This is a genomic window from Arthrobacter sp. 9MFCol3.1 (assembly GCF_000620385.1).
Taxonomy (GTDB): domain Bacteria; phylum Actinomycetota; class Actinomycetes; order Actinomycetales; family Micrococcaceae; genus Arthrobacter.
This window is the reverse complement of sequence record NZ_JIBJ01000017.1, coordinates 1-57,671: the sequence shown is the minus strand read 5'-3', so window position 1 is coordinate 57,671 and position 57,671 is coordinate 1. Positions and strand designations below refer to the sequence as shown.

Sequence of the window (57,671 nt, the reverse complement as noted above, 5' to 3'; positions counted from 1 at the left end):
GAGCAGAGAAGGCTTCGTGATGAAGCGCCCCCGTTGTTGATCGAGTAGACGAGCATTAGCGCCACTAGAGTTGTCCGAGGCCGTCAGGAGGCGCCGCTAAGGATCCCGGACGTCACTTTCGCGAGAATAGTCGATTAGTAGTTGCCGGTGGGCTGCGCTCTCGGTTAGGTTGCCGCCGGTGCGCAGGAGCCCGCCACATCCGGCGCGGCCGGGCCTCATCGATCTCCGGGCCGCGGCAGCCCTTGACCTTGAGGCCACGTTCGGTCGTTCCTCTGTTGCCGCCTTGGGCCCAGCGAGACCAAGTAGAGACGCTGAAACGCGACTGCGGAGAGGCGCCTGCCCTCACTCCGGAGGTTGGTATACGGGCGGGAAAGAACACCGACGCCTGCGGGCGGTGTGAGATCATCTCTGGTATGAAAGGTCTCATTTCGTCGCTCGCTGCAGCTAACCTTGCCCTGCGGGAGGGACGCCGGGAAGAAGCCGTCTCGCTGTACTCTGCAGCCAGAGAAGCTACGCCCGAACTCAGGACGCACATCGATTTCAACTTGGACTATTTGGGTCGAGAACTCCAGGGGGAAGAGAAATCACGAGTTGTTGTCGCCTCCGCCGAATCGCCAGCGTCAAAAGAACGGCTTCCAGCTGAGAGGGCACTCGTTATTGTCGTTGCACAGTCACTAGCAGAAGCTGGCCGCACCGCTCGACTAGTTTCCAGAAGAGCAGGTACCGTCATTGGTATTGTGGTGCTAATAGAGGGCAGGACTCCGCGTTCAACACAAACGGTTATAGGAGAAATTCTTAGTAACACCCGAGCGGAGTATTCGCTAGTCGTAAAATCGGGGACATTTCCCGGGTCCAACTGGCTCGAGAATGCATACGCAGGCGTGGTAGATGGCGTCACTGAGGCAGTGTATGCAAACACGGCTCGCGCACTTAGCGACCAAAATGCCGACCCAAGTTGGATGAATTTATTTGCTCTGACCTCAAAATTGGAAGAAGTGGTGCGTGGGCAAGATGACGGGACTGAGTACACTGCCAAACTCGACTTCTTGCTGGTAGACGTTTCCCCTCCATTAGTCAGTTCCCCGCAACCTGACTCGCCCGGAGAGTCGCTACACATCGTGTCTGCCCCAGATCTGCCGCTGGGTGACTCGTTACTGTTCACCAAGGACGTGTGTGTGGTCATGCCTTGCATAGATCTTGACGCCGGACGCCGCACTGTTGCCCTGCTGGCCGAAAGGTCCGGCCTGGCGGCTGATTATGTGCTGGCAGTCGACACTGATCGACAAGGCTTCATCGCCACGCTCAATCAAGTGGCACGGCGGACTTCCGCTCAATACGTTGTTTATCTCGCGCAAGATGCGTGGCCTGGAGAAGACTGGCTGCTTAGCGCTTATGAGCGAATCCGTCACGAGAGAAAGTCCTTGTTGGCTTTTAATTGCGGCAAGTGGCATGGCCGAGTCGCGGCCTTTGGAATGGTGGAAAGGACTTGGGCGCATGGCCTCTACGGTGACGAAATTCTCTACGGAGGATATCAATCCCACCGGGCTGACAACGAACTTACGGTAATCGCCCGTGCGCAGGGAAAGTTCGTTTATGCGCCTGAATGCGTACTTCTAGAGAATGACTCCGACAAGGCTTTCCGCCGTTCCGAACGCGAGGCGGGCCACTTCAGACGTGAGGATGCACGGTTGTTTCGACAACGGTTCCGTGACGGCTTCGGTGGCCTGGCAGACCGAGATTATTTGGAAGCGCTTCACGATGAGTACCTAGACTTGCCAGCCTTCAACGCGGCGCGGCCGAAGATGGAGTTCAGCTAGCCCAGCACGCAGTGCATGAAAGGCCGCAGGGCCCGTCGTTTACCGGACAGGACGGACAGGTTTGGTCTCTCAGCAATGTGCCGGCTGATGCGACGGTCGCCGACCTGAGCTCGGACCAAGGCGCCGAGAGGGTCGATCCGCCCAGCTGAGCGTAGCTACAAGCGAATTCCATGGCGGAATTCGGAGTCCCCGTCCTCGGCGCCGAAGAGTTGCGAATTGCGACAGCTTTGTGCGCGAACGCACATGCCGGGATAGCGGCCCGTCCGTCTCAGCTTGTTACCATGGGTCGGTTCATTAATGTCCAAAGAACAGGGAACGCCACCAAACATGTCGTCGGCAACAAACGACCCGCGCGCGGTCAAAACACCAAAGACGCTCAAGGACCTAGGCATAGCCCACGGACGCATCAACAAGATTAAGGGCCGCAGCGTTACCGGCTGGCTCTACTCGCCGACTCGGGATGTCACGCCCGTTCTCATGGTTGATGGGCGTCCCGCGACCCTCATTGAATGGCCAACCCAGCGGACGGACGTTGAAGCTGCACTCGGCGTGACGGGGAAGTTGGGGTTCGAGTTTCAGATGGATGGCACGGAGGTAGGTGCCAAGATTGAGTTGTTTGCCCTTAGCGGACAGAGGCTTCATAAGATCTATCAAGAATACGCCGAACACGCGGTTCCGGATCTCAGCGTCTTTCGCCAGTTTGATCGTATTGCAAAGATTTCCCAACAGAGCGACGCTGTCGCCATCACATCATGGGACGGCGCCCATAATCCAATCGGCCGAGCTAAAGTGCTCTACGATATTGCGCAGACCCGACGACCTGCAGCCATCGTAACGTATTTGTTCCAGGAGTTCGGCGGCCAACTCTGGAAACCGCTGGCGGAGAACGACGTTCCTCTTTTGACCATCCCTTGGAATGACCGCGCACGCTACCATCGAATACTTCGTGCAATGAATGTTAACTTTCCGACGGTATGGATCTGCAAACCGCGTCTCCCGAATTTTGAACTGGCATCACAGATTGCCGCCGAGGACGCAAAGCTGATTCTCGACTTGGATGATAACGATGATCATTTTTCGGAATCTATTCCGTCGCGAATGAAAATTTATGGATCATCAGGACTGGGTCAAAGCAAATACTATCAAAACCGCGTTCAGGCCCGAACCGTGGCAAGTGTTACGCTCCGCGAATCGTACGGCGGAGAAATCGTTCGCCACGCTCGGGCAGAGGCCCCCGAAATTCCGATGGGTGTGGACGCGTCCGAGACAGATCCGCGCGCAGATTCGGCCGACCGTTCCACCAAGCACATTGGCTTCATCGGAACGGTGAGAACGCACAAGAATATACTTGCGGCAGCGAAATCGATTTCCGTAATCAATTGGCGCTATAAGCAAAACCTGAAGTTCCACGTTTATGGAGATGTGCAGCCTGAGGCTCTGAAGCGGGATCTTCTGGAGCACGGTGTCCAACTCAAGGGGATCGTCCCCGCGGGGCAACTGTATGCGGAGCTGTCGCGCATGGACTTGGTACTGACGGGCTTCCCTTCCCCTGAAGGCAAGGACGAAGAAGTCACTAGGTATCAGATCACTTCCAAGATCGGGGATGGCCTGGCAGTCAAGCGCCCGGTGCTGGTACCGGACGGCCCCAGTGTTGCGGACCTAGTCAATACCCCTGGTGTCTTTGCCTTCGATGAGGTCAACTTCCCCCAGAAAGTCGTTGATGCGCTGGCCTTCAAGGGAGAAATCTCCCTGCCGCCGCAGTTTACGCTGGCGGGCGCGTATCAAGGCTTTGCCGACGCCGAGGTCGAGGCGTCCAAGCAGCCGCGTGCGGCTGAGGTATTCGCCAATTCCGTCCTGTGGCAAGATCGCGACGCCGGCACCGCCACTCGTCCCACCCTCCTACTGCTGTGGAAGCAGCATGACGCTGGCATATACGGCCGGCGCATAGACCAGATCGCGCGCTCCTATAAGAAACGCTATCCAGGCCATGATGTTCGTGTCTTGGAATTGTGGCATGAAAAGGACGGGGAGGCATACGTCAAGCGATCCTCGAGCCACATGTCTGATGCGGGAAATGTACTGACATCTGCTGGCCGCAAGATTGATGGCTCCCATGTTGACGCGGATGGGATTAGCTTCGACATGATGGACTATAACTCCAGCGCGGATTTGGATCAAGAAGTGTTCCGGTATCTGACTAATAGATCAATTCTGCCGTCCAATACGGTCGTTATCCTCTTCCCATTCATTAAGTTCTATGAGAAGCTCCGGGATACGTTTTCTCCGTATACAAAAATTGTCGATGTGGTGGACAATCAGCTCTCGTGGAGCAACCTGAATACTGATCGTGGCCGTCAGGTTGCGATGCAGTACAACACGATGCTCGCGAATGCGGACGCTGCAGTGTTCAATTCTGCTGTCAATATGGAGTACTTTACCGATGCAGACATCGTCCCTAGCAGTGTTCCGGCGCACATTATTCCCAACTGGTACACGCCTCCGGCCGGAGCGAACAACCTTGCTCGCGATCAGCGGGTGTCTTCCGAGTTCAATGTCGTGTACAGCGGCAATATGAATGACCGCATCGACTGGGACATAATTCGCGCCACTGCCGAGATTAGCGAGAAGATCGTTGTGCACCTGGTCGGGGCGGCAGACAGGGCGCCAGCGGGGTTCTTCGAAATTTTGAAGCTCAAGAATGTTCTGTATCACGGACCGCAGACCGAGCGATTCTCGCTTTCGTTGCTCTCTAACGCCCAGCTGGCAATCATGCCCCATGTGCCGGACGACGTATCCAATTTCATGAACCCCATGAAGTTGCATATGTATCGGGCCGTGGGTGTTTCAACCATCGCTACCCAGGTTGAAGGCATCGACCCGGATCTCGATTCTGCGACCGTGTGCCCGTCGAGAGCCGATTTTGTCGAGGCTGTCAGCTTGAAGTTCGCCCAATGGTCTGGCAGCGGCGGGCAGACGTTGCGGGTTGAACCGCGACATTCAGCTTCCGAGCACGAAGAAAGGTATCTGGGGCTGATCCATTCGATTGCCCCCTGGACGCGGGCCGATTCTCGGGCACAAGACTCTGCTGAGAACGAAATCGGTGGGGGGCTGGTCAGTACCTTGAACCGAGCTGCCCTGGGAATCTAGCAAGGCTGTATAGCAGGAGCCGCACATCGGCAGTCGTTCTGGCCGCCGTGGGCGTTCCTGCTGACCAGTTGACTTCCTGGAGCCGGTGTCAGCCCCGACCAGTCACACTGGTCGGGGCTGGCGTTTGGGCTGCGTCGTTGACGTGCGGTGATGGTGGAAGTTTGGCTCGTGTTCACGCACTGTTGGGTTCTTCATTCGGGTGTCGTGCTGCCCCGGCGCGCCCGTGAGCCGCTGGGGAACGCTGCCCGATGTGTCACCGATCTCGGTGGTGGATCGTCGCCGGCGGTATGGGGTCCGGTCGCCCCGGCCGGCTGGTAGGGGAATCGACATCGTTGTTGGACCTGGCCCGATTCATGTGCCCGGTTCGTGTGTTCGGGCTGTGGATGATGTAGCGGATGGTTTGCCACTTGTATGCAGAAGACATAATGCCACGCCATACTGAGCCATGGCATTGGACCGTCGCTCCATACTGATCGTTACGGCTGCCGGGATTGTCGCGTTCGGCGCCGCCGTCTACGCCCCCAACGCGACGGAACCCGCCTACGCCCGGTCAGGTACGGTAGACCCGCCGATCATGCGGTTCGATCAGTTCCCCATCGGGCTCACCGATGTCGTCCCGATCAATGCATCGCCTGCAAACCAGTACTCCATAGTCCGAGCGCCCGGCGACTGGATCTACGCAGTGTTCTGGGGTGCGGACATGAATCCCTACGTGACCAAGAAGAGGGAGGGATACTCGGGTTGGGAAATCTTCAGCCTGGGGACCTTGCCCGGGAATCCGCTCTCCGCCCCTGCCCCTGCAGATGAGCACAACAACTTAGCCGTAATGGTGGATGGCCAGGGCTACGTGCACATTGCGGGCAATCATCATCGCACACCGTTGAACTATGTCAGGTCAGCGGTTCCGGGCGAGGTAACGGCTTGGGAAGCACCCGGGATGGTTGGGCTCGATGAAGACGAGGTCACATACCCGCGGTTTGTGAAGACGCACGATGGGAACCTCCTATTCTTCTACCGCGCCGGAACAAGCTCGGACGGTGACCTCATGCTTAATTGCTATTCCACCGCCACCAAGACGTGGTCGCGGGTGGGCATGATTCTGAAAGGTCACGACTGGGCGGGGCCCGGGACGGATGATATGACGGCCTACCCGTCGCAGGTTGTCCATGACGAATCGACCGGGCGTTTGCATGTGTGGTGGACGTGGCGCAGCACCATCCATCTTGAGTCGAGCCACGACCTCTGTTACATCTACAGCAACGATGAGGGCGGGACCTGGTTAGACGGCACCGGGAACCCAGTCACGCTGCCAGTTACGGCGGCCAATGCCGCGGTGAAAGTGTTGACAGGAGGGGCGGAATAGGCGCCACCGGCGCTTGCATAGATACAGCGGGAAGTGCCTACGCCGCCGTGCGATTCCCCGCGCCCGATAGTCAGGTCCGGCTCTACAAGAGGACCGGTTCAACGTTTAGTTATACAGTTATCGGCGCAGACCCCATAGGTCATGCTGCGATCTTCGGGACCCCCGACGGGCGCGTGTACGCAATCAATTCCGAAGCAGACACCGCCTACATCCGGCAAGTAGCCCCTACGTCGGAAAGAAGCGTGCAACACCTTTCTTGGGCCATGCCGAACTGGGCGCCGAGCACGGCGGCAATGCTCAACGGCTCATATCCGATGCGTCTGCTCATCGCGCCTTGCCGTAAGAGGGCGGTCAGCAATTACGGCGGCGTCCTCACTATGATCGTTAGTCCGAGCACGCTGGCGGCGATTGCCTCGGGGAATGTGGTGCTCCCCGGGCCCGAGGCCCGTCGCTGGCACGTCTTAGGCTTAGGCGGCCGTCCGGGTTCATGTGACCGCACAGGATGCTCCCGGCCAGTGGTCTGGACGTGGCATGGAATCACTGGGCCATTATGCGGCCGGTTCGCTTCCGGCTGAGCAGTTTTCCAAACCAGGACTGCAGCCGGTCTTTGGCAGCGTTCACGTCGGCGAGGGATTTGTGACAAGCAGTGTCCTGAGCTGTTCCTTGGCCAGCCAGGCGGCCGGATCCGCCGCTGCCCGAACGTGAGGACCTCGGTGCCGGTGACGCTGTAGTCGGGCAAGTCGAAGACGGTGGTGGCAGAATCTGGACGCGGGAGATGAGGCACAATCAAGGCTCGTTGCTCCTGAATTTTAGCGATCGCCTAGAGAACATCCATCGCAGCAGGACGAGGAGCCTTTCAGCTTTCTCAACACGGAACCTGTCTCACCGTCAAAAATATACAGGCTCCACGCCCTGCTCCTGGTTTACGACCCTTGCGCTGTCATCCGTTCGGGGAGGCTATGGAGTGACGATTTACTCTGCTCGGAGGAGCTATTTAGGTTTGACTGGCAAAGGCATCAATAATGTTTTGAAGCTCGCCGCTGTCGCGAAGATGACGACCGGTGAGGTGTCCGCACCCGAGCGGTATGGTGCTTGAGTGGGGCAAACGCTCGATGTTGGAAGCGTGGAATTTGTCGACCGGGTGCTCTGTGCCGAAATATGTCACGAATCGAGTGTGCGGAAAGTCGCCAGCCAGGGAGCCGCTCAAGTCCAAGTATTGCGGCGTATCCGTGGATTTCCAGATTCTCTCGACAGCCCATCCCCATCGAGGGTCTCGAAACTTCTTCCGTTTCTCTTGATCAATGAAGGTCTGCGGAGACATGGCTAGGACCTCTGTGGCGGCGCCAAGAATTCCCAGCATCAAGGCTCCGTAGCCGCCCATAGATTGGCCCATGGCAAGTACCGGTCTGTTGCCGGCAATCTGTTTAACTCTATTGGCCGTGGACTCAAGATCGGTAGAAAAGCCAACCACGCCGCCGTGATACCAAAGTCTGGACCGATCTCGGAGGAATAGAACTGATGCCGGCGAGTGTGCCAACGTTCCGCCGAACGTGAACGTAGGCGGACCAGCATTCACTACCCTCTGTTCATCTGTCTCCGGTCCAAAATCGGCCATTGAAACGATGAGCACTTCACCGTCGCGGTGTTCATATATCCAGTCTCCGTTTGATTCCATGTCTGCCTCAGTAGTAGTTCAATTTTCGGCCAACGAATTATCGTAGCGGGCTTAGGGCTGTTGCCCGGTGTGCGATGGCTCCGCTGGTTGCTCGTCCGATGTTGCGGGCTCCGAGCCTCTTCGGTGTTCTCGGATCAGCTTTGCATGCACCACCAAAGACCGGAAGCGAACCCGTTTATCAGACTGACCGGCAGACTCCCACCGGAAACGTTAGGGATAACTGGCCTCGGTTGGTTCAGAGACGTGCTCCCCATAGATGCGCCGTGGGCTTTGTTCACGAGCGACACGAAAAGAATGGCGAAGAACGTCCCAATCGCTTTCGCGGCGAGCCTGCGGAGTCCCCAGGTCCCACACGACGGTACCTAGACTAACTTCCATCGATCAATAAAGGCGGCCGAAAGACCGCGATTTGGAATGCCGAGCCAAATTTCAGGGACGGAACCCGCGTCAATCGCCACGCCCCCCCGGTCCTTGATGATGTGACAGTAGTATTTGGCGAGCAGTCCGGCGGAAACTAGGTAAGGCATACCGGGCTCAGGCTCGATGCTTTGTACAACCTCGTCGAACTTATCAGGATAATGACGCGAATTTTTCCGGTCGGCGGCATTCAGGAAAACAGCTTGGCGTGGAATCAGGTGCTGCACAACTTCCCTTATCCCAAATGTCTGGCGCATCAAATCAGCCAATTCCGGATAACTTGAAATTAAGCCTACGCGTTGCTGACCAGCGAAGATCTTTCCATAGTGGCCAAGTAGGTGGCGATTCGTCCAAGCTGAGGCCGTGGTCTGGTCATTCTTCAGCAGCCCAGCCACCGCTAGCGCTGCAGTGCGATTCCCGACGACTGCGCGGACATCCAAGTCTTCCTCGGGGGTTTGGTAACCCCGCAAGATTGCCCCGTCTTCCGGTATGCCGATGGCGTCGGCCGACTGAATTGCGGTGAGCATATACTCGAGAAAGTCGTCCCTATTGTCATTGACAACTGAATCATCTCCAAAGTGCATGTAAGAAATGCGACGAAGCATGTATTCTTTAAGAGCAGGGTATCCATCATATTTGAACAAGCAGTTGCCTTCGCCATCGCTCATACGGACCAGGCTGAAGCCGGTGCCGCTTTCGATCGCATTCAGAATAGCTGAGGCAATTGATCCAGCTTTATCTGAGGCGTCCAGGCGTCCGCCGGAATTCTGCGTTGAATAAAGGCTTAGAATGCTATCGCTTGGATTCTGCGCTGTGAATTGGCGGTATTCGTTGGCGGCTTCCTCCGAAGGGGGTGACCAAATATTTCCACCTAATATCATCGGTAATTGTCAACTTTCATACTTGAGGCAAACGAACCAAGCGGACTTGCCTTATTCTGTAAAGGTTGCTACGGCGTTAGAGCGATGTTGTCTTTGGGCAGGTGTTGCTTGAAGGCCAGGACGGGGCTCGCGCCATTTCCCTTCGTGGCCTGATCCCGGACGCGTCTGAGCGAATCGACGTGCCTCCTTGCACTTACGTTCCGTTCAGGTCCCTAGAGTGGGCGAAATGGGAATGCCTGAATGGGCGTCGGTCCCATGCGGAGCCATAGCGACGCCAATATTCACGAGCGACACTAACAGGCACCATATTACTGTCTCGCTCGGGCGGTGCAGGCTGCAATGCCGGGCCTGAAGGCAGCGGGCGTGTAGAACTGTATACGTGGACATGAATCTAAGTTATGGGCGCCAGCTGCGCGTAAGCGTCGGAGACGAGTGGCAGGGCCAGACCATCGACTCCGTCGAAGAGGTCGGGTTGGCAGTCGCTGACGTATCAATCCGGCCTACGCTCGTGCGCCACGGCGACACCCTTGCCGTTGCCTTCTATGACGATTCAAGGCGCCTCACAATTGCCCACAGAACCGTTGCGAGCTCTGACTGGAGCTTTCAGAAAATAGATTCAAGCGTTGGCTGGGACAGTCACAACTACATTGATCTGGGCTTTGACAAGTCCGGGCGGCTGCATGTCGCAGGCAACATGCATGCGTCTCCTCTTCAGTACTGGATCGTAGACCTAAACGACCCTTCGCGGGAGACGTGCCGGCTCGCCGTCTTATGGCAAGCCGAGAAGGAACAGAAAGTCACGTACCCCAGGTTCCTTCGGGACGATGCCGGAGATCTGCTCTTTACTTATCGTGATGGAACCAGCGGCGACGGGGACTTCGTCTGCCTTCGTTGGGATGACGACGCAGCGAAATACGAGTCTGTGTCTGATCGCCCGCTTATCGAGGGTAAGGGGAAGCGTAACGCCTATATAGACACCAACGCCCCTATTCTGGGGCCAGATGGTGGCTGGCACTTGCTTTGGGTTTGGCGCGACTCCCCGGATGCTGAGACTACGCACACCGTCAACTATGCGCGCAGCGCGGATCTCGTGAACTGGAACGATGCTGGTGGGCGGCCGCTTGGACACCCCCTTGTCGAAGATGCCCGCATCGTGGTGGACCCGGTGGGGCCCCGCTGTGGGCTCATCAATAACAACGTTCGATTGGGATTCCTCCCCGACGGGCGGCCGATGGCTGTCTACCACAAGCGAGACGATGCTGGCTCGCAGCAGATCTGGGGAGCGGTATTCAACGGTGATGATTGGACCAGGCGACAGCTCACTGAGTGGGACTACCGGTGGGATTTTTCCGGAATTGGTTCCCTGGATTTTAAACTCGAGATTGGCGCCCCGGTCACGACTTCATCGGGTGTCCTGGTCGACGTGCGCCGAGACGAAGAGGTGCAGACTCTAGCCCTGAGTGAGTCGCTGTCGGTGACGTCACAGCACCCTGCATCACCGTGGAACCCGCTCCGCCGGTTCCATCGAGACGGTGGACTGTATGACAGGATGACGCGGGGGCGGGACTGGGCGCCGGAAGACTCCGGAACTGAATGGTTCATGTTGCACAGCTCGGTACCTGAACAGCGGGACCGACAGCCGGCTGGCCAGGCTCCCGCCGCGCAACCAATGGTCATGGTGGAAATGTCCCGATCAGTCACAGGTTAGCGCCGGGGGAGGGGCGGAGTCTGTTGCTGCTGCATCTGCTCTGCCCGATCGGGGGTGTTGTGCGTCACTCCGGGCCTTATGGGAGCCGCGATAGCGACCCTGCGTTATATAGTGGACCCGTTTGGTTGCGCCGTCTGCGCCCAACCACTGAAAATCAACTGCTGCTACTGGGGGACTAGTGACACTACGACTAACCGTTATCGGTACGGGATACCTCGGCGCGACCCATGCGGCTTGCATGGCGGAACTCGGCTTCGAGGTTCTGGGCGTCGATGTCGACAAAGAGAAGATCGACAGCCTGAGCCGGGGTGAACTGCCCATCCACGAGCCTGGCCTGCCTGAGCTGCTGCGCAAGCACACCGAGTCCGGCCGGCTGCGCTTCACCACCTCCTTTGAAGAGGCCGGCGCCTTCGGCGACGTCCACTTCATCGCCGTCGGAACCCCGCAGCGGGCCGGCGAGCACGCCGCGGACATGACCTACGTGGACGCCTCGGTGACCGCCATTGCCCGGGCCGCCACGAAGGACTCGCTGATCGTGGGGAAGTCGACCGTTCCGGTGGGCTCAGCACGCCGCCTGAAGGGCCTTGTCGCCGAAGAAGCGCGCGACGGCGTCACGGTCAACTTCGCCTGGAACCCCGAGTTCCTGCGTGAAGGCTTCGCCGTGGAGGACACCCTCCGCCCCGACCGCCTGGTGATCGGCACCGACTCCGCAGCCGCGGAGGCCACCCTGCGCGAGGTCTACGCGGACGCCATCAGCCGCGAGACCCCGTTCATCTCGACGGACTTCGAAACGGCCGAACTGGTCAAGGTCGCCGCGAACGCCTTCCTGGCCACCAAGATCTCCTTCATCAACGCCTTCTCCGAGGTCACCGAGACCGTGGGCGGCAACATCCGCACCCTGGCTGACGCGATCGGGCTCGACGCCCGGATCGGCCGCCGCTTCCTGAATGCCGGGATCGGCTTTGGCGGCGGCTGCCTGCCCAAGGACATCCGGGCGCTCCAGGCACGGGTTTCCGAGCTCGGCCTGGACACCACCATGCGTTTCCTGAACGAGGTTGACGAGGTCAACCTCCGCCGCCGCGACCGTGCCGTGCACGTCGCCGAAACCCTGCTGGGAAGCCTCGAAGGCAAGCGCGTGGCCGTGCTCGGCGTCGCGTTCAAGCCCAACAGCGACGACGTCCGCGACTCGCCGGCCCTGGACGTTGCTGCAAGGCTGTTTAACAGCGGAGCGGACGTCAGCGTCTACGACCCCGCCGCCAACGCGAACGCCGCCAAGCGGTACCCGCGCCTGAACTACGTCGACTCCATGGCCACGGCGGTGGCGGACGCTGACCTCGTCATGCTGCTGACTGAATGGCCCGAATTCCGGGACACAGATCCTTCGGCCCTGTCGGACTCGGTGGCGCACAAGCGTATGTTCGACGGCCGCAATGTCCTGGACCACGAAAAGTGGACTGACGCGGGCTGGGACATTGTGTCCCTTGGCCACAAGAGCGAACTCCTGGACCTCGCCGCGGCCCACTAGCCAGGCCGTCCGGTTCCGGTCGCCCAACAGGAAGGGGTTCCAGCCTGAGCAGTCGCTCAGGCTGGAACCCCTTCCGGTTCCCGGCCCTGCGTCCCGGCGGCTGTCGTGTGGGCAGGGCAGAAGAGCCTCCACTATCAGGTGCACGTAGCAGATGAAGTCGGACCGAGGTGTTGCGTATGTAAGGTCCTGTTGTTGGAGTATCTTACTGTTGGGCAATCAGCGAAGGCAGCGCTCTATATGGGGCTAAATCACCTATGCCGCAATATGTCAGCATGTTACGGTTCGCGCATGATGTTCAGCGGCCTCGCCGCGGCCTTAGCGGCGGTTTTCGTAGCGTGCAGCAGTCCGGCTGCCCCCGCAGAACTGCGCGGCCAGCCTCCGGTTGCATCGGCAGCCGTACCCGCAAACTCTGGGCTTGTCTGCAACGTGGACCGGAGGGGCCCCGGTGCCGCCAGCGCACCGCAGACGTACCGTTATGTCTCCACCACGCAGGTCGGAACGACATGGGCGGGCCAGCCGGTGGGGCAGGGCATTCTTGTCGCCGGCAACACGCAGTACGTGGCCTACTACGATGCCAGTCGCAGGCTGGTGGTGAAAAGCCGGGTGGGCGCTGCGTCCTGGGTGACCAAGGTTCTGGATACCAGCGTGGGATGGGACAGCCACAACTACGTCACCATGGAGTTGGACGCCAGGGGTAACCTGCACGTGGCCGGTAACATGCATGTCTCGAATCTGAACTATTACATCACGTCCGCACCCGGGAACGTGGCCACCCTAACCAGGGTTCCCACCCTTGTTAATGCCAAATTGGAATCTGCGGTCACCTATCCGCAATTTTTGAAGAGTGCCTCGGGCGAGTTGTTTTTCATGTTCCGGAACGGCGGCAGCGGTAACGGTAGTAATTATGTTTACCGCTTTGTGACAGCGACCGGAAGCTGGCAACTCGTGACTTCGGGGGCTCTCTTGGACGGGCAGGGACAAAGCAGTGCCTATTCCCGTGCTCCGATCGCGGGACCGGACGGATATTTCCATATGGTGTGGATGTGGCGCGACACACCTGACGTAGCCACAAACCATTCGCTGTCTTATGCAAGAACCAAGGATTTTGTCCACTGGCAAAATGCCATGGGCGCCGACCTGAATCTCCCCTTGACGAGGCAGAGCCCTACGATGGTCGATCCCGCAGCGGTCGGTTCGGGTTTGAGTAACTCAATAGTGCGCCTTGGCTTTGACGGGGCCAAGCGGCCCGTCATCAGCTATACGCGCTACGACGCAGCGCGCGGGAATCAGCTCTTCCTCGCCCGGGCGGACAACCTGGGGACGTGGCATCGAGCGCAGGTCACGCGCTGGAGCGGCGTGTTTCCCGTGACCGGCACCGGCAGCATTCAATTTCCCTTCTCTGCCGGGACCGCGCAGCCGGCAGCCAACAGCACGCTCCAACTCAGCTACAGCTGCCTTGGCAAGGGGCGGACCATAGTACTCGACGAGACTTCGCTGCAAGTTAAATCGGACACGCGGTCTGTGTCACCACTTGTGGGCAAGCCGGTACTGCCGGTGTTGAGAAACGACCCCCAGCTTGTGACGAACAAAGCCTCGACGACGGCGGGCAAGAGCCTCTATATCCTGCAATGGCGCTCAATGCCCTTGAACAATGACAAACCCCGGGCAGTGATTCCGCCAGCTGAACCTCTTCTCATCTTGGAGTACAAGTCCGACTAACCGCGGTTCGCACGGCTCCTCACCCTACAGCGAGGCGTAGAGCTTGCCGGTGGTCGTCAGCGTCCCGTTGGTGTGGAAAAGGGCCGAGCAGCCCATTTTGGGATCCAAGGCCGGGCGGGTTTTCCAGGCAAAGCGCTCAACGAACGGCATGGCGCGCAGGCCGGCGACGGTGGCGCGCATGAAGTCCTCCGTCTGGGCCCGCGAGTAAACGCTTGGCCGGGTGGAAGTGGCGTTCCAGTCAGCCACCGCATACTCGGTCACCCAGATCGGCTTGCCGTACCGCTCATGCAGTTCCGTGACCTTCCTCAAAAACTCGTCCGCTTTGGGCCAGGCGTAGCGGTGCATGGTCATGAAGTCAACGCGCAGTCCCTTGTTCTTCGCCTTGGCCATGAAGTCCGCGAGCCAGGGGCTGGCGGGCCCAGTGGTGGCGGGGGACCCAAGCCGTAGCCCGGTTGCCTGCAGTCGGGGCCACAGGCTAATGGCCTGGTCCACGGACATATTGGCTTGGGCCTCGTGGTCGGGCTCATTGAAGCCGAGGAGGTGCTTGGTCTTAGTCTCGGCTAGTTGGCGGGTGACATAGCCGATGGCATCCTGCTCCAGCAGGGTCCTGGCACTCTTGATCATAGGGACAAAGGGCGTGGCCGTAGCGACGTTGGGGTGTGAGCCCCACGTGTAGTGCCACTTCAGCTTGAGGCTATTGATCTGCTGGAGCGCCAGGGCGTCCTTGCCGCCATGCCCCAAACCTTTGAGGGTGTTGGCGGGAGTGGTGATGGCCGGGACAGTCGGGATTGCTGCCGTGGCTACGGCAGCCTGGGCGGATCCCGCGGTGGCGGCGAGCAGGGCGCCCGGCGCTGCCATCGCGGCCAGGGGCATGGTGAGAAACCTACGGCGTTCCATGAGTTCCATTCGTGAAAAGTTGATGAGGGGGCTCCACCACTGGTGCAGAGATGGGAAGGCCAGGCGCCAGTGCGTCGGTGCGGATTCCGCGCACAAAAGCGGCCACGAAAGGTGACAAAGGTGACTGCTCCGGCCTGTGTGGTCTCTGATTCAGTTGTGGCTGAAGTCAACTTAGCAGGTTGGATACCCGGGAATGCCCCGGTAATACACAGGAAATACGCAGTTTTCTGCGCAGCCTGCAGCGGTCCACGCTGTTGGGTGGGGACGGGCCCTAGAGGGACCGGTAAAGCTCTCCTGTGGGGGACAGGGATCCGTTGCTCCGGAACAGGGCGGAGGCGCCCATGATGGGATCGTCATGAGCCCGTGTTTTCCAGGCAAAGCGCTCCACGAAGGGCATCTCCCGGAGCCCGGTGACGGTCTCGCTCATGAACGCCAGAATCTCCTTCTCCGTGAACCGGGAGGGCGACTTCGTCGTGGCTTTCCAGTCGGCCACGGCGAATTCGGTGATCCAAATCGGTTTCCCGTAGCGTTCATGCAGTTTCTGCACCGTACTAAGGAACGAGTCTGCACGGGGCCCCGCATAGGAATGCATTGTGACGAAATCCACGCGCAGGTTCTTGGCGGCGGCACCATCCATGAACCGCTTGAGCCAATCGCCGAGGGCCTGGACAGGCGACGGAGACCCGAGCCTGAGACCGGAACGTTCCAGCTGGGGCCACAGCCTGAGGGCCTCGCTGGCAGACATGTCCGCCTGGCCCTCATGGTCGGGCTCATTGAAGCCGAGGAGGTGTTTGGCCCCCGTCCACGGCACCTCGGAGCGCACTTGCTCAATGCCTTTCCGCTCCAAGGATCCCCGCCCCCAGATCATCGGCACAAATTCAGCGGTGTGGGCCGAAGCTGGCCGGAGGGGCGGGTAGCGCGGTCCCCAATTGTAAAACCAGTCCAAGTCCAGCGAATTCAGCTCCTCGAGGCCGAACCCGTCGAACCGGGGCATGCCGATGCCCTTGCTGGCATATCCGGGCCGGGGCCGGCGGGTAATGGGCGCGGACGGAGTTGGTGTGAAAGGAGCACCGGGCTTCGGCGACGTCGACGGAGCGGCCGGCGGCCGGGGGCCTGGTGCGGTATCCGGAGTGCACCCCGCCAGGGCGGCGGCGCCGACGGCGAGGGGGAGCGTGAGAAAGGTCCTGCGGTCCATGTGCACCCCCTGGCATCGTGGCGGAATCCGGTCAGAATCCAAGGGAGTCAGAGCTGCAGTAGGAGAACGCAATTCTGCCAACCCGCATCCTTGCCCGCTGAACACTCATTCTTCCACGAATGACCGACCTGATTCGACTCGCCGTTCGGGGTCCGGACCCGGTGCGGGCCGGTGCCTACGCCCCGGTGAACTCCGCGGTGCGATAGCCGACGCCGAGCAGTTCCTCGATGGCTGCCACCGTGCGGGCGGCGGCTTTGCCGTCGCCGTAGGGGTTCACGGCGTTTGCCATGGCGGTGAAGTGCGCGGAATCGTGCAGGAGGTGGCTCACCTCGGCAACAATCCGTTCTTCATCGGTGCCGATCAGCTTCACGGTTCCGGCCTCCAGTGCCTCGGGCCGCTCGGTGTTTTCCCGCATCACCAGGACGGGTTTGCCGAGGCTGGGCGCTTCCTCCTGCACTCCGCCGGAGTCTGTGAGGACGATGTGCGCCCGGGACAGCAGGCGGGTGAACTCGCCGTAGGCCAGCGGCTCAGTGACCAGCACATTTGCTTTGCCGTCCAGTGCGGGCAGCACCGCCTCGCGCACCACCGGGTTCTTGTGGGCGGGCAGAACAATCGTCAGTTCCGGCTCGGCGTCGGCGATCCGGGCCAGCGCCCGGCCCATGTTGCGCATGGCATCGCCCTGGTTTTCACGGCGGTGCGTGGTGACCAACAGGATCCGGCGGCCGCTGGTGGCCAGCTCTTCCAGCCGGGGGTCCGTGAAGGGCAGCTGTTTGTCCACCGTGGCCAGGAGGGCGTCAATCACCGTGTTGCCGGTCACTACGATGTCCTCCGGACTGATGCCTTCCCTTTCCAGGTTTTCCCGGCTAGTGGAGGTGGGAGCCAGATGCAGGCGGGCGATCTGGCTCGTGATCTTGCGGTTGGCTTCCTCCGGAAACGGCGAGAGCAGGTCTCCGCTGCGCAGCCCGGCCTCGACGTGCACCACGGGGATGCCGTGGTAGAACGCTGCGATGGCCGCGGCCGTGGAGGTGGTGGTATCGCCCTGGACAACGACGGCGTCCGGCCTCGACCCGGCAAAGAGCGTCTCCAGGCCGTCGATGGTCCGCGTCATGATGGCCGACAAGGACTGCCCTGGCTGCAGGATGTCGAGATCGTGGTCCGGAACAATGCCGAACAGTTCGTTGACCTGGTCCAGCATCTCGCGGTGCTGCCCGGTGACCGTCACGATGCAGCGGAAGAGCGCAGACTCCTGGAGTGCGCTGACGATCGGCGCCATCTTGATGGCTTCCGGCCTGGTTCCGAAGATCGGCATGATGCTGTGCATGGTCATTCCCCAAGGGTGTGCGAGTGGTGGGTAAGGTCTGTGGCCCGGAACTAGCCGAAGAGAAGTGCAAGCGCAATGGCCGGCACCGCGATGACAACGAAGAGGACGGCCAAGAAAGCCACCCGCCGTTTGCGTCGGTTCTGCGCGTCCCGGATGAGTTGCTGGGCTTCTTTTTCCCGGATAGCGGCGGCCTGGGCCGCCGCTTCAGCGGCTGGCCCCGTAATGTCCCGCTCTGGGGCGTCTTGTGCCCCGGCCTCCACAGTTCCGGCATCCTGCTCGGCCGGCGCTTCGGCGGGCGGTTCTTTGAGCGGAAGCGGCTCCGCCCCGGGCACCAGGAGGGTGTCCGCGATCTCCGCGTGCATGCGGCGCCTGCGCAGGTGCCGGGGCGCGGCAGCCAGCGGGGGAGGGCCGTCAGGAGTGTGTTCCAGCATGTCCTCCTCGCCTGGGTCAGATGCCCGGACCGGCTGACCAGTTCAGCCGGATGAGGTTCAATTGTTACATTTCCGCTCACTGATTGGCGCATTCCGGCCGCAAGGAAGCATCGATCAGTCCTCCGGTTTCGATCACAAACCGCCGCAACCATTGGCCCAAATCCAGGTCCGGATGTGAGGCAACCATCTGTACGTCCGCCGTCGTGCACTGGCCGATCAGGCGCCCCGCGCGCGTGAGGTGATAACTGGACGTCACGACGGTGACGGACTTCCAGCCGTTGGCCTTGACCAGGCCCGAGATGGCCAGTGCTTCGCCGCGGGTGTCCAGGTCCGGGGGGCGGAAGCAGATGACGGCCGCGTTGGGGAAGACGGCCGAATTGCACGCCTCATCCGCCACCCGGTTGCCAAACGTGTCCGTGTGCGAGATCACGAGGACCGGAACGTGGAAATCGGCCTGGAACTGGCGCGCCACCGGCAGGCGTTCGGAAGCCGCGCCGCCGAGCATGATGACGGCGTCCGTCCGGTGCACGCTGAGGGGGTCCACGTTAACGAACAGTTGAAGGGCGATGACCAGCCACAGCAGGAGGCCCCCGACGGCGACCGCGAGCACCCTGCGGGTAGCGGTATTCACCGCGGCGACGGAAGGAGGCACGGCTAAGAGTTTGGCACGCGGTTTTCAGGTGGCGAAATGGTGCGCCGGTGCTGCGCCAAAACTTGCACAAAAGAATGCGTGATGCAGTTGTGATTTTGGAGATCAAAGTTACTGGGGTGACAGATGTGGATTGCCGTTTATGCTGTAGGCAACTTACGTCGCTCCCACCACAGGTATCCACCTTCGGTCTCACCCCTAAGCGAGCAATCTTGCGAAAACTAAACATAGCGGCAACCGTGATTGCCGCCGTGATGCTGGCAGCAACCTTGCCGCAGGCCGCCGTGGCTGCTGTCGAGGTGCCGGCCGCTGGACAGGTGTCCGCCGGCGCACTGGCGCCGTCGGCTGCCGTGCAGAATGGTTCCGTGCAGACTGGTGCCGTGCCGGCGGTGTCGGACCCGAGCCCCCAGGGGGCGGTGGATGACTTTGTGCGCCCGGAGCCGCCCGCAGGCAGGGCCAAGTCCGAATACACCTACGTCAGCGCGCCGCTCGCCGGCACGTTGAAAACCACATTGGTGACGGTGCAGTTGGCCGACAAGTCTGCAGCCGAGACGGACACGGCCGTCCCGATGGCGGCGGCGAAGGCCTCGCTCAGCGCCGCCAACCGCTATTGGGCCTTCGCCACAGCGGGCCGGGTGGATATTGCGCTGAGTTCGTCGCGCCAGCTGCACAAGTCCGCCGCGACCTCCAAGCAGTCGCCGGCGCAGATCGTGGACATCGTCTCCCAGGAGCTGGGCTGGACGCAGAGTTCCTACACGGCACTGGTCATGTTCATCCCCGGTGCCTACCTCACCAACGGCGCCGCGGGCATGACCTACAGCAACGGCAACATTGGCGGCCGCATCCTGATGCCGCAGAACAGCCGGCTCTCCACGCCTGTCCTGGCACATGAGTTCGGGCACGCCCTTGGCATGGACCATGCCAACAGCCTGTTGTGCGGCAGCGGCGCCATGGACGTGGCCTCCGGGCCGTTCGCCGGGTTTGCGGATGCCACCTGCAGCATCAAGACCTACGGCGACAACCTGGACCTGATGGGTATCTCGCACTTCGACATCATGCCGGAAATCAGCGCCAGCTTCTGGGAAATGGGCCGGTTCGGCAACGGTAACGAGATCGCCAACCTGGGTACGGTGTCCGCCCCCCGCACGGTGAACCTCAAGCCGTGGGCCGGAACAGGTGCCAACCGCGCAGCGAAGTTCACGGACCCGAAATCCGGCGAGGTGTATTTCCTCGAACTCCGCACTCCGGTCGGTTACGACTCCGTGATTGCGCAGAACGGAAACCGCGGCGTGAAGATCACCCAGCAGGGCGGAGGCAACTCCTCAATCCTGCTTCCGCCCAATACCCGGGCAACCGCCTTCAACGGCTACTACAGCAACACCCAGGCCTGGCAGGCCGGCCAGACCTTCACCACGCACGCCGGCACCAAGGTCTCCATCGGCGCCGTCAGCGACACCGCGGCCACCGTGACGATCCGTCCGCCGGGTGCGCCCGCGAAGGGCTCCTTCGACAGCGCAGCCCTCGCGGTCACCTCCTCCGGCGCCACCATCAACGTCCGCGGGTGGTCGGTGGATCCGGCGGCGGCCTCCACCTCAACGCAGACGCACATTTATGTCACAGCACCTGACGGCACGACGACGGGCCATGCCTTCACGGCGGACAAACCGCGCGCCGACGTCAACGCGGCGCTGGGCATCAGCGGAAACCACGGCTTCCAGGCGTCGATCGCCGTCAAGGCGGCCGGACAGTATCAAGCCTGCGCTTATGCGATCGGCATCTTTAACAACACGGCCCTGGGCTGCCGAACCGTCACCCTGGCCGGCACTCCCGCACCCGAGGGATCCCTCGATGCGGTCAGCACCGCCATGGTGTCTGGCAAACCGTCCATCAAGCTGCGGGGCTGGGCAGTGGACCGCGGCAAGCCAGGCGCATCCATCCCGGTCCACGTCTACGTGACCACCCCTGCAGGGGACACCACCGGCCAGGCCTTCACCGCCAACCTGGAGCGCCCGGACGTCAATAAGGCCTTGGGGATCAGCGGCACGCACGGGTTTGCGATCACCATCCCGGCAACAGAGACCGGCACGTATCGGGTCTGCGCCTACGCCATCCCCGTCGCCCCGTTCGCTGCCGGTAACACCACACTGGGCTGCCGCAACGTTCCCGTGGCTGTCAGTGACCCGCCCACCGGGTACCTGGATTCCGTGTCCTTCATCAACGCCGGGTCCTCGGCGCGGCTGGACGTCGCAGGCTGGTCCTTCGACGCCGGCGTCCCGTCGGCGTCGATCCCTGTCCAGCTGAGCGTCACGTCCCCGGACGGCAGCACGAAGACAGTGACCACCACCGCCAACGCTGCCCGGAGCGACGTCAACGCCGCCATGGGGATCGCCGGTTCGCACGGGTACCGGACATCCGTGAGCGTGACGAAGGCCGGAACGTACCGCGTCTGCGCCACCGGAATCGCTGTTGCCCCACTGACCAAGGGCAACGGCTTCCTGGGCTGCGTGAACGCGACGGCGGCCCCTGCTGCGCGGCCGGTCGGCTATGTGGACGCCATCGTGGTGCAGACCAAGACGCCGTCGGCGGTTATCACGGCGTCCGGCTGGACCTATGAACCCGGCACGCCGGCAGCGTCCAACGCCGTGCACATCTACGTCACGGGCCCGGACGGCAAGACCAAGGGCTACCCCTTCACCGCGAACGGGACCCGGCCGGACGTCAATGCCGCGTTCTCGCTGACCGGAAACCACGGATTCCGGAACAGCATCCCGATCACCCTGTCCGGCCGCTACCACGTGTGCGCTTACGGCATCTCAGTGAGCCCGCTGAGTGCGGGCAACACACTGCTCGGCTGCCGGGATGTGGTTGCGCAGCCCGCCGCACCGGTGCGGGGTTACCTGGACACCGCCCGCCTGTCCGGGACCAGCACCAGCAGAACGATTCTGGCGACCGGCTGGGCCATGGATCCGGGCTTCACGAGCCAGAGCGTTCCGGTCCGCGTCACCGTCAAGTCTCCGGATTCGAGCTCCGAGAGCTACAGTGTCCGGGCCAACATCTACCGGCCGGACGTGAACAGCGCGCTGAACGTCAGAGGCAACCACGGCTACCGTGCCGCCATTCCCATCAAGGCCCGGGGCAAGTACACCGTCTGTGTCTCCAGCGCCGGGGCCGGCGTCCTGCGGACCGGGGTGTCCGCGCTGGGGTGCCAGTCCCTTACCTACTGACGATGTGAAGGGTTCCCTGGAGCCACAGCCCGGCACGGTCGGTCCGTCGCGGTAGCGTAGGGCTGTGCCTGAATCTCCCGTGCCTGAAACTCCTGTGCCCGACACTGTGCCTGATGCCGCTGCGACCGGATCCGAGCCTGCGGACGCCGCGCTGACCGTTGCCGGGCTCTCGGAGTCCCAACTGCTGGGGCGCATCTTCCCGCGGCTGACGATCCCGCAGCCCGTTGGCGGCCCGGCGGCGGCGTCGTACTTGCTGCTCGGCCCGGGGGACGACGCCGCGATTGTCGCCGCACCGGACGGGCGGACCGTGCTGAGCATCGACACCCAGGTGGCGGACCAGGATTTCCGGCTCGAATGGAACAACGGCTACCGGACCACCGGGTACGACGTCGGCTGGAAGGCCGCGGCGCAAAACCTCAGCGACATCAATGCCATGGGCGCCCGGGCCACGTCCCTTGTGGTGAGCCTGACCATGCCGCAGGAGACCCTCGTCTCCTGGGTGGAGGATTTCGCGGACGGCCTCGTGGCCGGCATCAGGGGGCTGGGGGCTCCGGCCTGCGCGGTGGCCGGCGGCGACCTCGGCCGCGGCCGCGAACTGGCGGTCAGTGTTGCCATCGTGGGGACCCTGGACGGTAAAGAGCCCGTCCTGCGCTCCGGGGCCCGGCCGGGGGACACCGTGGCCCTGGCGGGAACTGTGGGCCGGGCCGCCGCCGGGCTGGCGCTGCTGGAGTCGGACGTCCCCGTGGGCGACCTGACCGCCGGGCAGCGCTCCCTCCTGGACATCCAGTGCAGGCCGCAGCCGCCGCTCGCGGCCGGACCGCTGGCGTGTGAGGCGGGAGCATCGGCCATGATGGACATTTCGGACGGCCTGGTCCGGGACGGAAACCGCATGGCGGCCGCCAGCCGCGCGGTGCTGAATCTGGAAGCCGCCGCGCTGAAGGAGCTGGCCGCCCCGCTGCTGCCGGCGTCGGAACTGGTGGGGGCCGACCCGATGGCCTGGGTCCTCGGCGGCGGTGAAGACCACGGGCTGCTCGCCACTTTCCCGGCAGGGGTTCCGCTCCCTCCCGGGTTCACTGCGATAGGCTCGGTAGAGGCCCCTGCACCAACCGAAAGCACGGGGGTAACGATCGCGGGCAGGCCCGCTGACGCTGTGGGATGGGATCACTTTGCAGACTAAGATTGCCGCCAACGCGCAAGCGATGAAGCGGTGGTTGGGCAAGGCGGAAACCACGCTCGGCAACCACAGCGACCGCCTGAACGCCATCAACATCTTTCCGGTGGCCGACGGCGACACCGGCACCAACCTCTACTTGACCGTCCGCGCCGCGGCCCACGCAGCCGACGCCGCTGTGCCGGGACATCCGGTCGGGGCGACGCACGCTGCACCGGATCCGTCCCTGCATGACGTTGGCGCCGTCCTGGCGCAGGCCGGCGAGGTTGCCATGGAGCAGGCCCGCGGCAACTCGGGAACCCTCTTCGCCGTCTTCCTCTGCGCCGCCGCCGAACCCCTGGCCGGCCACACCCGGATCAGCTCACCCCTGCTGGCTGCGGCCCTGAACCGGGCCCAGATCCGGGCCTGGTCGGCGCTGAGTGATCCCGTGCCCGGCACCATGCTCTCCGTCATGGAGGCTGCCGCCCGCGCCGCGGCCGCCGTGGACTCCGCACACGACGGCGATGACAGCAACCAGACGCTCGGGCTGGCCCTGGATGCCGCCGTCGAGGCGGCCCTGGCCGCCGTGGTGCGCACGGAAGAGCAGCTCGATGCCCTGCAGGCCGCCCACGTGGTGGACGCCGGCGGCGTGGGCATGCTGCTGATCCTGGACTGCCTCCGCTCCGCCGTGCTCGGCGAGGAGCTCCAGAGCGAACTGCTGGACGGGCTGCACGGCTACGACGTCCAGGATCCGCATATCCACGTCGGCATGCCGCGCGACGAAGGCGTCGAAGTCATGTGCACCATCTCCCTGTCCCCGCTGGACGCCGCCATGATGCGCCAGCGGCTCGACGAAATGGGCGACTCGGTGATCATGAGCCAGGTTGGCGGCGGCGCGGATGCCGCCGGGCGCTACCGCTGGCGCGTCCACGTCCACGTCCTGGATGCGGACCCCGCCGTCGCGCTGATCCGTTCCCTGGGCGAGCCCACGGACATCTCCGTGAGCGAGCTCGCAGTGCCGCGCGACCCGGAGGCACCGGCCGCCACGGTTGCCGCCACCGTTGCTGCCCCCGATGCTCTCGCAGCTGCCGCCGAAACCCGAAACCCCGACGGACATGCCCGCTGAACTTGAACTGGGCCTGGAGCGCCGCATCGGCAAGCGCTCCGCGGCTGTCATCGAAAAACACCTCGGCATCACCACTGTCGGCGGGCTCCTGAACTACTTCCCCCGCCGTTATCTCAGCCGCGGTGAGCTGACGCCCATCAGCGAGGTCCCGCTGGACGAGGAAGTGACCCTGATTGCCCGGGTGGTCTCCAACAGCACCCGGGCCATGCGCGCCCGGCGCGGCTCCCTCACCGACGTCGTAATCTCCGACGACGCCGGGACCCCGGGAACCGGGTTGGACAGAGCCGCCGGCGCACTGCCGGGCACCCTCAAGGTCAGCTTCTTCAACGGGTTCCGGGCCAAGGCCGAGCTGCAGCCGGGCCGGCGCGCCATGTTTTCCGGCAAGGTGACCCGCTACGCCGGATCCCTCGGCCTGACCAACCCGGATTTCCTGCTGCTCGACGAGGACCCCGAAACGCCGGGCCTCGACCCGGAGAAGCTCGCCGCCATGCCGATCCCGGTGTACCCGGCCACGGCCAAACTGACCAGCTGGTCCATCCAAAAGGTCATCTCCACGCTGCTGGACACCGTGGAGCTGGAAACCCTCGGCGACCCGCTGCCGGCCGAGATCGCGGCGCGGGAGAAGTTCCTGCCGGTCGCGGATGCCTACCGGCTGATCCACGCCCCGCAAACCCCCGCGGACTTCCAGCGTGCCCGCGACCGGTTCCGCTACCAGGAAGCCCTGGTCCTGCAGTCGGCCCTGGCCCGCCGCCGCGCCCAACTCGCCGCCGAGGAAGCGACGGCCCGCCGCCCGGCACCCGACGGCCTGCTGCCAGCCTTCGACCGCCAGCTGCCGTTCACGCTGACCGCCGGCCAGGCCGCCGTGGGCAAGACGCTCTCCGACGAGCTCGCCCGGGACTCGCCCATGAACCGGCTGCTCCAGGGCGAGGTGGGCTCCGGCAAGACGATCGTGGCGCTGCGCGCCATGCTGCAGGTAGTGGACGCCGGGGGACAGGCTGCCCTGCTGGCCCCCACCGAAGTCCTCGCCGCCCAGCACTATGAATCCATCCGGCGCACGCTCGGACCGCTCTCCCGGGACGGGATGCTTGGCGGGTTCGGCCCGGACGCCGTCCAGGTCACCCTGCTCACCGGCTCCATGCCCACCGCGGCGCGGAAGCAGGCCATGCTGGACGCGGCCTCCGGGACGGCCGGAATCGTGATCGGCACCCACGCCCTGCTCAGCGACAACGTGTCCTTCTATGACCTCGGCCTGATTGTGGTGGACGAGCAGCACCGCTTTGGTGTGGAACAGCGCGACGCCCTCCGGGCCAAGGCCAGCAAACCGCCGCACCTGCTGGTCATGACCGCCACCCCTATTCCCCGGACCGTGGCCATGACTGTGTTCGGCGACCTCGAGACCTCCGTGCTCGATGAACTCCCCGCCGGCCGCGCCCCAATCTCCACGCACGTGGTGGGGCTCGCGGAACACCCGGGGTGGGCCACCCGCATCTGGTCCCGTTCGCGGGAGGAGATCGACGCCGGCCACCAGGTCTACGTCGTTTGCCCCAAGATCGGCGCGGACGACGACGGCGACTTCACCCCGGGCGAGGCCGAACCGTCCGCCGCGGACCTCGAAGGCGAGAACGGCGGGCGGGAACTCGCCTCCGTCACCGGCGTCGTGGAACACCTCCAGGACGAACCGGCCCTGGCCGGGATCACTGTGGCGCCGCTGCACGGCAGGCAGGACCCGGTGCTGAAGTCCGAGACCATGGCCTCCTTCACGGCCAACCAGACCAAGCTCCTGGTTTCCACCACCGTGATCGAAGTCGGCGTGGACGTGCACAACGCCACGCTCATGGTGATCCTGGACGCGGACCGTTTTGGCATCTCCCAGCTGCACCAGCTGCGTGGCCGGGTGGGCCGCGGCGGGCTGCCCGGGACCTGCCTGCTGGTCACCACCCTGGAGCCGGGCCATCCGAGCCGGCGCCGGCTGGATGCCGTGGCTGCCACCACCGACGGCTTCGAACTGTCCCAGGAGGACCTCAAGCTCCGCAGGGAGGGCGACATCCTCGGCGCCTCGCAGTCCGGCGGCCGCTCCACCCTGAAGCTGCTGCGCGTGCTCGAACACGAGGACGTGATCGCCCGGGCCCGGCAGGACGCCCAGCGGATCGTCGCCGCCGATCCCTCGCTGCAGGGCCAGCCCAGGCTTGCGGCCGCGATCGACGAATACCTGAACCCCGAGAAGGAGGCGTTCCTTGAACGCGGCTAGGACCATGAGCCAGGCAAACACGTCCACGGCGGATCGCGCATGAGCCGGATCATTGCCGGCGCGGCCGGCGGCAGCACGCTGAACAGCGTGCCCGGGAACCTGACACGGCCCACCACGGACCGGGTCAAGGAGGCCCTGTTCTCCCGGCTGGATGCCTTCAACGTCATCGCCGGCGCCCGCGTGCTGGACCTGTACGCGGGATCCGGCTCGCTGGGGGTGGAAAGCGGCAGCCGCGGCGCGGACTGCGTGGACCTGGTCGAATTCGACGCCAAGGCTAGCGCCGTCTGCCAGCGGAACGCCGACCTCGTCAATACCGTCTCGGGCCGCAAGGTGGTCTCCGTGCACCGCTCCAAGGTCGAATCCTTCCTGGACCGGACCGCCGACTCCGCCATTTGGGACCTGGTATTCCTGGACCCGCCCTACCCCCTGGACGAGCCGGCCCTCGCTGCCGTGCTGGCCAAGCTGGTGCCGCACCTGGGCGAGGGCGCTGTCGTGGTGGTGGAACGCTCGTCCCGGAGCCCCGAGCCGGCGTGGCCCGAGGGCATGGAACGGTTTGCCGAGAAGAAGTACGGCGAAACCCGGCTGTGGTTCGCCGAGCCCGGCGTGGAAGCCGTGGACCTGGAGGCAGGGGACGCTGCGGAAGCAGTGGACCTGGAGGCCGGGGACTAGCCGGCCAGCGCGTCCAGATCGACGCCGGCGAGCAGCCGGGCCGGATGCGGACCGCGCGCCGTGAGCGCCGCCGTCCAGACCTCGGGCCACGGCCCCTGCGTCCCGGTCAGGATGATGTTTCCGGGGTACCGGCCGGTGAACATTCCGGCCTCCGCGAAGGCCGAGACGTCGGCCATGGCCCGGCGCATGGCCGCGATCTGGCTCCGGACCAGGGTCAGCCCGGGTTCGTCGCCCACGTTGACTATCAACACACCGCGCGGCGTCAGACGCGCCGCCGCCTCCTGGTAGAAGCCGGTGCACGCGATGTGTTCCGGCGCCTCCGGCCCGGAGAAGATGTCCAGGATCACGACGTCGAAGCGCAGGTCCGCCGGAAGCCCGGCGAGGGCGTCGCGGGCATCGCCGATCACCGTGTGCAGATCGGTTCCCTCCGGCAGGGGCAGCTGCGCGAGCACGAAGTCCAGCAGTTCCCGCTCCAGCTCCACGGCGTACTGGACCGAGCCGGGCCGGGTAGCCTGGATGTAGCGGGCCAGCGTCAGGGCCCCCGCGCCCAGGTGCAGCGCCGTGATCGGCTCGCCCCACGGGGCGGCAAGGTCCACGACGTGCCCGATCCTGCGCAGGTATTCGTAGAAGATATCCGCGGGGTCGGCCAGGTTGACGTGGGACTGCTCGGCGCCGCCGATGCTCAGCACGAAGCCGCCCTCGGTAAAGGGATCCGGTTCGATCACGGCGTGCTGTCCGGTGGTCCGCAGGAACCGCGAGGCCCCGGGTTGCTGCCCGGCCATGTTCACAGCCTGTCGCGCAAGGTCGCCAGCCGCTCGGCGGCCTCCTCCAGCACGTGCAACTGCTTGCAGAACGCGAAGCGGAGCAGGCTGCGGGTGCGCTCGGCGCCGTCGGCGTGGCAGAAGACAGGCACCGGGATCGCGGCGACGCCCACGAGGGCCGGCAGCCTGCGGGCCAGCTCCACCGAATCGGTGATCCCCAGCGGTGAGGTGTCCACGTTCACGAAGTAGGTCCCCTGCGGGGTCAGGACGTCGAGGCCGGCCGCGCGCAGTCCCTCGCTGAGGATGTCGCGCTTGTACCGGAGGGTGTCGGCAATGCCGGCGTAAAACTCGTCCGGAAGCCCCAGGCCCACCGCGATCGCGGCCTGGAAGGGCGTGCCGGAACTGTAGCTCAGGAACTGCTTGACCGTCCGGGCGGCGGCCACGAGCTCCTCCGGCCCGGAGAGCCAACCGATCTTCCAGCCGGTGAAGGAGAACGTCTTGCCGGCCGAGGAAATGGTGAGCGTGCGCCCGGCCGCCCCGGGCAGCGTCGCGATCGGGATGTGCCGCACACCGAAGGTCAGGTGCTCGTACACTTCGTCGGTGACGATGACGGCGTCGTATTGAGCGGCCAGTTCCACGACGCGCTCAAGCACCTCGCGGGGGAACACCGCTCCGGTCGGGTTGTGCGGATTGTTGATCAGCACCACCTTGGTGCGGTTGCTGAACGCGGCCTCGAGCGCGGCGAGGTCCGGCATGAAATCCGGGGCCAGCAGCGGGGCGGTGACGTGCGTGGCGCCGGAGAGCCCGATGATGGCGCCGTAGGAGTCGTAGAACGGCTCGAACGTGAGCACTTCATCTCCCGGACCTACCAGCGCGAGCAAGGAGGCGGCGATGGCCTCCGTGGCGCCGGTGGTGACGATGATTTCGGTCTGGGGATCGGGGGTCAGCCCGTAGAACCGCTGCTGGTGCACCGCGATCGCCTCCCGCAGCGGCAGGATGCCCTTGCCGGGCGCATACTGGTTGGCTCCGGCGGCGATGGCGGCCTGGGCGGCCTCCTTGATCTCCACAGGGCCGTCCTCGTCCGGGAAGCCTTGGCCGAGGTTGATGGCGCCCGTGCTCAGGGCCAGGGTGGTCATCTCCTCGAAGATCGTGACGCCCAGCGAACCGTCGGGGGAGAGCAGGTTGGCGCCGGTTGCGGCGCGCTGCCACGGGAACTGGGCAGGGAGCTGGGCGGGGCCGGTCACCGGGAACCTGCCGTATCGGAGCTCGCGGCGGCGGTGAGGCCATCGGCGGCTGGCCTGCCGGTGAACCTGTCCATGGTGGTGTAGATCCCAAAGACCTTTCCACCCACGAAGTCCCACGCCCGCACAGGCAGGATGCCCTTGAGCACTTTCCCCAGCTTGGCCATTGCGGGGGCGATCAGCTGCGGCTGCCCGGCGGCCGTGGCGCGCCATGCCCGGTCCACGGCGTCCTCGGGCGTCATGAGCGGGGTCAGCAGGGGACCGCGGGCTCCCTCGAACATGCCGGTGGAAATGTAGCTGGGGCAGAAGGTGGTGACTTTCAGGTGGCCGCAGCCCTGTTGCTCAAGCTCGAGCCGGAGCGAGTCGCTCCAGCCGATGACGGCCCATTTCGAGGCCGCGTACACGCTCATTCGCGGATTCGAGACCGTGCCGGCGGCAGAGGCAACATTGAGGATCCGGCGCGGGCGGCCGGCGTCGGCCATCATGTCCGGCAGGAACTCAAGGGTGACGTACATGGGAGCCAGGGCGTTGATGTCCATGGTCAGGGCGATGTCACGGTCCGGGGCGTGGTCCCAGAAGTACGCGCCGCGGACAATCCCGGCGTTGTTCACCAGCAGCGCCAGCGGCCCCTCGGCCCGGGCCTCCCGGGCGGCGTCGGCAATCGCGGCGCGATCCGCGAGGTCTACCGTGCGGGGGACGGCGCGGGCGCCCATGGCGGCAACTTCAGCGGCGGTGCTGGCCAGGGCATCGGCGTCGACGTCCCAGAGGATCACCACCGCGGCGCCTTCCCGGGCGGCGCGGAGGGCGTAGAGCCGGCCCATGCCCATGGCGGCACCGGTGACCAGGGCCACGCCGCCGTCCACAGTGAAAGGCCGCGCAGTGGAGGGCTGCGCAGTGGAAGGCCGCGCAGTGAAAGGCCGCGCAGTGAAAGGCCGGGCCGCGCGATTGTTCGATGCTGACATTCAGCCATGTTATCCCGGGCTTCGGCGCGGATACGGTAGGTTCGGAGCATGAGACGCGCTGTTTGCCCTGGCTCTTTTGACCCCATTCACAATGGACACCTGGAAGTCATTGCGCGTGCCGCGGGCCTCTTCGACGAGGTGATCGTGGCCGTGTCCACGAACTACTCCAAGAAGTACCGCTTCAGCCTTGAGGAGCGGATCGACATGGCCAAGGAAACGTTCGCGTCCTTGCGCGGGATCGTGGTCGAACCCGTGGGGGAGGGGCTACTGGCCGAGTACTGCCGGCAGCGCGGCGTGTCCGCGATCGTCAAGGGCCTGCGTTCGTCCTCGGACTTCGACTACGAGCTGCCGATGGCCACGATGAACCGGCAGCTGACCGGCGTCGAGACGGTGTTCCTGCCGGCGGAAAGCCACTACCTGCACCTGTCCTCCACCCTCATCAAAGAGGTCTTCGCCCTGGGCGGGGACGTCTCGGACTTTGTTCCCCGGTCCGTGCTGAAACGGCTGGCCCCGGGCGAGCCGGTCCCGAACCGGGCGCGCAAAGTGTAAGCTTGACCGGTACTCGGCGGCCTGCTGCCGGTTGCGTGGCCCGAATCCGAGGCCGCTTGTGGTGTGAACCGCCGGCGTGCCCCCGGTTTGAGTCCGTCCGGAAGTTCAGGCTAAGATAGTACGTCGGTCATATGTTCAACAGGAGTTCTCATTAAACGAGATGCTAGTTCGCCCTTGGCGTTCGACGTCAAGGACCTCGGACGCAGTCCGGGAAGCATGCGGACGCTGACGGAACATGTACCCGCGCCAAGTGATCTTGGTGTGGCGCTCATTGGCGTGCAGGAAGGCTCGGATGTCGAGCTGGACCTGCGGCTTGAGGCCGTACACGAAGGAATTCTGGTATCAGGAACCGCGCACGTTGAAGTTACTGGCGAATGCGGCCGATGCCTGGATCCCCTTGCGTATGACCAAGAGGTTGATGTGCAAGAACTTTTCTTCTACGAGGATGCTGTGTTCTCCGACGAAGAAGACGAAGAAGAGCAACGTCGAGTCGAGCACGATCTGATCGATCTTGAGCCGGTGTTGCGGGACGCAGTTGTCACCATACTGCCGTTCCAGCCGGTGTGCCGGGAAGACTGCCAGGGCCTTTGCTCCGAATGTGGAGTGCGCCTGGAAGACGAGCCGGGGCATCACCACGAGGTCGTAGATCCTCGCTGGGCCGCCCTGGCTGACTTGGCTAAGCCTGACCGGCAAAACTGATTTGTAAGTGTTTTTCTAGAGAGAAATGAGTTAGCCGTGGCTGTCCCGAAGCGGAAAATGTCTCGCTCGAATACCCGCGCCCGCCGCTCCCAGTGGAAGGCAACTGCCCCCCACCTGGTGAAGACTGTCGAGAACGGCCAGGTCACGTACAGCCTGCCGCACCAGGCAAAGGTCGTTACCGACTCGGCTGGCACTGCGCTGTTCCTTGAGTACAAGGGCCGCAAGGTCGCAGACGTCTAATCCGCCAACAGGCTGAAAAAGATGTCTTCAACTGAAGAGCTTCTGAAGCGTCTCGGTGTCACTATTGACGCCGGGACGCTTCGTCTTGCGCTCACACACCGTTCCTACGCCTACGAAAACGGCGGCATCCCCACCAACGAACGGCTCGAGTTCCTGGGCGACTCCATCCTGGGGTTCTCCGTTACCGACGCGCTGTACCGTGACAACCCCACGCTGCCCGAAGGCGACCTGGCCAAGCGCCGTTCCGCCGTCGTCAGCACCCGGGCGCTGGCCGGCATCGGCCGCAGCATCGGGCTGGGGGACTACATCTACCTTGGACAGGGCGAAAAGCTCACCGAAGGCAAGAACAAGGCCTCCATCCTGGCGGACACCATGGAGGCGCTGATCGGCGCCACCTACCTCTCCAACGACATCGAGACGGCCCGGCAGCTGGTCATGCGGCTGGTCGGCCCGCTGTTGAAGGACGCGGCCGCCCTCGGCGCGGGCACCGACTGGAAGACTTCCATCCAGGAGCTGGCCGCCAGCCGGCAGCTCGGGACCATCAACTACGCGGTCGACGGCTCCGGGCCGGACCACGCCCGGACGTTCGAGGCCGTGCTGCGGATTGGCGGCACGGATTACGGCACCGGCACCGGCAACTCCAAGAAGGAGGCCGAGCAGGAAGCCGCCGCCGATGCCTGGCGCCGGCTGACCGCCCCGTCCGCGCCTGATCCGCAGCAGTTGCAGTCCCAGACCGGCAGCTAGGCAGCGGCGTTGCCTGAACTGCCCGAAGTCGAGGTGGTCCGGCGCGGCCTGGTGAGCTGGGTGCGCGGCCGGACCATCACCTCCGTCGAGGTGCTGGACCCGCGCTCCCTGCGCCGGCACGCCCTGGGCCCGGAAGACTTTGCCGGCAACCTTGAAGGCGCGCGGGTCCTGGACGTGGTCCGCCGCGGCAAATTCCTGTGGATGCCGCTGGCTGACACGCCGGCCCCGTCCGGAAACGGTATCCCGGCCGACGAGCTGGCCGGCCAGCCGGCCCCCGCCGTCGCGCTCATGGCCCATCTGGGCATGTCCGGCCAGCTGCTGATGCAGGACCCCGGGGTTCCGGACGAAAAACACCTGAAGGTCAGGCTGCGGCTCAGCCCGGCCGACGGCATGCCCGGCCAACTCCGGTTCGTGGACCAGCGCATCTTCGGCGGACTGTTCCTCACCACGCTGATCCCCACCGACGACGGCGGCCCCGGCGGCCTCGCCGAATCGCCGCTGCCGCTCATCGCCGAGGAAGCCGCGCACATTGCCCGGGACCCGCTGGACCCCTGGTTCTCCTTCGAAACCTTCTACCGGCGCCTGCGGGCCCGCAAGACCGGGCTCAAGCGGGCGCTGCTGGACCAGGGCCTGGTCTCCGGGATCGGCAACATCTACGCGGACGAGGCCCTCTGGAAGGCGCAGCTGCACTTCGCCCGGCCCACCGACACCCTGCGCCGCGCCGACGCGCTGCGGGTCCTTGACGCCGCCCGCGAGGTCATGGCGGATGCCCTGGCCGCCGGCGGCACGAGTTTCGATTCTCTCTACGTCAACGTCAATGGAGCCTCCGGGTACTTCGACCGCTCCCTGAACGCATACGGCCGGGAGGGCCTCGAGTGCAAGCGCTGCGCTGCCGCCGGCCGGGTCAGCCGGCTCTTGCGGGAACAGTTCATGAACCGGTCCTCGTATACCTGCCCCGTCTGCCAGCCCCGGCCGCGGAACGGGCGCTGGTAGGGGGAGTGCGGGCGTAGTGCCCGGCCAGCTTCGCCAGGCCCTCGTCAAGGGAAACGGCGGGGGCCCAGTTGAGCAGTTCACGGGTCTCGCGTTGGTCGAACCAGTGGGCGGTGGAGAGCTGCTCAGCGAGGAATCTGGTCATCGGCGGCTCCCCGGCCCGGCCGGACCGGGACCAGAGCTTCTCCACGACCGAACCTGCAGCGCGCGCGAGGCTGCCCGGGACCGTCCAGGACGGCGCAGGGACGCCGCCCGCGGCGCAAATGCCCGCCAGCAGCTCGCCGACCGGGCGGGGTTCGCCGTTGCTGACCACCAGCGCCCGGCCGTGGACGTGTTCCATCCGGTGAAGCGCGGCGACGATGGCCGAAGCGGCGTTGTCCACGTAGGTAGTGTCAATCAGGGCCGCACCGGCGTCGAGCAGTGGCAGGCGGCCGCGGCTAGCACGTTCCAGCACCCGCTCCACCAGCTGCGTGTCGCCCGGGCCCCAGACGACGTGCGGGCGCACCGCCGCGACCCGGAAATCCGGCGAGTCCGCGGCCAGCGCCAGCAGTTCAGCTTCGGCCTTGGTGCGGGAGTAGTCGCTGTGCGCGCGGGCCGGGTCCGCTGCCTCGGCGCCGAGCCCGGCGATCGCGGCCCCGGAATTGGCCACGGAGGGGGAGGAGACGAACACCAGTTCCCGCACGCCAGCCTCGCGGGCGGCCCGGAGCAGGCGGCGCGTGCCTTCGACATTCACCGCGTCGAACTCCGCGGCGCGGCCGGTGAAGGACACCTTCGCGGCCAGGTGGATGACGCCCTCGGCGCCGGAGACGGCTCGGCGGACGGCGTCCCCGTCCGCTAGGGACCCTTGGAGGTCCGTAGCGCCCTCGACGCCGGATGGGCGGCGCTGGAATGTGCTGACGGCGTGGCCCTGCCGCACCAGCAGGCGCGCCACTTCCCGCCCGAGCAGTCCGCTCGCGCCGGTGACGAGGACCCTCACGGCGTGCCCGGACGGCCGCCGGCCAGCACCGCCGTAGCCCACCGGGACAGGCGGCTCCTGTCGATCTTGGCGTTGTGGCGGATGTCGGTCGGCTGGGAGGGGACGGCGAGCACGGCGGAGACGCTGACGCCTGCCGCACGGGCAGCGTCCCGGACGCGGCCCGCCAGCTGCGGCGCGGCGGGGCCGGCCCGGCGGACCGGCGGAACGGTTTCGACGACGGCGACGACGGCCTGGGTCCCGGAAGGACCGACCCCGACGACGGCGGCCATCCCGACGTCGTCCAGGCGTTCGATGGCCTGCTCGGCGCCCACAGGGGTCACCACAGCGCCCGGCGCCGTCACGACGTGCACGAGGCGTCCTTCCACCCAGAGCCGGCCGGCGGCGTCGAGGTGCCCGACGTCGCCGGTGCGGTGCCATCCGGCCGTGCGGACGCTCTCGCGCTGGGTCAGCCAGAGCCTGTCGTAGGTATCCTTCACGTGCGGGGCGCTGACCAGGATCTCTCCGGTCACTCCGGCCTCCGTGACGGGCTCGTTCCCGGGTGCGGTGCCATCCGCGGCGAGCGGGATGATGGCGGCCCGGGCGCCGTGCACCGGCCGGCCCACGCACACGCCGTTGCCGGCCCCCGCCACGGTTCCGGCGGCGGCGTCGGCCCCGGCGGCGCGGATCTGTTCGAGGCTGATGTCCGTGACGGGCAGCGCCTCGGTCATCCCGTACGGGGTGTGCAGCGAGGCCCGCGGCAGCAGCCGCTGCACCTCTGCCAGGAGGGCTTCGGGGACCGGCGCGCCGGCGGAGAGCAGCAGCTCCACACGCCCCAGGGCATCGTAACCGGCCCGGCTCAGGCCGGCACGGGTGGCGAGGACGTTGCGCAGCGCCGCGGGCGAGGCGAAGATCACCGTGGCGTCGATGGCTGCTGCGGCGTCGGCCAGCGCGCTGGCCGACAGGGTGCGGGGCACAGTGACGTCCATGGCGGGCGTCACGGAGACAGCTCCGAGCGCCGGACCCAGCAGGGCGAACGGCGCGAAGCCCGCCACCAGGCGTGCGCCCGGGGCGATCCCCAGCGTTTCGGCCACGGTGTCGCGCATCGCGGCCAGCTGCCGGTGCGTGTAGAGCACGCCCTTGGCGGGGCCGGTGGAGCCCGAGGTGAACAGCACGGCGGCGGGGGCGTCCGGGTCCGGAACCGGGGCCGGACCCGGGCAGGGGAGTTCCGGGCCGAGGCCGGCTCCGCGGCGGGCGAGGGCGGCGAGGGAGGTTTCGACGGCGAGGAGGCGGCGGCGGGCGGCCGGCAGGTCCCGCACGCTGATGCGCCGTCCCGACCAGCCGAGTACCGCGGCGGCCGCCAGGGCCTTGTCGATTCCGATGAGGAAATCCGGGGTGGCGCCCTGCACGGCGCGGCTCAGGCCGCGGGTGCCCAGGCCGGCATCGGCCACGACGACCACGGCGCCGAGCCGCAGGCAGGCGTAGAGGACCACGGTCAGGTCCACGCCCGGCGGAACCATCAGGCTCACCCGGCTGCCGGGCCCGACACCGGCTTCCTGCAGGCCGGCCGCGAGGGCGGCGATGTTTTGTTCCAGCTCCCGCCAGCTGAGCGAGCGGGCGACTCTGCCGTCCGTGCCCATTTCCGCGACGGCGGTATCCCCGGCTGCGGGTCCCGCCGCCAGCTCGGTGAGGGGCGCCCAAAGGGGCGGGACCCCGGTGCCGGGCTCCAGGGGTCCGGACCCGTAGTCCTGCGGCGGGTGGGCGGCCGGGCCGCCGGCTGACCGCGCGGCCGGGGCGGCTGTCCGCTGCAGGCCGTCTCCGTTGGCCCGGACGCACTCGGCAAGCCACTCGAAGACGGGCGCGGCGATGTCCCGGTCTTCCGCGACCAGGTGGCCGGCACCTTCGAAGCGGTGGACTTTCGCGTCGGGCAGCCGGCCGATGAGGTCCTTGAGGTAGCGGTCGGAAAAGATCGGATCGCGCGGGCCCCAGAGCATCAGGGCCGGAGTCCTCAACCCGCGCAGCCCTTCCGCGACGCGGGTCAGCGCCGGGAAGCTGGGATGGGACGCGTCGGCGGGAATGTCCGCGACAAAGTGCCCCACGCCGGCGCGGCGGCCGGCACCGCGGTAGGGGGCCATGAAGGCCCGCCGGACGTCCGCAGCGAGCGGCGGATGGGCCAAGGCGTGGGTCACCCGCAGGAACGCATCCGACGTCGTCGTTCCCCAGCGGTGCACGGCAGGGTGCAGGGCGAGCCGCAGCGCCGGCGGGACGGGGGTGCCGGCGGGCTGATGGACGGCGGTGTTGGTCAGCACCACGCCGGCGAGCTGCTGGGGATGTGCCTCTGCCCAGCCGAGGCTGATCACGCCGCCCCAGTCGTGGCCGACGGTGACGACCGGGCCGTCCAGGCCGAGCGCGGCGGTGAGGTCGCCCAGGTCGTTGATCCGGTCCTCCAGGCGCCGGAACGTGCCGGTGCGCTCGGAGAAGCCCATGTCCAGCTGGTCCACCGCCACCACCCGCCACGGATGTGCGGGGTCGGATCCGGCGGCCAGCAGGGACCGCCACAGGTAGGACCAGGTCGGGTTGCCGTGCACGCACAGCAGGGTGCCGGCAGGAGTCAGGCCGCGGCGGGCGAGCTGGGCACCGTTGTCCAGCAGGTGCCAGCGGCGCGCGGCGCCCGGCTCGTCCGCGGCGGAGGTGGACGCCACATCGATCTCGCGCGACCATTCGGGGTCGACGCCGGGCCAGTCGGCGGTTACCAAACGATTTCCACCATGGCGGTGTTCAGGCCGGAACCGACGCCCATGCACAGCACGCGGTCCCCGGTTGCGAGAGTCTGCGCTTCGGCCGCGAGGGTCATGGGGAGGGAGGCCGGGCCCACATTGCCCCAGTGCGGGAACGTGATCGGCACCTTGTCCGGGTCCAGGTCAATGGCGTTGATGATGGCCTGGGTGTAGGCAGTGCTCACCTGGTGCGTGACGTAGCGGTCCATCGAGGCCCAGTTCCACTCCGGCTGGGCCTCGTGCCAGGCGTCGACCACGAGCTGCAGGCCGCCGTCGAGCAGGCCTTTGGTGTCGGTGGCCATGCCGTCGATGCTGCCCACGCACAGCTCATGGTGCTCGGTGCCGGCACGCATCACGCCGCCGAGGATCCGGTGCGCCCCTGGATGCTCGTCCGCCGGGCCCAGGACGGCCGCCGCGGCTCCGGAGCCCAGTGTGAGCGTGGCGAACTCGCGGTTGAAGTCCTCGCGGGTCGTCTCGGGCCGCTGCAGCCGGGCCAGGGTGGCCTCCTGCGTTGCCTGGGCATCCTCACCGTTGACGATCATCGCGTACTTGATCTGGCCGGAGTCGATCATGTTGGCCGCGAGCGTCATGCCGTTGACGAATCCGAGGCAGGCGTTGGCCAGATCAAAGTTCATGGCCGACGAAGGCAGGCGCAGTCCGTGGTGGATCTTCACTGCGACGGACGGTTCGAGGTTGCGCCGCGTCACGGAAGTGTTGATCAGCAGGCCGATCTCGGACGCTTCGATGCCGGACTCGGCCAGGGCCTTGGCGCCCGCCTCGATGGCTGCGTCGTCGAACGACGTCCCGGGAGCCCACCAGCGCCGGTGGGTGATGCCTGCGACGCGTTCGAGCAGCTTCGGGGGGACCCCCAGCCGCCGCAGGGTCGTAGCCAGCTTGCGGTCGAAGTCCATGGAACTGACGATCGTCGGAGCTTCGACGCTGCTCACCGAAAGTAGAGCGGTGTTGCTGTGCCGGAATGTTGCATTGCCTACCAAAATCAAGCCCCTGTTCATGTCCGTCCTGCACTCCGGCGGTGGCCGCTCACAAGCCCGAGAGCTTAACTATGCCCCGTGCGGGTCAATTCCCGCATATGCGGCCTGCGCCATCTGCGGCGGCTTCGCGCTGGTTCTGCGCGGAATGGCCGCAAATGCGCAGTAGATTGTAGGTATCCGGGGCCGCCCCGGACCCCCCGCGTCCGCCCGAAACATGCTTTCGTCGAACAGCGGGCCAGTCCGCCGACCAGGAGAACCGAAGCGCCTTGCACCTGAAAAGTCTGACCGTCCGGGGATTCAAGTCGTTCGCCTCCGCGACGACCTTCGAATTCGAACCGGGCGTCACCGCCGTGGTGGGCCCGAACGGCTCGGGCAAATCCAACGTGGTGGACGCGCTCGCCTGGGTCATGGGCGAACAGGGAGCCAAGACCCTCCGCGGCGGCAAGATGGAGGACGTGATCTTCGCCGGCACCTCGGGCCGGCCGCCCCTGGGCCGGGCGCACGTCTCGCTGACCATCGATAACAGCGACGGCGCCCTCCCGATCGAATACAGCGAGGTGACGATTTCGCGCACGCTGTTCCGGACCGGCGGCTCGGAATACGCCATCAACGGTGCAGGATGCCGGCTGCTCGATATCCAGGAGCTGCTCTCCGACTCCGGCCTGGGCCGCGAGATGCACGTGATTGTGGGCCAGGGCCAGCTGGACAAGGTCCTGCACGCCACCCCCGAGGACCGGCGCGGCTTCATCGAGGAGGCCGCGGGCATCCTCAAGCACCGCCGCCGCAAGGAAAAGACGGTCCGCAAACTCGAGGCCATGCAGGCCAACCTGTCCCGGCTCAGCGATCTCACCGGCGAAATCCGGCGGCAACTGACCCCGCTGGGCAAACAGGCGGAAGTGGCCCGGCGCGCCCAGAGCGTCCAGTTCGAGGTCCGCGACGCCCGCTCACGGCTCCTGGCCGACGACCTCGTCCAGCTGCAGTCCGCGCTGGCGCAGGACGTAGCGGACGAATCGGCGCTCAAGGCACGCCGCGCCGTCGTCGAACGGGACCTCGAGGCCGGGCGGCAGCGCCAGGCGGTCCTCGAAGGGCTCGCAGCCGAGGCCACTCCCGCGCTGAACGCCGCGCGGGAGAACTGGTATTCGCTCTCCACCGGGCGTGAACGGCTCCGTTCCCTCGGCTCGCTCGCCGAGGAGCGCCGCCGGCTGCTCGGCGCCGCGGACGTGGTTCCGGACACCGGCCGGGATCCGGACCAGCTGGAACAACAGGCCGCCCGCGTCCGCGACGAGCAGGCCGGGCTGGAACGGCAGATCCTGGACCGGACCGAAGCCCTGGACGCCGCGTCAGCCGCCAAACACGACGCCGAACAGGCCGCCGCCGCCGAGGACAAGCGGCTCGCCGCCCTGCTCCGGGCCGCCGCGGACCGGCGTGAAGGCCTGGCCAAGCTCGCCGGGCAGGTCGGCGCGGCACGGTCCCGCGTCGAGTCCGCCCAGTCCGAGCTCGGCCGACTCCGCGAATCGCAAAAAGCGGGCGAGGAGCGCCGCCGGCAGGCGCACAGCGAGTTCACCGCCCTGGAAGCGCAGGTGGCAGGGGTCGAGGACGGCGAGGAATCGCTCGACGCCGATTACGAGGCCGCGAGCGAGGCCCTCGAGACGATCATCGCCGACATTGATGCCCTGAAGGCGGCCGAACGGGAAGGCGAGCGGGAACGCGGCGCCCTCATGGCCCGCCGCGACGCCCTCCAGCTGGGCCTGAACCGCAAAGACGGCTCCGGGCACGTGCTCGGCACGGCCGCCGGGGACCTGGCCGGCGGGGTCCTGGGACCCTTGGCGTCCATGATCACCGTGGAGGCCGGATTCGAGGCCGCCGTCGCCGCCGCACTCGGCAGCGCGTCCGACGCCGTGGTGGTCCGGGACCAGGAAACGGCCGCCGCTGCCGTGCGGCTGCTCCGCGCGGACGACGCCGGCCGTGCCGCGCTGCTGCTCGCCGGCACCCCGGCCGGGTCAGCGCCGCTGTTGGCCGGTGCGCTGTCGGCCGATGCATTAACCGGGGGCAGCACGCTTCCCGGAGGCGCGCGCTGGGCCGCGGAACTGGTCTCGGCCGCGGGACCGGACGGCGACGGCCTGCCGCTGGCCGCCCTGCTGGCCGGCGTCGCCGTCGTCGAGGACCTGGACGCCGCGGCGCAGCTGATCGCCGCGCGTCCCAAACTCACCGCCGTGACCCGGGCCGGGGACGTCTTCACGGCGCTGACCGTCACCGGTGGGTCCGCGTCGGCGCCGTCGCTGCTGGAAGTCCAGGCCGCCGTCGACGACGCCGCCGCGAAGCTGGCCGCCGTCACCGCCGCGCTCGAACGCAACCGCTTCGCCCTCTCCACCGCCCGGACCCGGCGCGCCGAAGCCCAGGACCGTGCCGACGCGGCCCTCGCGAAACTCCACGACTCCGACGCGAAACTCGCGGCCGTCGCCGAACGACTGGGCCACCTGAACGCCGTGCTGCGCAGCGCCGTCGCCGAAAGTGAGCGCCTGGCCGCGTCCCTGTCCCGGGCTGAGGCCCAGATCGTCAGCGAACAAGGTGCGCTGGAAGCGGTGGCGGCCCGGCTCGCCGCGGCCACCGAGGCCCCCGCGGAGCAGGAACCCTCTCCGGAGCACCGCGACGCCCTGGCCCTGGCCGCCTCGCTGGCCCGCACGGCCGAGATGGAGGCCAGGCTCTCCCTGCGCAGCGCCGAGGAGCAGCTCACGGCCACCCGCAACCGGGCGGCCTCGCTGGAACGGGCCGCCGCCACCGAACGCCGCGCCCGCGAGGAAGCCGCGGAACGCGCCCGCCGCCGCAGGCTCCAGGCCCGGCGCGCCGCCGCCGTCGCAGCCGCCGTGCAGCAGGTCATCGGGTTCATTGACGTGTCCGTGGAGCTGGCCCGCCGGGAGCGGGACAGCGCCGAGGAACGCAAGGACGCGATGGACCGGGAACTGGCCGGGGTCCGCACCGGCAACGACGCCCTGGCCCGCGAACTGGCCGAACTCACCGACTCCGTGCACCGCGACGAGCTCGCCCGCACCCAGCAGCGGCTGCGGATCGAGGCGCTGGAACTGAAGAGCGTGGAGGAGCTCGGGCTGACCGCCGGGCAGCTCGTGGCCGACTACGGACCCGACCAGCCCGTCCCGGTCCCGGCCGGCGACTCCGCGGACAAATGGGCCGCACTGCGCGCCCCGGTGGACGAGGACGGCCGTGAGATTTCCGAGGGCAAGCCCTTCGTCCGGGCCGAGCAGGAAAAACGGCTCAAACGCGCCGAACGCGACCTCGCCGCCCTCGGCAAGGTCAACCCGCTGGCGCTGGAGGAGTTCGCCGCGCTGGAAGAGCGCCACCAGTTCCTCAGCACCCAGCTCGAAGACCTGAAGTCCAGCCGCAAGGACCTGCTGGACATCATCAAGGAAGTCGACGACCGCGTCCAGAAGGTCTTCGCCGAGGCGTTCGAGGACACCTCCCGGCAGTTTGTCCGCGTCTTCGCCCGGCTGTTTCCCGGCGGGGAGGGCCGGCTGGTCCTGACCGACCCCACCGACATGCTCACCACCGGCATCGAGGTCGAAGCCCGCCCGGCCGGCAAGAAAATCAAGCGGCTCTCGCTGCTTTCCGGCGGCGAACGCTCCCTGACGGCCGTGGCGCTGCTGGTGGCCATCTTCAAGGCACGGCCCTCGCCCTTCTACGTCATGGACGAGGTCGAGGCGGCGCTCGACGACACCAACCTGGGCCGGCTCATCACCATCTTTGAAGAGCTCCGCGAATCCAGCCAGCTGATCGTCATCACGCACCAGAAGCGCACCATGGAAGTCGCCGACGCCCTCTACGGCGTCACAATGCGCGGCGACGGCGTCTCCACGGTAATCAGCCAGCGGCTCGGTGCGGAGATCTAGGCTAACGTCCAAGTCCCGGCAGGGCGGCGTCCACGCGCAACAAAAGCGCTGGCCACGGCCCATTTGGGGTTTGTGAGAAGCTAGGGGAGTGAACGACATCCTCCCCATCATTCTGCCCATTCTCGCTGTCCTGGTGGTCCTCGGTGCGCTGATCCCGGTGCTCATGAAGACCCGGAAGAGTTCCAAGACCTACACCGGCCCGCGTGACGCAAACGACCCCGTGCAGGCCCCGGGAGTCGGAACCCTTGTGGAGGACCGTCCCGCGCAGGCGCCGGCACCGGCACGGACCTCGCCGGACGGCGTCGAACTCGAAGAACCAACCCTCGAGGTTCCGGACGACGCAGCCGGGCTGGAAACCGTGCCGGTGGAAACCCCGCTGCCGGTGGCGGGGCGGCTGATGCGGCTGCGCGAGCGGCTGGTCAAGTCCAACAACATCCTGGGCAAGGGGCTCCTGGCCCTGCTCTCGGCGGACAAGATCGACGAAAACGTCTGGGATGAGGTCGAGGAAACCCTGCTGCTGGCCGATCTCGGCACCGAACCGACTATGCAGCTTGTGGACTCGCTCCGCGAACGCGTCAAGGTGATGGGCACGCGAGACCCTGAGCACGTCAAGGCCCTGCTCCGCGAGGAACTCATCAAGCTCGTGGACCCCACCATGGACCGGAGCCTGAACGTCGAGCGCCACGGCGACAAGCCCGCCGTCATGATGGTTGTCGGCGTCAACGGCGTTGGCAAGACCACCACCGTGGGCAAGCTCGCCCGCGTGCTCGTGGCCGAGGACAAGGACGTGCTGCTGGGCGCGGCCGACACCTTCCGCGCCGCCGCCGCCGAGCAGCTGGCCACGTGGGGCCAGCGCGTCGGCGTGCCCACCGTGAAGTCGGACATAGACGGCGCGGACCCGGCCTCGGTGGCTTACGAGGCCGTCAAGGCCGGCATCGACCAGGAAGTCGACGTCGTCATGATCGACACCGCGGGGCGCCTGCAGAACAAGGTGGGCCTCATGGACGAGCTCAGCAAGGTCAAGCGGGTCATCGAAAAGCTGGCCGAGGTGGACGAGGTGCTGCTGGTCCTGGACGCCACCACCGGCCAGAACGGACTCAACCAGGCCCGGGTGTTCTCCGAGGTCGTGAACATCACCGGGATCGTCCTGACCAAGCTGGACGGCACCGCCAAGGGCGGGATCGTCGTCGCCATCCAGAAGTCCCTCGGGGTCCCGGTGAAGCTGATCGGCCTGGGCGAAGGCGCCGACGACCTCGCGCCGTTCGACGCCGAAGGCTTCGTCGATGCGCTGCTGAACTAGCACGCACCGCCACAAAAAGTGCCCCGGTCCTGTCTGGACAGTTCAGACAGGACCGGGGCACTTTTTGCTTAAGTGGCTAGTACTTGAAGTTCAGGACCGTCACGGTTCCGGCGGTCAGCTGGAACTGCTGGGTCGGGGACTTGTACGCGAACCCCGGCACCGTGGCGCGCTTGGCGAGGGGCGTGGGCTCGGACTTGGCGCCGTCGATGACGGTCTGGTTCTCGGCTGAGTAGCTGGGGCCGCTGAGCTGGGTCATGGTCCCGGTGACCGGTTTGCCCGGCAGGTTCAGGGTGACGGAAGTCTGCGCGGCCTTTTCGGGGTCGTTTTCGTTGATGATCACCACGCTGGTGCTGCCGTCCGCGTTCTGCAGCGCGTAGCTGAACGCCGGGCCCCCTCCGGAGCTGTTCACTTTCATGAACTTGCCGGCCTCGAGCTCGGCCACCATGGAGATGCCGAAGAAGTTGGCCCGGCCGGACATCTGGCCGTTGCCGAACGGGTAGGCTCCGGCGCTGCAGATGGCGGACAGGGGCGGGCCGCCCTTGCACGTCAGCAACGAGCTGTGGAAGCCGATTCGGGTGATGCCCAGCTGGGCGGCGGTGAGGGCATAGTCTGCCGCCCACAGCGCAGATGCGTGGGTACGGGAGGTCTCATTGGAACCGGGGCACGCCGAGATCCCGGTTTCTGGAATCCAGGTTTCCAGGCCAGCGGCCTGACCCACGGCGAGGGCCGCCTTCTGGTAGTTGACGCCACGGTCGTGCATCGTTCGGCTCATCGCGTTTGCCAGCGTAGGCGAGTCCTGGGGCAAGCCGCCGTCACAGTTGGAGAGCGGGTAGTGGTGGAACGTCAGGATCTTCTTCTGCGGGAGGTCCGCATCGACGAACGGCTGCCACCACTTCTGGTCGTAGGCGCCCGGGCCGGAGATGGGCACGTTGGGCGCCACAGCATAGATTGCGGCCGCGTAGTCCTTCAGTTCCCGGATGTACTGCTCCAGGCTGTAGCCGTTGCCGGCCTTGACGTCGTTGAATACGAAGCCGTTGGGCTCATTGCCCACGGTGATGCTCAGCAGCCGGTTGCCGAGGATCGCCGAGGCGTTCTTGGCCATGTCCGCTGCCCGGGCCGGATTGTAGTGGCCCAGGTCCACGGTGAGGCTGACCGCGGCATCCCCGGCCTCCAGCAGGGTCTTGAGCCGGACCAGGTCTGCCGGGCCCACGGCCTTGACCGGGTGCGTCTTGTCGCCTTTGTAGTCGGCGGGGACGGCCTCGCCGCTGGATGTCCAGAAAAAGCGCCGGTCCACGGCGTTGCCGCCGAAACGCAGGACCGGCTGGTCGATCTCCCGGAGCAGCTTGACCATCGACGCGTTGTCGCTGCTGAGGTCGGGATCGGCCAGATCCGTGGCCTCCAGGGAAATTCCCGTCATGCCCTTGTTCAGGGAGGTGCCCACGAGGTCGCTGGAGACATCGACCTTGAGGGGCTCAACCTTTTCCAGCGGCGACCCGGCCGGCGGACCCGGCTGTGCGTAATAGGTGACGGGCGGCCCCGCCTCGGCAGGGGCGAGCGCCGGTGCCGAAGGGGCGGGGGACGAAGCGGCCGGCGGTGCCGGCGTCGGGTTTCCGAAGGCGAGGGGAACCAGCACAGCTGCGGCGACGGCGACAATTCCGGCGCCGGCGATCAACCCTGCGCGCTTCCTGTTTCCCGCGCTCTTGCCCGCACTCCTACTGCCATTGGCGGGTTGGGCGGGGTCGGGGCTTTCGGCTTTCCCGGGGGAAGAGTCGAATTTGGCCATGGGGGATTACCTCCGGAAGTTTGTGGCACGTGCCCCCAGCTTAGCCAAGGGCGGAGGCTGCCGCTGACCGGCAGGCCCAGGACGACGTCCTGTGCAGGGTCACGGACAGGGTTCCGGTGGAGGCGTTGCCCAGAGCCGACCAGTGGCGGCAACGCCGCAGGTCAGGCGCGGTCCGGCGCCGGCCGGCGGAACGTTTCGCGGGCCGGCAACCACGCGGCGGCGGCGGCCAACAGGATGCCGCCGGTGACCCCAAACGCCCAGCCGTAGCCCAGCCGGTCCGCCAGCAGCCCGGCCACCACCGGTCCGACGATCGCGCCGCTGTCGGAGGCCATCTGGAAGACGGCCAGGACGCGGCCGCCCGAGCGCTCGTTGCCGATCACGTCGGCGATGGCGGCCTGCTGGGCCGGTCCCAGCAGTCCGGAGCCGATCCCGGCGCAGGCGGAGGCGAGCAGGAACCAGGGCAGTTGGTGCGTGAACCCGATGGCCGCCGTGGCGGTGCCGGTGACCAGCAGTCCGGCCAGCAGGAGCGGCTTGCGGCCGAGGCTGTCCGCGAGCCGGCCGGAAAACGTCAGCGCCACCGCGTTGCCGCCGGCAAACACCGCCAGGGCCCAGCCGGCGGATTCCGGCCCGGCGCCGAGCGCCACGACGGCGAAGAGCGGCACTGTGGCCATCCGCACCCCAAAGGTGGCCCAGCCGTTGGCGAAGCTCGAAAACAGGCCGGCCCGGTAGGCGCTGTCCCGCAGCGCGTCCTTCAGAGCCATCGCCGGGGCCGTGGCGCCGGGCTGCCGCGAGGCGGCGGGGACATGGCTGAGCTGGGTCTGCACCACGACGGCGGCCAGCACCAGGGCCGCCGCGTAGGCCAGGAACGGCACCCGCAAACCGAAGCTGGCAAGCATCCCGCCGACGATTGGGCCGCAGACGTTGCCGATCAGGAAGGCGGAGGCATAGGCCCCGGAGACCCGGCCGCGGCTTTCCGGCGGCGCGAGCCGGACCACGAGCGCCATGGACGCCACCGTGAACATCACCGAACCGGCCCCGCCCAGGCCGCGGAAGACCAACAGCTGCCAGTAGTCCTGGGCGAAGGCGCAGGCCGCCGTGGACGCCGCGACGATCAGCAGCCCCGCCACATAGACCGGCCGTTCGCCCAGCTTCACGATCAGGGCGCCGCCGGCCGGGGCGAAGACGAGCCGCATGAACGCGAAGATGCTCACGATCACGGCCGCCGCGGTCGCCCCGACGTCGAACGTGGTGGCGAACTGGGGCAGAACCGGTGCCACGAGGCCAAAACCGATCGCAATCAGGAAGGCCGCCACCAGCATCACCTTGATGTCCCGGGGCAGCCGGGAGCGGCCCGGGGCCCGGGAGGGCACCTTGGCTGCGGCGTCGCCGGCGGGGCGGGAGGTCTTGCTCATAATGCGTTCGTCCTTGGGAAGATGCGGGGCCGGCTGGCGGCGGGTCCAACGTGTGCGGAAATGATCCGCTGAAACATAACCGTAACAAGTGTGAGATGCACCATTTACGTCCGGGAGGTTCTTGTAACAACCCGGCAATGTAAATCCTCCGCCAGCGAAACACTGCCCCGCGAAACTCTTTCTAGAACGCAAATAAATGCGTTGGGACCGGCGGACTACTCCGCACCTAATAGCAAGAGAGGACGTAGACCATGGAACTCACCGCAGGTCTCGTTTGGCTCCTGGTCGCCGCGGCACTCGTGCTGTTCATGACCCCGGGCCTGGCATTCTTCTACGGCGGCATGACCCGCGCCAAGTCGGCTTTGAACATGATGATGATGAGCTTCGTCGCCATTGGAACCGTCAGCATCATGTGGATCCTGTGGGGCGCTTCGATGGCTACAAGCAACGAAGACAACTTCTACCAGATCTTCGCCAACCCGTTCAGCCACTTCGGCCTGCACGGCTTCACCGAACCGGCTGACCTGCTCAAGGTCGGCTACGCGGCAACCTTCGCGATCATCACGGTGGCCCTGATCTCCGGTGCGGTCGCCGACCGCGCCAAGTTCTCCGCCTGGGTGGTCTTCACGCCCATCTGGGCCACCCTGGTCTACGCGCCGCTGGCCTTCATGGTCTGGGGTGGAGGACTCTTCTCCGCCAGTGGCTGGTTCGGCCAGACGTTCGCGCCGGTCATCGACTTCGCCGGCGGCACCGTGGTCCACATCAACGCCGGCGTCGCCGGCCTGATCCTGGTCCTGATCATCGGCAACCGCAAGGGCTTCGGCAAGGACCCGAACCACCGCCCGCACAACATTCCGTTCGTCATGCTCGGCGCCGCCATCCTGTGGTTCGGCTGGTTCGGCTTCAACGCCGGTGCCGCCGCCACTGTGGAGCAGGCCGGCCTGATCTGGATCAACACCCTGGCCGCCCCGGCCGCCGCCATGCTTGGCTGGCTCGCCGTGGAGCGCTTCCGCGACGGTCACCCGACCTCCCTCGGTGCCGCTTCCGGCGTGGTCGCCGGCCTGGTCGCCATCACCCCGGCCTGCGCCAACGTCTCCCCGCTGGGTGCAATCGCCCTCGGCGTCGCAGCCGGTGTGGCCTCGGCGCTCGCCGTCGGCCTGAAGTTCAAGTTCGGCTACGACGACTCGCTTGACGTCGTGGGTGTCCACCTCGTCTCCGGTGTTGTCGGCACGGTCGCAATCGGCTTCCTGGCCACCCCGACCCAGGGCACCGCGGGCCTGTTCTACGGCGGCGGCACCACGCAGCTGGTCGCCCAGAGCCTCGCGGCACTGATGGCCATCGTCTTCACCGCCGTGATGACCTTCATCATCGCCTTCCCGGTCCACAAGCTCATGGGCTTCCGGGTTTCCCAGGAACAGGAAGTTGTCGGTGTGGACCTGAGCCTGCACGCAGAGACCGCCTACGAGTTCGGCGTCGGCGGGCACGGCGGCAGCTTCCAGCCGCTGCACGAACTGATCACGGGCAAGCCGATGAGTGAAGAGGCAGCCGAAGTGCCGGTGGACGCCGAGTCCAACGGCAAGCAGAACGCAACAGGCAAGGAAAGCGTGGGGGCATGAAACTGATCACGGCAATCGTCCGACCGGAAAAGCTTGAGGCTATTCGCGAAGGCCTGGAGGCCTACGGCGTGCAGGGCCTCACGGTCAGCGCAGCCAGCGGCTACGGCCGGCAGCGCGGCTACACCGAGGTGTACCGCGGGGCCGAGTACAACGTGGACCTGCTGCCCAAGATCCGGGTGGAAGTCCTGGCCACCGACGAACAGGCGGACGACATCCTCGATGTCATCATCGCCAGTTCCAACACGGGCCGGGCCGGCGACGGCAAAGTCTGGACGATGGATGTGTTCGAGGCTGTCAGGGTCCGCACCGGAGAGCGCGGTGCGGCAGCGATCTAGCTGCTCCCCGCTCCACTCCCTGACCGGGAGACAGCCACGGCACTGACACAGCACTGACACAGCGGGCCGGATACCTGGGAAGGTATCCGGCCCGCTGTGTCGTCTCCGGGTGCGGCCTGGTCGCATCTGCGCGGGCTCAGGCGCCCTGCGCCGGATCTGCGCGGGCGCGGCTGCGACGGAACTAGGCCGGAACTAGGCCGGCCAGCCCTCCGGCCCCGGGGTCCCGGCCGGATATTCCTCCAGCGGGACATGACCGGCGGTCCAGGATTTCAGCACCGGCGCCAGGATGCGCCAGCAGTCCTCGGCCGTATCCGCCCGCACCGAGAGCAGCGGATCGCCGGTCAGCACGCCCTCGAGCACTTCACCGTAGGGGAGGAGCTCGGAGGCGCTCAGTTCGGCCCGCAGCGTGGCCCGGTCCAGGCTCAGGACATTGCCGGGGCCGTTCACGTCGACGTCGAACTGCAGAGTGTCCGGGCCAAAGCCGATCCGCAGCTGGTTGGGGGCGTCCACACCGGTGAACCCCCGCGGAAGGTGCGGCACCGGCCGGAAGGTCACCACAGCCTCTTTGCGTTTTTTGCCCAGCGCCTTGCCTGAGCGCAGGATGAACGGCACGCCCTGCCAGCGCCAGTTGTCGATCCCCACCTGCACCTCGGCGAGGGTTTCGGTGCCCCTGGACGCGTCCACGCCCTCCTCCCGGGCATAGTCCGGAATGTCCCGGCCGTCGATGGAGCCGGCGGTGTACCGGGCCCGGCGGCTGCTTTGGCGGTAGGGGGCCTTGATGCTGCTGGCCCGCAGCACGGTGGCCACGGCATCGCGAAGGTCGCGTTCGTCCACGGATGCCGGCGGCTCGATCGCCATGAGGGCCATGATCTGCAGCAGGTGGCTCTGGATCATGTCGCGGAGCGCTCCGGCGCCGTCGTAGTAGCGGGCGCGGCCTTCGAGGGCCAGGTCCTCGTCGAAGATGATCTCGACCTTTTCGATGTTCTGCCGGTTCCACACCGGCTCCAGGAACGTGTTCGCGAAGCGCAGGCCCAGGATGTTCAGGACCGTTGCCTTGCCGAGGAAGTGGTCCACCCGGTGGATGTGGTCCTCCGGGACCAGCGCGGCCAGCGTCGTGTTCAGGTGCCGCGCCGACTGCTCGTCGGAACCGAACGGCTTCTCCATGACCAGCCGGGTGCCGGCGGGCACGTCCTCCGGCGCCAGGGCCTCGCAGGCGAGCTGGCTGACGCGCGGCGGCAGGGCGAAATAGACCGCCACGGGCCCCTCCAGCTGCGCAAGCAACCCGGCGAGCTGGCCCTCAGCGGTCACGTCGAGCTGGTGGTACGTGCTCTCCTGGCGGACCCGCTTGAGCTCGCGCCTGCCGTGGGCGTCGGCCGTGGAGTCCTCGTCCGCGAACGACGCCTCGATCCGGCCAAGCCACTGCTCCGGCGTCCAGGGGTCCGATCCCGCTCCCGCCAGGGTGAGGCCGTCGGCGCGGCCCCGGGCCACCAGGCGGGCAAGCCCCGGCAGCAGGAGCCTTCCGGTGAGATCGCCGGAAGCGCCCAGGATGAGCAGGGTTTTTACAGTTGTTTGGCTGGTCACCTACGCCAGCATGCCATCTTGAAGGCGCATCTTGGTACCCTAGATAGTCGAGTCCTGTTGTCGAGGCGGTTCGTCCAGGCGAATACCAGTCGCGACGCTGGCGTGCCGCACCGGCCGCCACCTGTAGATCCACTGAAAGAAGTGCACGGCGCGTGTTCAATTCACTCTCTGACCGGTTGACAGCAACCTTCAAGAATCTGCGTGGCAAGGGCCGCCTGACCGAGGCGGACGTTGACGCCACAGTCCGCGAGATCCGGCGTGCCCTCCTGGACGCCGATGTCGCCGTGCCCGTGGTCCGGGAGTTCACCGGCCGCGTGCGCGAGCGTGCCCTCGGCGCCGAGGTCTCCGGGGCGCTGAACCCGAGCCAGCAGATCGTGAAGATCGTCAACGAGGAACTCGTCGAGATCCTCGGCGGCGAGACCCGCCGGATCCGCCTGGCCAAGACCGGACCCACCATCATCATGCTGGCCGGTCTCCAGGGCGCCGGCAAGACCACCCTGGCCGGCAAACTGTCCAAGTGGCTCAAGTCCCAGGGCCACAGCCCGATGCTGGTGGCCTGTGACCTCCAGCGCCCCAACGCCGTCACCCAGCTGCAGGTGGTCGGCCAGCGCGCCGGCGTACCCGTGTTTGCCCCGCATCCGGGCGCCACGTCCACCGAACTGGACCACCCGGCCGGCGACCCTGTCGCCGTCGCGCGCGCCGGCGTCGAGGAAGCCAAGCGCACCCTCCACGACGTCGTGATCGTGGACACCGCCGGCCGTCTCGGCGTCGACGCCGACATGATGGAGCAGGCGCGCCAGATCCGCCGCGCGATCGTCCCGAACGAAGTCCTGTTCGTGATCGACTCCATGATCGGCCAGGACGCCGTCAACACGGCCCTGGCCTTCGACGAGGGCGTCAACTTCACCGGCATCGTGCTCTCCAAGCTCGACGGCGACGCCCGCGGCGGTGCCGCGCTCTCCGTCGCGTCGGTGACCGGCAAACCGGTCATGTTCGCCTCCACCGGCGAAGGCGTGGACGACTTCGAGCTCTTCCACCCGGACCGCATGGCCTCGCGCATCCTGGACATGGGTGACGTCCTCACCCTGATCGAGCAGGCCGAGAAGTCCTGGGACAAGGATGAAGCCGCCCGGATGGCGAAGAAGTTCGCCGACCAGGAAGACTTCACCCTCGATGACTTCCTCGCCCAGATGCAGCAGATCCGCAACATGGGCTCCATGAAGAAAATGCTCATGATGATGCCCGGTGCGCAGAACATCCGCCAGCAGCTGGAGCAGTTCGACGAGCGCGAGATCGACCGCGTCGAGGCCATTGTCCGCTCGATGACCCCGCACGAGCGCGTGGCTCCGAAGATCATCAACGGCTCCCGCCGGGCCCGTATTGCCCGCGGTTCCGGCGTGCACGTCTCCGAGGTCAACGGATTGCTGGAACGCTTTGCCCAGGCCCAGAAGATGATGAAGAAGATGGCCGCCGGCGGCGGCATGCCCGGCATGCCGGGGATGCCGGGCATGGGCGGCGGGGCTCGCAAGGGCGCCAAGCCCGCGCCAAAGAAGAAGGCCCGCTCCGGCAACCCGGCCAAGGCGGCGCAGGAACTGCGCGACGCCGAGGCCAGGCGTGCCGCCGGCCCCAAGGCCCTGCCCACCGGGGCGTCGTTCGGCCAGCAGGGCGGCGACTTCGACCCGTCCCAGCTGAACCTGCCCAAGGGCTTCGACAAGTTCCTCGGCGGCAGCAAGTAGCCGCAAGTGCTGACGGCCGCCGGCACTGTGTCGCCGGCGGCATCAGCACTGAAGTGCCATAGGGTTAGACAATGTTCAAGCAGCGCGTAGTCTTCGTCCACGGGGACGGCAGCTTCGGCGCCGCCGCGTGGCCAAAACAGCACGGAATGGCGCTGGACTACGACGCCCTGTTCCTGCGGCGGCACGGGTTTGACGCCGTCGCCGAACCGCTCGAATCCAACTTCGCCGCCGACGCCGCCATCGTGCTCGCGTCGCTGGCCGACGATGGCCGCGGCGAGGCCGGCGGCCACGTGGTGGCCCACTCGCAGGGCGCGATCGCCGCGATGATGGCCGCCGTCGAGCGGCCCGACCTCGTCCAGTCGCTGACCCTGGTGGAACCTGCCTGCTTGTCCCTGACCGCCGAACTCCCGGCCACCGCCGCGCACCGGGCCCTCATGCAGCCGCTCTTCGACGTCCGGCACAACCTCAGCGACGACGACTTCCAGCGGGAGTTCATCCGTCGCGCGTTCGCGGCGGACGCCCCCGGGGCCACGACGCCGGAGGCCCTCCGGGCGGCGCGCCGGCTCCGCCTGCAGGCGCCGCCTTGGGAAGCCCCGCTGCAGATCGTGCCGGGCGTGCCGACCCTGGTCCTGACCGGCGGCTGGGAACCGCTGTACGAGGAAATCGCCGGCTACCTGCGCGAGACCGGCGCCCTGCACCGCACCGCCCCGGGAGGGCACCGGCCCCAGGATTCAGCCGAAGGGGACCGGGCCATCCGCTCCTACATCGCCGAGGTCAGCCGGCGCCAGCACGCCCGGGCCTCCTAGGAAGCTGCGGGTCCGCCCACCGAGGGCTGCGGCAGGTAGACCTTGCCGCCCGAGGCGAGGAATTCGTTGCTCTTCGCCCGCATTCCGGCCGCCCTCGCTGAAAGGGCGGCCTGCTTTTCCGCCGAACCAGGATCCACCGAAGCGGAGTCCGCCGCACCATAGTTGCCGGTGCCGTATTCGTCCCGGATGTCCTGGCTGATTCGCATGGAGCAGAACTTCGGACCGCACATCGAGCAGAAGTGGGCTGTCTTGGCCGGCTCGGCGGGAAGCGTCTCATCGTGGAAGGCCTCTGCCGTGACCGGGTCCAGGGACAGCGCGAACTGGTCCCGCCAGCGGAATTCGAACCTTGCCTTGGACAGGGCATCGTCGCGTTCGTGCGCGCCGGGGTGGCCTTTGGCGAGGTCCGCGGCATGGGCCGCGATCTTGTAGGTGATCACGCCCGTCTTCACGTCGTCCTTGTTCGGCAGCCCGAGGTGTTCCTTGGGCGTGACGTAGCAGAGCATGGCGGTGCCGTAGCGGGCGATCTCGGTGGCGCCGATCGCCGAGGTGATGTGGTCATATCCCGGTGCGATGTCCGTGACCAGCGGCCCGAGTGTGTAGAACGGGGCGCCCTTGCAGAGTTCCTGCTGGCGCTCCACGTTTTCCCGGACGAGGTGGAAGGGCACGTGCCCGGGGCCCTCCACCATGACCTGCACATCGAATTCCCAGGCCCGCTGCGTGAGCTCGGCCAGGGTGTCCAGTTCGGCGAACTGTGCCGCGTCGTTGGCATCCGCCGTCGCGCCCGGCCGCAGCCCGTCGCCCAGGGAGAAGGCGACGTCGTACCGCGCGAAGATCTCGCACAGCTCGTCGAAGTGGGTGTACAGGAAGTTCTCCCGATGGTGCGCCAGGCACCAGCCGGCCATGATGGAACCGCCCCGGGACACGATGCCGGTGACCCGGTTGGCCGTCAGGGGCACATACCGCAGCAGGACCCCGGCGTGGATGGTCATGTAGTCCACGCCCTGCTCGCACTGCTCGATCACGGTGTCCCGGAAGATCTCCCAGGTCAGGGCGTTCGCCTCGCCGTTGACCTTCTCCAGCGCCTGGTAAATCGGGACCGTGCCGATGGGGACGGGGGAGTTGCGGATGATCCACTCGCGCGTGGTGTGGATGTCGTCCCCGGTGGAGAGGTCCATGACGGTGTCCGCGCCCCACTGCGTGGCCCACTGGAGTTTGTCGACCTCCTCGGCGATGGAGCTGGTCACGGCGGAATTGCCGATATTGGCGTTGATTTTCACCAGGAACGCCTTGCCGATGATCATCGGCTCGGATTCGGGGTGGTTGACGTTGTTGGGAATGATCGCCCGGCCCGCGGCCACCTCGCTGCGCACCAGCTCCACGTCGCAGTTCTCGCGCAGCGCGACGAACCGCATTTCCTGGGTGATGACACCGTCCCGGGCGTACCGCATCTGCGTGACGGTCCTGCCCTCAACGGCCCGGCGCGGCACCGGCCGGCCGCCCCGCCACTCGGCCGACGCCGCACCGCGGCGCACCGCCGACTTGCCGTCGTCGAGCAGCTCCCGTTCCCGGCCGGCGTAGGGTTCGGTGTCCGCCCTGGCCTCAATCCAGGGGGCACGGAACGGCTCCAGCCCGCGGACCGGATCGCTGCCCGGTCCGGCCGTGCGGTACACCCGGAACGGCGGGTTCCGGACGCCGCCCGGCGAGGGTTCCAGGGCGATTTCGGTCACCGGGACACGGATGCCGTGGTCCGGGTCCGTGGTGAAGGCCAGCGAGTGGGACTTCAGCGACTGTGTGGGGGCCGCAGGCTGGTTGTGGACAGGGCTGTGCTGTGTCAGTTGGGTGTTCACGGAAATACTCACTTCCTTCGCCGGCATTACCCGGACAGGTTCAACGGTCGCAGGCTGCGTCAGCCCGATCTCAGCCCCTGCAGGGGCACCCGTGTGGTCGTAGACGAAGCTACCACGCGCCTCCGGCCGGCCGTCGAGTGTGACGCGGACGGCCGGACCGCGGTGTTAGCGTGGCACTGTGACCCCGCCCAAGGCCGTGCCCCGCATCAGGACGGCGGCGCCGGAAGATCTCCCGGCGCTGCCCGCTATCGAGGCCGCGGCAGACGGCGTCCTGATAAAGGAACTGGGGAACCGGGCGCTCCCGGCACCGGAGTTGACGGCACCGGTCGAGCCGCTGTTCATACTGGTCGCCGGAACCCCGCCCGTAGGCTTTGCCCGCGTTGACGCACTCGGCGGCCAGGCCCATCTGGAGCAACTCTCCGTGCAGCCGGACTCCGGCAGGCGGGGGATCGGACGGTCCCTGGTGGAGGCGGCCCTCGACGCTGGCCGGGGCCGCGGCTATTCCTGGATGACGCTTTGCACTTTCGCAGCCGTTCCGTTCAATGCCCCGTTTTACGCGAGCTGCGGGTTCGAGGAATTCGCCCGGCCGGGGCCCGCGCTGGCTGCCCTGAGGATCCACGAAGCGCAGCTGGGGCTCGATGATCTGGGCCCGCGGATTGTCATGCGGATTAGGCTTTAGGCCATGACCAGCATCATCGAGTTCAGCGGCCCCATCCTCACGGCGGCGGACCAGGTCCGCCACGGGCTGTGGTCGGTGGAGGGCCGGTTGACCTTCCGCCGGCCCGCGGCCGCGCCGGAGCACGTGCTGGACGGCTGGGTCATTCCCGGCCTCGTGGACGCGCACTGCCACATCGGCCTCGGCCCGGGCGGGGACGTTGCCGAGGACACCGCGGAATCCCAGGCCCTGGCGGACCGCAACGCCGGGACGCTGCTGGTCCGTGACGCCGGCGCCGTCCACGACACCCGCTGGCTCCAGCAACGCGCGGACGTTCCCCGGATCATCCGCTCCGGCCGGCACCTGGCGAGGACCCGGCGCTACCTGCCGGGCCTGGCCGTCGAGGTCGAGCCGGAGGATCTGGTCGAGGCCGTGCGGAAGCAGGCCCGCGCGGGCGACGGCTGGGTCAAGCTCGTGGGGGACTGGATCGACCGAGCCGCCGGCGATCTCGCCGCCAGCTTTCCCGCCAGGACGGTCAAGGACGCCGTGCAGGCCGCCCACGATGAGGGTGCCCGCGTCACCGCCCACTGCTTCGCCGAGGACACCCTCGATGACATGCTCGATGCCGGGATCGACTGCATCGAGCACGCCACCGGGCTGTTGCCGCGGCACCTGCCGCGCTTCCTCGAACAAGGCGTCCCGATCGTGCCCACCCTGATCAACATCGCCACGTTCCCGGACATCGCGGCCCGGGCGGAGGCCAAGTTCCCCCGCTACGCCGCCCACATGCGCTCGCTGTGGGAGCGGCGGGCGGAGCGGATCCTCGAAGCCCACGAGGCCGGGGTGGCGATCTACGCCGGTACCGACGCCGGCAGCGTGATCAGCCACGGCAGGATCGTCGACGAGATCCAGGCCCTGCACGCCGCCGGCCTTCCCGCCGCGGCAGCCCTCGACGCCGCGGCCTGGTCCGCGCGGACCTGGCTCGGCGCGGAGTCCATCGGTGCAGGGGCAAGCGCGGATGTCCTGCTCTGCGCCGAGGATCCGCGGAGCAATCCGGCCACGCTCAGGGAACTAAAGCACATTGTGCTTCGGGGTCATCTCATCCGTTAGGAATAAATTGAAGCTTCAAGTAATTTAGTCTTATGCAAGGGTCGCCGAAAGCCGGTGGCTACAGAATCCACGGAGCGTTGCCATGACCGCAGAAGCCAGCACCCAGGACCTCCTTCCTGCCGAACTCACCATGGGCACCGTGATGCTCAAAGTCGGCGACATGAGGCTCATGACCGACTACTACCAGCGCGCCCTTGGCCTGGAGACTGTGGCCGAACAGGACGGCGGGCTCTACCTTGGGCGCCAGCAGAAGCCGCTGGTCCATCTGGCGCCCGCCCCGGGCCTGAATCTTCCCTCCCGCGGCGAGGCCGGGCTCTTCCACACCGCCCTCCTCTTCGAGGACCAGCACTCCCTGGCGGCCACCATTGCCAGCGCGGCCCAGTACGAGCCCCAGTCCTTCACCGGCAGCGCGGACCACCTCGTCAGCGAGGCGTTCTACTTCAACGACCCCGAGGGCAACGGCATCGAGCTGTACTGGGACCGGCCGCGGGAGGCGTGGTCCTGGGAGGGCAGGAATGTCGTCATGGACAGCCTCGCCCTGCCGCCGCAGCGCTACCTGCAGCAATACCTGACCGAGGAGTCCGTGGCCGGCCAGCGCCAGGCCGCCGCCGGCGTCGGGCACGTCCACCTGCAGGTCGGCGACGTCCAGTCGGCGCACGATTTCTATGTCGGCACGCTCGGCTTCGAGAAGACCGCGGGCTGGCACGGCCAGGCGCTGTTTGTCTCGGCCGGCGGCTACCACCACCACATGGCCATGAACGTGTGGAACAGCCGCGGCGCGGGCCCCCGGCGCGACACGCTGGGGCTGGGCGAAGTCCTCATTGAAGTGCCCTCCGGCGACGACGTCGCGGCCCTGGCCGACCGGCTCAAGGTTGCCGGTGTCGAATCCCACCACACCGGCGCCGAGCTGCGCTTCGAAGATCCGTGGCGCAACCGGATCCGCGTCGCCGTGCGCTAGAAGTTCTGCCCAGGCAAGCTGTTCGCTGACGGGACGGCTGGACATGTCCAGCGTGCCCAGCTTCCCGCTGGACATGCCCACTGTTCGCTGACGGGACCGCTGGACATGCCCATCGGTCACGGCCGGGAATGAGCACAGTTGCCATATGTCCATTGCTCGCGGCCGGGGGAAGGCATACCCGCGGGCGGGGCCGGGTGGGACGGGTTTCCTCGGGCCAGCGAAGGGCATGTCCACTGTTCGCTGACGGGACCGCTGGACATGTCCAACGGTCGCAGTGAACTGCTCCCCGGAAGTTGGACTGAGAAATTCAGTTCCGACTCCCGGGGAGCAGTTTTATGCATGTACGTAGTCCGTTATCCGAAGAGCAGCGCGAGGCCGCTGTAGCGTGGTTTGAGAAGGGCATCGCGGATAAAGCGGCGGCACGGGTCCTGGGTGTGTCTCACTCGCCGGTGCAGCTTCTCTATCTGCGGTGGAGAATCCATGGTCGAGGAGCGCTGATGGCCAAGCCGACGAAACAGGTGTACTCGTTCGAATTCAAGCTCGCCTTGGTCGAACGGTTCA

The 57,671-nt window shown here is 66.3% G+C and carries 43 protein-coding genes, 1 pseudogene and 1 riboswitch (1 of these 45 running past the window's edge); of the genes and pseudogenes, 26 read left to right on the top strand and 18 right to left on the bottom strand.

Annotated features, from left to right (window positions below):
• From C560_RS0115285 to C560_RS22705, 4 genes are all read left to right on the top strand, one after another.
• Positions 1-48: the final stretch of a glycosyltransferase gene (locus C560_RS0115285; protein WP_026538849.1), read on the top strand. 3,537 nt of this gene lie to the left of the window's left edge; 48 of the gene's 3,585 nt are visible here — the last part of the coding sequence; the start codon falls outside the window, past its left edge; its stop codon occupies positions 46-48.
• Between the two features lie 365 nt (positions 49-413).
• On the top strand, positions 414-1,817 hold the full coding sequence (locus C560_RS23395) for a glycosyltransferase family 2 protein (RefSeq protein ID WP_155855801.1): 1,404 nt from the start codon (positions 414-416) through the stop codon (positions 1,815-1,817).
• A 297-nt stretch (positions 1,818-2,114) separates the two neighbouring features.
• On the top strand, positions 2,115-4,964 hold the full coding sequence (locus C560_RS0115275; protein WP_155855800.1) for a hypothetical protein: 2,850 nt from the start codon (positions 2,115-2,117) through the stop codon (positions 4,962-4,964).
• Between the two features lie 445 nt (positions 4,965-5,409).
• The gene (locus C560_RS22705; RefSeq protein ID WP_051533220.1) at positions 5,410-6,327 is read left to right on the top strand and encodes a BNR-4 repeat-containing protein; all 918 of its coding nucleotides are present in this window, start codon (positions 5,410-5,412) and stop codon (positions 6,325-6,327) included.
• Between the two features lie 994 nt (positions 6,328-7,321).
• Here the strand turns inward: C560_RS22705 and C560_RS23390 are convergent.
• On the bottom strand, positions 7,322-8,002 hold the full coding sequence (locus C560_RS23390; protein WP_155855799.1) for a hypothetical protein: 681 nt from the start codon (positions 8,000-8,002) through the stop codon (positions 7,322-7,324).
• Between the two features lie 362 nt (positions 8,003-8,364).
• On the bottom strand, positions 8,365-9,300 hold the full coding sequence (locus tag C560_RS0115260; protein WP_155855798.1) for a hypothetical protein: 936 nt from the start codon (positions 9,298-9,300) through the stop codon (positions 8,365-8,367).
• Positions 9,301-9,685: 385 nt separating this feature from the next.
• On the opposite strand from C560_RS0115260, the gene C560_RS22075 reads away from it, so the two are divergent.
• The 3 genes from C560_RS22075 (at position 9,686) to C560_RS22070 (ending at position 14,252) form a co-directional block, all read left to right on the top strand.
• Positions 9,686-11,008 (top strand): BNR repeat-containing protein, encoded by a 1,323-nt coding sequence (locus C560_RS22075; protein WP_231494375.1) that lies wholly within the window; start codon positions 9,686-9,688, stop codon positions 11,006-11,008.
• Between the two features lie 178 nt (positions 11,009-11,186).
• Positions 11,187-12,533, top strand: a complete 1,347-nt coding sequence (locus C560_RS0115250) for a UDP-glucose dehydrogenase family protein (RefSeq protein WP_026538845.1) — start codon at positions 11,187-11,189, stop codon at positions 12,531-12,533.
• Positions 12,534-12,821: 288 nt separating this feature from the next.
• Positions 12,822-14,252, top strand: a complete 1,431-nt coding sequence (locus C560_RS22070) for a BNR repeat-containing protein (protein ID WP_197026173.1) — start codon at positions 12,822-12,824, stop codon at positions 14,250-14,252.
• 24 nt (positions 14,253-14,276) lie between these two features.
• Here the strand turns inward: C560_RS22070 and C560_RS22700 are convergent, their stop codons facing one another.
• The 5 genes from C560_RS22700 to C560_RS0115220 all read right to left on the bottom strand — a co-directional run bounded on the left by C560_RS22700 (position 14,277) and on the right by C560_RS0115220 (position 18,748).
• The gene (locus tag C560_RS22700) at positions 14,277-15,158 is read right to left on the bottom strand and encodes a glycosyl hydrolase (RefSeq protein ID WP_231494372.1); all 882 of its coding nucleotides are present in this window, start codon (positions 15,156-15,158) and stop codon (positions 14,277-14,279) included.
• A gap of 262 nt (positions 15,159-15,420) precedes the next feature.
• Positions 15,421-16,143 carry a glycoside hydrolase family protein gene (locus tag C560_RS22060; protein ID WP_051533215.1) on the bottom strand — a complete coding sequence of 241 codons (723 nt, stop codon included), beginning with the start codon at positions 16,141-16,143 and terminating at the stop codon, positions 15,421-15,423.
• Between the two features lie 376 nt (positions 16,144-16,519).
• On the bottom strand, positions 16,520-17,665 hold the full coding sequence (gene wecB / locus C560_RS0115230; RefSeq protein ID WP_026538844.1) for a non-hydrolyzing UDP-N-acetylglucosamine 2-epimerase: 1,146 nt from the start codon (positions 17,663-17,665) through the stop codon (positions 16,520-16,522).
• A 50-nt stretch (positions 17,666-17,715) separates the two neighbouring features.
• Complete coding sequence (locus tag C560_RS0115225) at positions 17,716-18,096, bottom strand: hypothetical protein (protein ID WP_026538843.1); 381 nt, start codon at positions 18,094-18,096, stop codon at positions 17,716-17,718.
• A 76-nt stretch (positions 18,097-18,172) separates the two neighbouring features.
• Positions 18,173-18,748, bottom strand: coding sequence for a YdcF family protein (locus C560_RS0115220; protein WP_231494371.1), 576 nt, complete (start codon positions 18,746-18,748; stop codon positions 18,173-18,175).
• Positions 18,749-18,957: 209 nt separating this feature from the next.
• Here C560_RS0115220 and C560_RS22695 point away from each other — a divergent pair, with 209 nt between their 5' ends.
• From C560_RS22695 to rsmD, 5 genes and pseudogenes are all read left to right on the top strand, one after another.
• A complete protein-coding gene (locus tag C560_RS22695) occupies positions 18,958-21,969 on the top strand; it encodes a hypothetical protein (protein ID WP_155855796.1) in 3,012 nt (1,003 codons plus the stop codon).
• 106 nt (positions 21,970-22,075) lie between these two features.
• A complete protein-coding gene (thiL, locus tag C560_RS0115205) occupies positions 22,076-23,146 on the top strand; it encodes a thiamine-phosphate kinase (protein ID WP_155855806.1) in 1,071 nt (356 codons plus the stop codon).
• 22 nt (positions 23,147-23,168) lie between these two features.
• Positions 23,169-24,245 (top strand): DAK2 domain-containing protein, encoded by a 1,077-nt coding sequence (locus C560_RS0115200; protein WP_043423224.1) that lies wholly within the window; start codon positions 23,169-23,171, stop codon positions 24,243-24,245.
• Positions 24,235-26,493: an ATP-dependent DNA helicase RecG gene (locus C560_RS0115195; RefSeq protein ID WP_026538840.1), complete on the top strand. Its 2,259-nt coding sequence runs from the start codon at positions 24,235-24,237 to the stop codon at positions 26,491-26,493. Before C560_RS0115200 ends, C560_RS0115195 begins: the two co-directional genes overlap by 11 nt.
• 30 nt (positions 26,494-26,523) lie before the next feature.
• Positions 26,524-27,162: pseudogene (gene rsmD / locus C560_RS0115190) on the top strand (16S rRNA (guanine(966)-N(2))-methyltransferase RsmD); the annotation flags it as partial.
• Here the strand turns inward: rsmD and C560_RS0115185 are convergent.
• Genes C560_RS0115185 through C560_RS22045 form a run of 3 tightly spaced genes read right to left on the bottom strand, consistent with a single transcriptional unit; the run spans position 27,159 to position 30,015 of the window.
• Positions 27,159-27,944, bottom strand: a complete 786-nt coding sequence (locus C560_RS0115185; protein WP_026538838.1) for a spermidine synthase — start codon at positions 27,942-27,944, stop codon at positions 27,159-27,161. The pseudogene rsmD and the gene C560_RS0115185 sit on opposite strands and share 4 nt — an antisense overlap.
• 2 nt (positions 27,945-27,946) lie before the next feature.
• Positions 27,947-29,167, bottom strand: coding sequence for an aminotransferase class I/II-fold pyridoxal phosphate-dependent enzyme (locus C560_RS0115180; RefSeq protein WP_018773476.1), 1,221 nt, complete (start codon positions 29,165-29,167; stop codon positions 27,947-27,949).
• Entirely contained in the window at positions 29,164-30,015 is an 852-nt protein-coding gene (locus C560_RS22045) for an SDR family NAD(P)-dependent oxidoreductase (protein ID WP_043423223.1), read from the bottom strand. The genes C560_RS0115180 and C560_RS22045 overlap by 4 nt, the downstream gene beginning before the upstream one ends.
• Positions 30,016-30,174: 159 nt before the next feature.
• On the opposite strand from C560_RS22045, the gene coaD reads away from it, so the two are divergent.
• The 5 genes from coaD (at position 30,175) to mutM (ending at position 33,351) form a co-directional block, all read left to right on the top strand.
• Positions 30,175-30,675 (top strand): pantetheine-phosphate adenylyltransferase, encoded by a 501-nt coding sequence (coaD, locus tag C560_RS0115170; protein WP_026266441.1) that lies wholly within the window; start codon positions 30,175-30,177, stop codon positions 30,673-30,675.
• Between the two features lie 174 nt (positions 30,676-30,849).
• Positions 30,850-31,374, top strand: coding sequence for a YceD family protein (locus tag C560_RS23090; protein ID WP_079553424.1), 525 nt, complete (start codon positions 30,850-30,852; stop codon positions 31,372-31,374).
• 36 nt (positions 31,375-31,410) lie between these two features.
• Positions 31,411-31,614 carry a 50S ribosomal protein L32 gene (rpmF, locus tag C560_RS0115155; protein ID WP_009356569.1) on the top strand — a complete coding sequence of 68 codons (204 nt, stop codon included), beginning with the start codon at positions 31,411-31,413 and terminating at the stop codon, positions 31,612-31,614.
• 21 nt (positions 31,615-31,635) lie between these two features.
• Positions 31,636-32,358 carry a ribonuclease III gene (rnc, locus tag C560_RS0115150; RefSeq protein ID WP_018773470.1) on the top strand — a complete coding sequence of 241 codons (723 nt, stop codon included), beginning with the start codon at positions 31,636-31,638 and terminating at the stop codon, positions 32,356-32,358.
• A 9-nt stretch (positions 32,359-32,367) separates the two neighbouring features.
• The gene (gene mutM / locus C560_RS0115145) at positions 32,368-33,351 is read left to right on the top strand and encodes a bifunctional DNA-formamidopyrimidine glycosylase/DNA-(apurinic or apyrimidinic site) lyase (RefSeq protein ID WP_026538837.1); all 984 of its coding nucleotides are present in this window, start codon (positions 32,368-32,370) and stop codon (positions 33,349-33,351) included.
• Here mutM and C560_RS22040 read toward each other — a convergent pair.
• The 3 genes from C560_RS22040 to C560_RS0115130 are packed head-to-tail and all read right to left on the bottom strand — an operon-like array spanning position 33,287 to position 38,072.
• A complete protein-coding gene (locus tag C560_RS22040) occupies positions 33,287-34,324 on the bottom strand; it encodes an NAD-dependent epimerase/dehydratase family protein (RefSeq protein ID WP_231494370.1) in 1,038 nt (345 codons plus the stop codon). The genes mutM and C560_RS22040 overlap by 65 nt on opposite strands.
• Positions 34,321-37,056 (bottom strand): alpha/beta fold hydrolase, encoded by a 2,736-nt coding sequence (locus C560_RS0115135; RefSeq protein ID WP_026538836.1) that lies wholly within the window; start codon positions 37,054-37,056, stop codon positions 34,321-34,323. Before C560_RS0115135 ends, C560_RS22040 begins: the two co-directional genes overlap by 4 nt.
• A complete protein-coding gene (locus C560_RS0115130; RefSeq protein WP_026538835.1) occupies positions 37,050-38,072 on the bottom strand; it encodes a 3-oxoacyl-ACP synthase III in 1,023 nt (340 codons plus the stop codon). Before C560_RS0115130 ends, C560_RS0115135 begins: the two co-directional genes overlap by 7 nt.
• A gap of 263 nt (positions 38,073-38,335) precedes the next feature.
• Between C560_RS0115130 and smc the strand changes: the two genes are divergently transcribed.
• Both smc and ftsY read left to right on the top strand, forming a co-directional pair.
• Positions 38,336-41,971: a chromosome segregation protein SMC gene (gene smc / locus C560_RS0115125; RefSeq protein WP_026538834.1), complete on the top strand. Its 3,636-nt coding sequence runs from the start codon at positions 38,336-38,338 to the stop codon at positions 41,969-41,971.
• 88 nt (positions 41,972-42,059) lie between these two features.
• A complete protein-coding gene (gene ftsY / locus C560_RS0115120; RefSeq protein ID WP_026538833.1) occupies positions 42,060-43,271 on the top strand; it encodes a signal recognition particle-docking protein FtsY in 1,212 nt (403 codons plus the stop codon).
• Positions 43,272-43,347: 76 nt separating this feature from the next.
• On the opposite strand, the gene C560_RS0115115 is transcribed toward ftsY, so the two are convergent.
• Both C560_RS0115115 and C560_RS0115110 read right to left on the bottom strand, forming a co-directional pair.
• The gene (locus C560_RS0115115; protein ID WP_231494369.1) at positions 43,348-45,054 is read right to left on the bottom strand and encodes a hypothetical protein; all 1,707 of its coding nucleotides are present in this window, start codon (positions 45,052-45,054) and stop codon (positions 43,348-43,350) included.
• A 161-nt stretch (positions 45,055-45,215) separates the two neighbouring features.
• Positions 45,216-46,466, bottom strand: coding sequence for an MFS transporter (locus C560_RS0115110; protein ID WP_026538831.1), 1,251 nt, complete (start codon positions 46,464-46,466; stop codon positions 45,216-45,218).
• Between the two features lie 251 nt (positions 46,467-46,717).
• Between C560_RS0115110 and C560_RS0115105 the strand changes: the two genes are divergently transcribed.
• Both C560_RS0115105 and C560_RS0115100 read left to right on the top strand, forming a co-directional pair.
• The gene (locus tag C560_RS0115105; RefSeq protein WP_026538830.1) at positions 46,718-48,082 is read left to right on the top strand and encodes an ammonium transporter; all 1,365 of its coding nucleotides are present in this window, start codon (positions 46,718-46,720) and stop codon (positions 48,080-48,082) included.
• Positions 48,079-48,417 carry a P-II family nitrogen regulator gene (locus C560_RS0115100; RefSeq protein ID WP_018773460.1) on the top strand — a complete coding sequence of 113 codons (339 nt, stop codon included), beginning with the start codon at positions 48,079-48,081 and terminating at the stop codon, positions 48,415-48,417. Before C560_RS0115105 ends, C560_RS0115100 begins: the two co-directional genes overlap by 4 nt.
• A 192-nt stretch (positions 48,418-48,609) precedes the next feature.
• Here C560_RS0115100 and C560_RS0115095 read toward each other — a convergent pair whose 3' ends face one another.
• Positions 48,610-49,998: a glucose-6-phosphate dehydrogenase gene (locus C560_RS0115095; RefSeq protein ID WP_026538829.1), complete on the bottom strand. Its 1,389-nt coding sequence runs from the start codon at positions 49,996-49,998 to the stop codon at positions 48,610-48,612.
• Positions 49,999-50,150: 152 nt separating this feature from the next.
• Here C560_RS0115095 and ffh point away from each other — a divergent pair, with 152 nt between their 5' ends.
• Together ffh and C560_RS0115085 are read left to right on the top strand one after the other, a co-directional pair.
• Complete coding sequence (gene ffh / locus C560_RS0115090; RefSeq protein ID WP_018773458.1) at positions 50,151-51,734, top strand: signal recognition particle protein; 1,584 nt, start codon at positions 50,151-50,153, stop codon at positions 51,732-51,734.
• A gap of 71 nt (positions 51,735-51,805) precedes the next feature.
• Positions 51,806-52,540 carry an alpha/beta fold hydrolase gene (locus C560_RS0115085; RefSeq protein ID WP_018773457.1) on the top strand — a complete coding sequence of 245 codons (735 nt, stop codon included), beginning with the start codon at positions 51,806-51,808 and terminating at the stop codon, positions 52,538-52,540.
• Here the strand turns inward: C560_RS0115085 and thiC are convergent.
• Positions 52,537-54,387 carry a phosphomethylpyrimidine synthase ThiC gene (gene thiC, locus C560_RS0115080; protein WP_026538828.1) on the bottom strand — a complete coding sequence of 617 codons (1,851 nt, stop codon included), beginning with the start codon at positions 54,385-54,387 and terminating at the stop codon, positions 52,537-52,539. The two genes, C560_RS0115085 and thiC, sit on opposite strands and share 4 nt — an antisense overlap.
• A riboswitch (TPP riboswitch) is annotated at positions 54,383-54,490 on the bottom strand. It overlaps the preceding gene by 5 nt.
• 75 nt (positions 54,491-54,565) lie before the next feature.
• Here thiC and C560_RS0115075 point away from each other — a divergent pair.
• The 3 genes from C560_RS0115075 (at position 54,566) to C560_RS0115065 (ending at position 57,110) form a co-directional block, all read left to right on the top strand.
• The gene (locus tag C560_RS0115075) at positions 54,566-55,066 is read left to right on the top strand and encodes a GNAT family N-acetyltransferase (RefSeq protein ID WP_231494368.1); all 501 of its coding nucleotides are present in this window, start codon (positions 54,566-54,568) and stop codon (positions 55,064-55,066) included.
• A 3-nt stretch (positions 55,067-55,069) separates the two neighbouring features.
• Entirely contained in the window at positions 55,070-56,152 is a 1,083-nt protein-coding gene (locus tag C560_RS0115070; RefSeq protein ID WP_026538826.1) for an amidohydrolase family protein, read from the top strand.
• Positions 56,153-56,234: 82 nt separating this feature from the next.
• Complete coding sequence (locus C560_RS0115065; protein WP_026538825.1) at positions 56,235-57,110, top strand: VOC family protein; 876 nt, start codon at positions 56,235-56,237, stop codon at positions 57,108-57,110.
• A gap of 353 nt (positions 57,111-57,463) precedes the next feature.
• On the opposite strand, the gene C560_RS23890 is transcribed toward C560_RS0115065, so the two are convergent.
• On the bottom strand, positions 57,464-57,671 hold a 208-nt coding region (locus C560_RS23890; RefSeq protein ID WP_231494367.1), incomplete at its 5' end, for a hypothetical protein.

What these genes read in the sequence shown, in the direction of transcription:
- C560_RS22070 (WP_197026173.1), top strand. Translation starts at nt 12,822, where the DNA reads ATGATGTTCAGCGGCCTCGCCGCGGCCTTAGCGGCGGTTTTCGTAGCG.
- C560_RS0115070 (WP_026538826.1), top strand. Translation starts at nt 55,070, where the DNA reads ATGACCAGCATCATCGAGTTCAGCGGCCCCATCCTCACGGCGGCGGAC.
- C560_RS0115110 (WP_026538831.1), bottom strand. Translation starts at nt 46,466, where the DNA reads ATGAGCAAGACCTCCCGCCCCGCCGGCGACGCCGCAGCCAAGGTGCCC.
- C560_RS0115275 (WP_155855800.1), top strand. Translation starts at nt 2,115, where the DNA reads ATGTCCAAAGAACAGGGAACGCCACCAAACATGTCGTCGGCAACAAAC.
- coaD (WP_026266441.1), top strand. Translation starts at nt 30,175, where the DNA reads ATGAGACGCGCTGTTTGCCCTGGCTCTTTTGACCCCATTCACAATGGA.
- rnc (WP_018773470.1), top strand. Translation starts at nt 31,636, where the DNA reads ATGTCTTCAACTGAAGAGCTTCTGAAGCGTCTCGGTGTCACTATTGAC.
- C560_RS0115260 (WP_155855798.1), bottom strand. Translation starts at nt 9,300, where the DNA reads ATGATATTAGGTGGAAATATTTGGTCACCCCCTTCGGAGGAAGCCGCC.
- C560_RS0115185 (WP_026538838.1), bottom strand. Translation starts at nt 27,944, where the DNA reads ATGGCCGGGCAGCAACCCGGGGCCTCGCGGTTCCTGCGGACCACCGGA.
- C560_RS0115195 (WP_026538840.1), top strand. Translation starts at nt 24,235, where the DNA reads ATGCCCGCTGAACTTGAACTGGGCCTGGAGCGCCGCATCGGCAAGCGC.
- C560_RS23395 (WP_155855801.1), top strand. Translation starts at nt 414, where the DNA reads ATGAAAGGTCTCATTTCGTCGCTCGCTGCAGCTAACCTTGCCCTGCGG.
- C560_RS22700 (WP_231494372.1), bottom strand. Translation starts at nt 15,158, where the DNA reads ATGGAACTCATGGAACGCCGTAGGTTTCTCACCATGCCCCTGGCCGCG.
- C560_RS0115200 (WP_043423224.1), top strand. Translation starts at nt 23,169, where the DNA reads ATGAAGCGGTGGTTGGGCAAGGCGGAAACCACGCTCGGCAACCACAGC.
- C560_RS0115100 (WP_018773460.1), top strand. Translation starts at nt 48,079, where the DNA reads ATGAAACTGATCACGGCAATCGTCCGACCGGAAAAGCTTGAGGCTATT.
- C560_RS22705 (WP_051533220.1), top strand. Translation starts at nt 5,410, where the DNA reads ATGGCATTGGACCGTCGCTCCATACTGATCGTTACGGCTGCCGGGATT.
- C560_RS22060 (WP_051533215.1), bottom strand. Translation starts at nt 16,143, where the DNA reads ATGCCCCGGTTCGACGGGTTCGGCCTCGAGGAGCTGAATTCGCTGGAC.
- C560_RS23390 (WP_155855799.1), bottom strand. Translation starts at nt 8,002, where the DNA reads ATGGAATCAAACGGAGACTGGATATATGAACACCGCGACGGTGAAGTG.
- C560_RS0115225 (WP_026538843.1), bottom strand. Translation starts at nt 18,096, where the DNA reads ATGCTGGAACACACTCCTGACGGCCCTCCCCCGCTGGCTGCCGCGCCC.
- C560_RS0115105 (WP_026538830.1), top strand. Translation starts at nt 46,718, where the DNA reads ATGGAACTCACCGCAGGTCTCGTTTGGCTCCTGGTCGCCGCGGCACTC.
- wecB (WP_026538844.1), bottom strand. Translation starts at nt 17,665, where the DNA reads ATGCACAGCATCATGCCGATCTTCGGAACCAGGCCGGAAGCCATCAAG.
- C560_RS0115065 (WP_026538825.1), top strand. Translation starts at nt 56,235, where the DNA reads ATGACCGCAGAAGCCAGCACCCAGGACCTCCTTCCTGCCGAACTCACC.
- C560_RS0115115 (WP_231494369.1), bottom strand. Translation starts at nt 45,054, where the DNA reads ATGGCCAAATTCGACTCTTCCCCCGGGAAAGCCGAAAGCCCCGACCCC.
- C560_RS22075 (WP_231494375.1), top strand. Translation starts at nt 9,686, where the DNA reads ATGAATCTAAGTTATGGGCGCCAGCTGCGCGTAAGCGTCGGAGACGAG.
- C560_RS0115085 (WP_018773457.1), top strand. Translation starts at nt 51,806, where the DNA reads ATGTTCAAGCAGCGCGTAGTCTTCGTCCACGGGGACGGCAGCTTCGGC.